A 53,268-nucleotide genomic window follows, 5' to 3' on the forward strand; every position below is an offset into this window, starting at 1 on the left:
GTGCTGGGCTTGCGCCTGGTCAAACAGACAGTGAATTTTGACGATCCGGGCACATATCATCTTTATTTTGGAGATGAAGGCGGGAAACCTGGGACTATCATCACCTTCTTCCCATGGGCCGGTGCCCGCCAAGGGGTTATTGGGGATGGTCAGGTTGGTGTGACATCATATATGGTTCCAAAGGGTGCCATGAGGTTCTGGGCAGAAAGGCTCCAGAAGTTTGAAGTTCCTTTTACAAAAATCGAGCGCTTTGGTGAGCAATACTTGGCATTTGATGACCCTCATGGGCTGCATCTTGAAATTGTGGAAAGAGAAGAAGGGGAAGCGAACACATGGGAAATCGGCGGCATTACTCCTGAAGTGGCGATCAAGGGCTTTGGGGGCGCGACGCTGTTATCGGCGGAGCCTGCAAAAACTGCTGACCTCCTGGAGAATGTTATGGGGCTTGAAAGAGTTGGTGTGGAAGAGGATATTGCACGCTTCCGCTCTTCCGCCAATATCGGCAATATCATCGACCTGAAATTGACTCCGGCCGGCCGCGGCCAGATGGGTGTCGGAACGGTGCACCATATCGCCTGGCGGGCAAGTGATGACGAAGATCAGCTGAGCTGGAGAAATTATATTGCTGAGAATGGATATGCTGTCACCCCAGTAAAAGACCGAAATTATTTCAACGCGATTTACTTCAGGGAGCATGGGGAAATTTTATTTGAGATAGCGACAGATCCTCCAGGCTTTGCACATGATGAATCACAGGCTACAATGGGAGAGAAGCTGATGCTTCCCGAGAAGTATGAGCAGTTCAGAGAGCAGTTAGAACATAGTCTAATCCCGATTAGTGTAAGAGAATTAGATTAACTTGCAAAGGAATGATTCAAATGCTTTCCATTGATCCTGCCAGCCTGCCGGAAAGAGAGAATTACAAATTTCTCATCGGCAGCATCATCCCGAGGCCCATTGCTTTTGTGACTACCCTCTCAAAGGGTGGTGTGGTGAACGGTGCACCATTCAGCTATTTCAACATTGTCTCGGCCAACCCGCCCATGATATCCCTATCCATCCAGCGTGCGCAGGGAAGGCAGAAGGATACAGCCAGAAACATTCTCGAGTCAAAGGAATTTGTGGTTCACATCGTTGATGAGCTCAATGTCGAAAAGGTCAATCAGACAGCGGCCAGCCTTCCTCCTGACCAGAGCGAAATAGAGGCAGCAGGTTTTACAGCAGAGGCAAGCGAAAAAATAGCAGTACCTGGCGTAAAGGAAGCAAAAATCCGGATGGAGTGCGTGCTGGAACATGCCCTGGAGTTAGGTGGTACAGACTCATCTGGTACCGACTTTATCATCGGGAAGGTTGTACAATTCCATATAGAAGAAGATCTATATGACAAGGGACGAATCGACCAGAAGGGGCTTGCTGCCGTCAGCAGACTGGCTGGGAATGATTATGCCAGGATTGGCGAAGTTTTTACGATAGAGCGGCCTGAATGATAATATATAAAATTACTGGAACCCTAATAATATTAGGGTTCTTTTTATGCGTGCAAACAATTGAATAAAGCATATTAGTCGAGAAGCAGACATGCAAGGTGAATAGGTGCTGCCCTAAAGCAGCCAAGGGCAAAATGGATTAATCCATTTTGATTATATAGGAAATAATCTCTTTTATTGTGTTTTTTCCAGCACTAACAAAAGTGTAAACGTTACAAAAAGAGTCTGTATGATGGTCTTCAAATTTCACAGTTCCATTAACGGATGCTGTTTTACCATGTGTAATGATATTTAATATTTCCACCTCAGTTATTTTTGGAGCAGCCTTCAAAGTGTTAGCGAGCTCTTCAAGACCTTGTATTGAATTATCATTTACTATATTCCAGCAAATATCGTCACTTGCGTGTTCAGAAATAAAATGAAAATCGTTAGTAGCAGCAGCCATTATGAAATCATATAGAAACTTCTTTTTAGGTGCATTTCCACAATCTGCAGGGGCTGTTATTTTTATGCCTTGATATTCAGTGTGCATTGTTCCCATATGTCTCAGCCCCTTTTTATTCTTTTTCAATTGCCTTCCAGGGTGTGGCCGCCTGAAATTTATTTATTGAAAATAAACGCTCCCGCCTAAATTATCCTTCGTACTTTCCTTTAATGCTGAGGTGTTTATACTGCGCCCTTCCCTGCTGTAGTGAAAATCAATTAATTTCCCCAAACCTAAGAAAAAGGCTCCGATTGCCAGCAATATGATCCATAAAGGCATTACGCCCACCTCCTTTTTCTATATATTAACATTTGTTGCCTGCATATACTTCTGTTTATGTATTTTACTGGAAAATAATGAATGGTGTTCTGATCAAGGTTTCTGTTATGCTCGTTTATCATAAGGCAGGAAGTCAGGAAATTGCGGCGAATTAGTCATTATCTTATCAAAGGAGTGTGGCAAGTATGCCTCATGCTATTGATCTGCTGGCCGACCAGTTGTCAGCAAATGCGAATGATCCGAGCTGGTATGTTCCTTTTTCAGAAGCTGTTGAAGACTTATCAGAAAAAGATGCTTTTTGGAAGCCGAATGAGGAGAGCAACAGCATCGCCGAATTGGTCCAGCATCTTATTTATTGGAATGAAACCTGGCAAAAGAGGTATCAAAAGGGTCACGTCAATGCAGTTGCGCCAATTGGGAGCAATGATGAAAGCTTTGGGATACCGGAAAATAAAACATTCAGTGATTTAAAGGAGCGGCTGTTAGAGGTGCTATTTCAGTGGCAGGATCTGCTTTCCGAGGAAAAGCTGGAAAGTGAAGTGGAAGGGTTTCCTGAATCGGCAGAATGGTGGGCTATTATTGGAAATCTATGCACGCACAATGCGTATCATATTGGGCAGATTGTCTATGTACGGAAGCTGCAGGGCAGTTGGAGGCATAGTTAGTTTTTATCGGAGTCGAATGTAAAAAAGACAAATCTAATTTGAGAAAAAGGAGGAGGTTTTCATGCTCTTTATGCTCATCGTCAAAGCCTCAAAGAATTCGGAAGGACGTAATCTTCCCAGCCCTGAACTAATGGAAGCCATGACGAAGTACAATGAGGACCTAGTTAAGGCAGGTGTAAGGGTTATGGCGAAAGGCCTTCATCCCAGTTCAGATGGGATGCGCATTTCTTTTCCGAAACCGGGAGAAGATCCGGTGATTACAGAAGGTCCATTTGCTGAAACGAATGAATTGATCGCCGGATTCATTTTGATTGATGTGAAGTCAAAGGAAGAAGCCATCGGTTGGGCTAAGCGGATGCCGGACCCGCAGGGAAATGGGGAAGGGCAAATTGAACTTAGGCAGGTGTTTGAGTGAGGTGCGAGTGCAGGTCAAGGGGACGGAAGCTGCTGAGGCGATTATATGAAACTTGACTTTTACCAACTGGATATAGTGGACCAGAGGCAGTTAAAGTTTGCAGTAATAAGCGCCATCTACAAAGGAAAATGGGTGTATGTCAGGCATAAGGATAGAACCACATGGGAAATTGCAGGAGGACATAGAGAATTTGGAGAAAACATGGAGGGAACGGCGCAAAGAGAGTTATGTGAAGAAACGGGCTGTATAGATGGCGAGTTGATCCCGATATGTGACTATTCATTAGGCGATACGGCTGTTAAAAAATACGGAAGGCTATACCTTGGAGTAATAAGGGAATTGGGCCAGCTTCCTGCTTCAGAAATTGATGAGATCAAACTGTTTGAGGATTTACCCGTAAACCTTACTTATCCTGAAATCCAGCCGAAGCTGTTCGAAAAGACATTGGCGTTTATAAAACGCTATGAACAGTGATATACAATCAGGTTAGTTCCGTTAAGTAAGCTGAGCAGCTTCAGCTTTTTACCGCAGCAATATTTGGATAAAAAAGGAATTCTCATATTCTCTCTAGAATCTATATATAAATCAACTATAGGAGCACCTGATATGCACACAATACCTAAACACATTATTGCGGTTTCGGCGCTTATTGAAAACGAAAAGAATGAAGTGCTGCTGGTTAAGGTCCAATGGAGAAAGGATACCTGGGAAATGCCCGGGGGCCAGGTGGAGCTTGGGGAGCCGCTTGATCAGGCAGTCGTAAGGGAAGTTCTTGAGGAAACCGGACTGCATATCAAGCCCGTTGGCATCACAGGTGTTTATTATAATTCGACCAAGCAGATATTATCTGTTGTTTTTAAAGCATGGCACATCAAAGGGGATATCAAAATCCCGCCTGAAGAGATAAGCGAAGCCAGGTTTGTGCTTTTAAATGAACACAATATTGGCCAATACATAACCCGGCCTCACATGAAATCACGGACACTGGATGCGATGAAAGCGAAGAATATCGTTCCCTATGAGACTTGGGAAATGGATCCTTATAACTTGGCAGGAAGGCTATATTGACCCTCTTTTTTTGCGAAGACAACCTGAAAAATTAAAGGAGCACCCCTATGATTCATTGGTTCCGCCACTTGCCCCAATTACATATGAATTCCTCTGAATGGACCCCTTTCATACAGAACAGCTGGTTCCGGGAACATTTTATGAAATTTGCTTATTTACTTCAGATTGTTATGTTTTTGGTGCCTGGCCTCTTGGGAGGGCTGTTTACTGAATTACCCCTATATATGCTCATTCTAATTGGAATTGCTGTCTTTATTGTTCATGAACTTCTGCATATTATCACCGTATATAAAGAAGGTGATATAAGCCTGACATTCAGCGGAACATTTTTTTGGCTGAATACCAATACCATACTATCAAAAAGAAGATTCCTGGTCTTTATGAGCCTGCCGTTTATAGGATTGTCAGTGGTGCCGGCCATAGTGGCTCTTTTCGTATCAAGAGAAATGCAAACACTTTTCTTATTTGTAAGCTGGATTAATTTCATCATTTCAGCTGCAGATATCATTAATTCTTTCTTAATAGCAATCAAGCCGAAAGGCGCAGTGTTCTGCAGGGGGTATTACCGGATCGTTCAGATGAGGGAGCAGATTGTAGATGTAAGAGATTAAGACAGCTGGTGCAATCTTCAAAACCAACTGCAATCCGCGACCTATAGGAGGGATAGAATGGGTTTACTCATTACATTCATGAGCATATGGATCTTCACCTTCATGTTTGCAAGGCTGTTTAGTTTATTTGGCGGCAGGTGGAGCTTGTTTGCTAAAACGTATTGGCAAAATGACATAGTCATCTGTTTTGGACAGTCTCTCCTCATTACGTTATTGCTTGAAATGATGTAATGTCTGGGAATTTTTTGCTATAAATATCTGGAAAAAATAATAAGCCAAGAGAATCATATCCCTTGGCCAATCTATATTACTGGTAATGTTTCAGCATCATGGGAGTATAGGAATCCAAGGGCAGGGGTCTTAAAGAGAGGGTTGTGTCATAGGAGTAAATATGGCTGCTTTGTGCCAGCTTAAGGCATTTATACATAGCTTTTCCGCCAACCGCATTTGCTGAATGAACGGTTATTTGGTCTGCAGAGAGTTTTTCCCTGACCATAATTTTGACCAGAAGCATACCGTTTTCTCTTTTGCTTTCCAGGTCATGGTCCAGTGATAAATGGCCAATTTCATAGGTGCGGAGAAGTTCTAAACATTCCACAATTGTATTCACATATACGAATCCATCCGGCGGTTTCCTGTAGTCATCTAAGAATACATTGATTTTTTTCAAATTTCGCCCCCTTAATAAAGAGTGACTAAGAAAGGTCTCTTGTCCTTCATTAAAACCATAACACACCTTTCATGTATAGGCTAACATTCTTTACTATGGCAGCCAGTTAAACTACTAACGTAAACTCGACTGTTTTTACCAAATACTGTTACTTTGGCCTTGCCTCATTCGTATATTCATATATAAGAGCCCATACATACTAATCGCCATGTTAGGACGGGAGCTTTTCCGTCTGCGATTTTCATTTTTAGGGGGATATAGTTGGAAATTAAATTTTCAAACAGGCCGAAGATATTTACTTTAGGGTTAATCTTTGCATTAGGTTGGCTTCCTCTGGGCTTTTTAGTCTTGATGTTTTATCAAAAAATAAATATATTCCCGGATACTGTTTATTTTCAGGATACGCCGAGTAAAGCCTATATGGTGAATATAGTGGGCGGTCTGCTTATAACAGCAGGTGTTCTGCTTTTCTTGCTTGAGAAGTTGTGGATAAAGGCTATTGGTGGGCTTGCCATATTGATTGCATTTGTGCTTATATTTGGTGCCCTTCATACATACACCTATATTGATTCAACAGGGATTCACACTGCACCGCTGGAGGGATTTAAAGAAGAAGTAACTCTCTGGAATGATATTAATCAGGTTGTCATCGTCCTTGATAATGGCAAGCCCGAACAGCTGGAGTTTGAAAGTGAAAATGACACGTTTATCTATACATTAAAAGAGTATATGCCCAGAATGAAGCTTAGAGAATGGTTAGATGGCATTGGGGTTAAATATAGCGAGAGGAATATGTGACGAATCACATTTCTTTGCATCCGGTTTGAATACTTGAAAGCAGAAGCCGCTGTCATCCAGGCGGCTTTTCTTGTTTCGGAATGTACAGGTGTCTGGACAATATTGGTATATTATAGAGAAGGCATCTTATGAGGGGAGAGATACGATGGAGAAAAAATTAAGGGCCATGCTCGTTTTTCCAGGGGTGTTATTATATTCGCATTGAGCAATGATAGATACAGAGAGCTGATATACATCGCCTATATCTTACTGTCGTTAAATCTGATCATTCTGGGCATCCAGGCCTTCAAAGACAACAAAAAATCCACGTTTGCTTATGCTATTACAGCCATATCACTTTTAACCATTTTTCTTTCACTCAAAATGTTATTGTAATAACGGAATTTAAGCAGCAGCCAGGGGAGCTTTTTTTACCAAGAGTGGAGGTTCAGCTTAACTCATGAGTATTGTGCATATCAGAAAAATGGATGCTTCCAATGAATGTGAAGTCAGGAAGATCAAACTAAAGCCCGGACAGGAAAAATTCATTGAAACTGTTGATGAGTGTTTGGAAGAAGCAGGTACATACAGTGAATGGCAGCCAGTGGTTATATATAGTGATGAAGAAGTGATTGGTTTTGCCATGTACGGCTCTTTTGGACCCAACAAAGATACATGGATTGACAGAATCATGATCGATGAAAGATATCAGGGCAAAGGCCTGGGGAAATTGGCGATGTTAAAACTGATTGATATCGCTTCAAGACAATATGATGTAAATGTTATCTACTTAAGTATCAAAGAAGAAAACAGGACAGCTTATCGTTTATACAAAAGTATCGGTTTTGAGGATATGAACGAAATAGATCCTCAGAATGGAGAGCTTTTATTTAAGTATACAGTTTGAGTAAAAGCTGCTCCCTGCTTATAGGCATAAGGGCAGGTCTGCTGTCCCTGTTTTAAAGGAATGGGCCAAGGGACCTGTCCCCTTGGCTTTTTTTAATTTTAGAAGGGTAAGTTATTGACAGTGAAAAATAATTTGTGGTACTATTAAAAATTTGATTAAAATATACATGTGTGTTAAGATTAAGGAAGTTGCGATATGGAGGGGATTATTTGTTTCAAATTGACGATAATGTTGTTTATCCGATGCATGGGGTAGGGATCATTAAAGCGATAGAAGAAAAGGAAGTTTTAGGGGAAAAACAACAATATTATGTCATTAAAATGTTGGTCGGCAATATGGAAGTTATGATTCCTGCAGGTAAGATAGTGAATTCAGGTATACGTCCTGTTACTGACATCATTGCATTAAAGCAACTTATGAATATTTTCCAGAATGGGGAAACAGATAGATTACTGCCCTGGAAGCAGCGATTTAAAGTGAATATGGATAAAATAAAAACAGGGAAAATTCAGGAATGTACGGAAGTTGTACGCGATTTAATGCGTATGAAGAAAGAAAAAGCACTTAACACAAGCGAAAGACAAATGTTGAATAACGCACATGAAATTTTGATCAGTGAACTGGGATTAATGAAAGGAATCACTGAAAACCAAATAAAAAGTTTCTGTTAAAGCAGCCTTAAAATATCCTTAATCAAAGTAAGGCTGCCAAGACACTCAACTTCTCCAACTCACCATTAGAAAATTAACCTCTTTTGTTATTTCTGCCGTCATCCATTTCAATCATTCATATTTCTACGACAAAGTATCTCCATACAACTCGATAAAATTGTCCCTAAAGTTTTTGGCAAATCCTGATTCACACTGGCACGGACACGGAGCCGTAAGGATGAAAGAGAGGCAGGGCTTTCATTGTTTTGGGTATATAAAAAAGAGATAATGGGACAGTTTTACTGTTCCATTTATAAAGGGCGGGTACAAGGAAAACTGGCTATCCGACCCGCAGGCAAACAAAAAAACCTCTGAATCAGAGGTTTTTTTGCAATTCAGAATTCAATTCTTTGTCAATCGCTTTGAGTGTTGATTCTATCGTATAAAATGTGTCAACAGCCTGTGTATGGGCATGTGTGACTTCAAATAGGTTTTCTTTATAGCATACATACAATACCGGCTGCTGGTTGTCATCATTGAAAGTTAATGAAATTTCACAGTTAGGGTATTCCTGTATGGTAGTTAACATTGTTCTCATGTGATCTAAAGACATATAGTCTCAGCCTCCTTCCACTATGGGGGGAGGTGACTAAGTAAAGTCTCGTAGTTCCCAACATATTTAAATAATTGATAATAAGTATAACATACTTTGTGCTTTTATCCAGAAAGAGGAGCCAGCTGGTAAAAGAAGGAATTGTTCTGCGTGTTAGAGAAGGTATGTAAGGCAGAAAAAAGGAGTGTGTTCATGGAAAGAGTAGATGTAGTCTATTCATTTATCTTTGACGAAAAACAGGAGAAGGTATTGGTTGTTAAGAATTCTAAATATGATAACTGGTCTTTGCCGGGCGGTTCGGTTGAAGCAGGAGAAACTCTATCGCAAGCAGCTATTCGGGAAGCTAAAGAAGAAACAGGCCTGACGATTGAGGTTGATGACATAATTTCTGTAAATGAAGCGATGATGATAAATCATGATCAACATGCCGTTTTTATTACATTCAAAGCAAGAGTCATAAGCGGCGAGATCAGTATACAAGATACTGAAACGATAGCAGAAGTAAGATGGGTAAGTTTAGAAACTGCTGATGAAATGATGCCATATCATAAAAATGGGATCAGGTATTTGCTGGGTCAGTCAGCTCCCTATGTCTTTCAAGGGGAAGTGCGGTAGTTTAAGGGAAGGAGACAGAGAGATTGTCCTATCATATAAGAGTTAAAGCAGGTGCAGTCATTATCGAGCAGGACAAAATTCTGCTGACAGAATATAGCGATCCAAACAGGGGTATCTTGTATGATTTTCCTGCAGGAGGTGTGGAGCCTGGCGAGACTATAACAGATGCTGTTAAAAGAGAAGCTAAAGAAGAAGCGTGCATAGAAGTGGAGGTCGGCCCATTGGCCTTTGTCTATGAATATGCACCGCATTTGAATGGCGAAAAATATGGGCCGGTCCATACCCTGGTGATGATGTTTGAATGTACTAAACTGAGCGGCTCGGCTGCAAGGCTTCCAGAACAGCCAGACCCTAATCAGACGGGCGTAAAGTGGATAGCATTATCGCGGCTTGGAGATATTCAGCTCTATGCAAACATAGGAAAGCAAATTCAGGATTATGCCATACATAAGAGGAATATTGATTTGATTGAGGAGCAGCGTCTTTAATAAGCTGAGGAATCATTACAACAGGAGATATGGTGCAGGTCTGTGGGCTGAGCCAAGGGACCTGTCCCCTCGGCTCAAAAATGAGGAGGCTTTCTAATGAGCAACTGGTGGTATAGTTTATATTTCGTAATTTTAGGAGTTGTGTCTTTTTTCACGCGGGAGATTGTAACTTTTATCATGCTTGGTTTTATATTGTTGAGCCTGAATAACATCAATAATACGCTGAAAAAAATACACGATAGTACTGATAAAACGGTTCAAGAGAAGTAGCTCTTTTTCAAAAAGCACTCTAAATTAGGGGCCTGTCCCAGGTTTGTAAATGGTACTGAAAGCTGGGAAAATCCTTCTTTTAGTGGATCTGGGCCAAGGGACCTGTCCCCTTGGCTCGAGGAAGGGCTGCCCATTATCTATGACTGGTCAGACAGCTCTTTGTCACATCCTTTCTTAAGCGTCACTGTGTTTTTAAATGAGGCAGCCGAACTTTTTTCTGAAGAGTTCGCGGATGAATTGCTGGAAGCGTACTTAAGCTGCTGGGCAGAGTGGGGTTTAGAGGAAGACCTGCGCAAAGAGTACCTGAACGTTCAAAGAATTGCGCCATTATTTGGCTTGGCTGTCTATCAAAATGAAATCTTTCCTTTTTTCCAAAAGAATTGGGATAAGAATCGGATCATCCAGGAATATATTCAGTTATGGCTTGATGCGTAAGATACACCTCCGCTATAGTTCTGGTGAAAATGTATTCTGATTTTTACCTAAAGTAAATAAAGATAGGAAGTTGGGGGGCTTTTATTTTGGGTCCTAATAAAAAGAAAACAGAAGTTATGTGGGCAGGGATCGGTTTAGCATTGGGTGGCAGGTGTTGGGGCGATACTTGGAATCGTGGCATACAATCAGCAATGGCTGGGCTGACAATAAATACGTAGAAAGTATATAGAGAGTGTCTTTTTCCCATTTAAACAATCATTATGCAGAAGGAGGTACGGCCCTGCTTATGAACTTAGATAACTTTCAGATTCTTGAGGTGTCAAAGGACCACATTGGAAGATACCTTAAATTGAAGGTAGAGCTTCCTGATGGTGACAGTGTAATCCGATGGGGATTGGATGAGTTTACATACAGGCAAATAAAAGAGGTTGTATCTAAGAAGTATTTTGATTCACTTGCTATCGACTATCAATATGAAATGGTAACCTGTGTCGGGACATACAAGGAAAGTCTGAAGGAGCCGCCCGGTTACAGAGGGACAATCAGATGTATCCAGGGAAATCGTGCAGCAAGAATTGAATTTTCTTGTTCGTCGAAGTTTGCTGGAAATATGGAATGGTTCAGGAAAGAAGTGAGCGGAGTGGAAGATATAGAGCATTTGCTTTGGGAGAAATACCTTTCTTAAAATGAACAATTTTTAGGAAGGTATTTTCAGCAGCCTATTGAAATATAAGAATGGTGATTCTGCCAATTAAATTTAGGTGAAGAGGTGTGAGGATGATTAAGTCGATGTATCCGTACTTAGTAATGAACGGGAATGGTCAAGAGGCAGTGAGTTTTTACAAAGATGCTTTAAATGCAGAAGTGGTTTCCGTCCAGACGTTTGGTGATATGCCTGACAACCCGGAATTCCCTTCCCCGCCTGAAGTAAAGGACCGGGTACTGAACGCTCACCTGAAGGTAGGGAATATGGATTTAATGCTTTCTGACACATTTCCTGGCCAGCCTTACCAAATTGGTTCCCAGGTGACGATTGCTCTTATCGCAGATGAATTAGAGCAGACGAAGGGGATATTCGCTAAGCTTCAGGATGGCGGGAAAGTGGACATGCCGCTCCAGGAGACTTTTTGGAGCCCTTTATATGGGCAGGTTAGTGATAAATTTGGTGTGATGTGGCAGATTTCTGCTGCGGCTAAGGACAACTAATGGTGGGGGGGTTCCTGAAATTAAACCGCAAGGAGCGATGTTATGAAGTTTCTGCTTACTTCTGGCGGCGTTAATAATAAGAGCATAAACGATGCACTTGTCGATATGCTGGGCAAACCGGTCGCTGACTCAACGGCCTTATGCATCCCAACCGCCATGTATGGGCACCCCTGGGTCGGCCCCGGTGTCAAAGCCTGGGAGTTCATCAGCGGAAGTCCCGGTAATTCCATGGTCGATCTGGGCTGGAAGTCGATCGGTGTGCTGGAGCTCACAGCTCTCCCAAGCATCGATGAAGACCGCTGGGTGCCGCTTGTCAGGGAGACGGACGTCCTGCTGGTGTCAGGAGGGGACGCCCTCTACCTTAGCCACTGGATGCAGCAGTCAGGACTGGCAGACCTTTTGCCGTCCCTGCAGGCAGTCTATGTGGGAATGAGTGCCGGAAGCATGGTGATGGCACCTAACATCGGGGAATACTTTGTAAGCTGGACTCCGCCCGACGGTGGTGATGCCGCGCTTGGACTGGTCGAATTTGCAATGTTTCCGCATCTGGACCACGAGATGCTTCCGGGAAACACCATGGCTGCCGCAGAGAAATGGGCCGCCGGGATGAAGGGGCCAGCTTATGCAATGGATGATCAAACGGCCATCAAAGTGGTTGACGGAGCAGTAGAAGTTGTTTCCGAAGGGCAGTGGATGCTGTTTTCTAATTGATGTCGATATCCGCAACAAAGATTTGCATCCTTAAATGAATAAAGTATTCTCGATCAGCTGCCAGCAAGGCGGCTTTTTTCTTTTTTGCAAAAATGGGCAGCAAACAGCTTTAACGTACTTGACAGACAACGCTACTCGGTATTACTATATAGTTAGTAATAAGTATTACTGAATACCGGTTATACAGAGTACTAAATATACAAGTGAGATATAGACGGGGGTAAAAAAATTGGAAAATATCACGGAAATGCTGAAAGGAGTGCTTGAGGGCTGTGTGCTTGAGATCATCAGCCGCGGCGAAACATATGGTTATGAAATCACGCAGCAGCTCCGGCAGCTCGGCTTCACTGATGTGGTTGAAGGGACTGTTTACACCATTACCATGCGGCTGGAGAAAAACAATCTGGTGGATATCGAGAAAAAGCCCTCCACTGTGGGACCGCCGAGAAAGTTCTACACCCTAAACGCAGCTGGCCGGGAAAAACTCAAAGCCTTTTGGGAAAAATGGGCCTTTGTCTCGGGCAAAATTGACGAACTGAAAACTAAACAAATCAAAAAGGAGAATGCGAAATGAGTATTTTTGAAAAAATCATCGGCAGCCTGGATGACAAGCGGGAATGGAAAGCGATGGAGGCGCGTGCGAAGGCACTTCCAAGCGAGTACTCTGCCGCGTATAAAGCGATCCAGAAATATATGTGGACGGCTGGAGGCGGTCCGACTGATTGGAAAGGCACGAATCGCATCTTCACCGGCATCCTGGACCTTTTTGAGGAAGGGGCAGCGGAAGGCAAGAAAGTCACTGATCTGACGGGCGAGGATGTTGCTGCTTTCTGTGATGAGCTGGTGAAGGATGAGAAAACCTGGAATGACAAATATCGTAAGAAGCTGAATGATACCATCGGCCGCGGATAGGCAATAATCTAACAATTGAATTAGAAACCTGCTGAATAGCCAGGTCTGATTGACTGCTGCTATTCAGTATTTTTTTAAGCGGGTAGTAAGTAATACTGATAATCGGTATAACAGAGTAGCGAATAAGATTATGTGATCAAAGCCCTGTGTCTTTTTGTCCGAAGGCAGAAAACAGATTGTTTCTCGGACCTCGGTTTTTGCTGCAAATAAAAAGGAGGAATCTATATGAACCATAAAGCGATTTCTGTAAAAGGGTTAACAAAATCCTTCAAAGACAAGGAAGTTTTAAAGGGGGTGGATTTTGAGGTGAGGCGCGGCGAGATCTTTGCATTGTTGGGTTCCAATGGGGCGGGCAAAACAACGACTGTAAATATTCTCTCGACGTTATTGAAGGCAGATGATGGTAAAGCAGTTATTGGTGGTTTTGATGTTCAGCGCCAGCCGGAGCACGTCCGCCAGAGTATCAGTCTGACCGGGCAGTTCGCCGCAATAGACGGCATGCTGACCGGGCGGGAAAATTTAATGATGATTGCCAAGCTCCGGGGAGTATCCAATCCAGCTGAAGTCTCCGACAATCTGCTTTCCCGATTCAGTCTGACAGAAGCGGCCAGCCGCCGGGCAGAAAAGTATTCAGGCGGGATGAAGCGCCGGCTCGATCTCGCCATGAGCCTGATTGGGAAGCCAGAAGTCATTTTTCTCGACGAACCTACCACAGGGCTTGATCCTGAAGCCCGGATTGAAGTCTGGAATATTGTCAAAGAGCTAGCCGGCAATGGTACGACTATATTACTGACGACCCAGTACCTGGAGGAAGCCGAACAGCTGGCCGACCGCATTGCCATCCTGCATGACGGGAAGATCATCACCACGGGCACCCTTGTTGAACTCAAGGAGATGTTTCCGCAGGCAAAAGTAGAATACATTGAGAAGCAGCCGACATTAGAGGAGATATTCCTTGCAATTATCGGCAAAAAAGGAGGAGATGGAAATGAAAAATAAAACAGGGGTACTGCTGGGACGATTAATGCGCAATATCATGCGCAGCCCGGACACAATCGTCACGGTAGCCATTACGCCGATTACGATGATGCTGCTGTTTGTTTACGTATTTGGCGGTGCTATTGAAACGGGCACGGAGAACTACGTGAATTATTTACTGCCTGGAATCTTGCTGATCACGATCGCCTCCGGCGTCGCTTACACATCCTTGAGGCTCTTTAATGATGTAAAGAGCGGGCTGATGGCCCGTTTCGTTACCATGCCCATTAAGCGCTCATCTATATTGTGGGCTCATGTGCTAACCTCGCTTGTGTCCAATGCACTTGCTATTGTGGTGGTAATCCTCGTCGCATTCATAATGGGCTTTCGTCCGGATGCTAATATCTTCGATTGGCTCGCGGCGGGTGGGATTCTCCTGCTGTTTACGCTGGCGCTGACATGGCTGGCGGTAATTCCAGGGTTGACTGCCGATTCAATGGAAGGGGCTACAGCATACTCCTACCCGTTGATATTTCTCCCATTTATCAGTTCGGCTTTTGTTCCCACTGAAACCATGCCTAAAGTTGTTCGGGTATTTGCTGAGAACCAGCCAGTGACTTCCATCGTCAATTCAGTTCGTGCCCTCTTCTATAATGGGGCTGTCGGCAGCGGTATCTGGACAGCACTTGCCTGGTGCCTTGGCATTATGATCATTGCTTATTTTATTGCCAGTAAGGTATTTAAACGCCAGTTGGAGTAAGAAAAGGGCGGTGCCTGACCAATTTAAGGCCCTTCCAGAGTGTCAAAGCCAGGAATTCGATTAATTGGCCCAGTAATCTACCAACTATGAGATTAATTTAACCATTTGACTCAATAATCTACCAACTTCTTACTTGTTCTACCAACTGGGTAAAATAGGGCTGATACTTTGAATGTATCAGCCTCTTTTATTTGGTGGAGAGTATGATCCCCAAAAACGTCTGTATAATGGTAACAATTCTCGTTTAAGAGCCCGTTTTTACTGATTCGATGAGGATATTGAAGAAGCTGTTTCAAGGGATGTTCATGTATAGACATTTTTCATAGGGATAAACTACCTTAGATAAAATCTTGCAGGGGGTATGGACTGTGGAAACCAGTGATCATAGCACGAGACTAAGTTCATCGGAACTGGCAAACCTTTGGAGTCAATATATAAATGACAGCTTATCTCACTGTGTGTTTCGTTATTTTCTTAATCATGTACAAGATAAAGACATTACTCAGGTACTGCAGTATGCCCTTGAATTAACGGAAAGGCATATGCAAAAGGTTGAAGGATTTCTTAAAAAAGAAAATTATCCAACACCTAAGGGTTTTACTGATGAAGATGTTACAGTGGAAGCACCCGCTTTATTTACAGACACCTATATGATTGTTTACTTGCATATTATGGCTGTTCATGGGTTGACCAGGTACGCAGGGGCAATCGGCAATATTGTAGCAGAGGAGCAGCGGAAGTATTTTATTGGTGTGATTACTGAAACCTTGGAATTGTATGATCGGGCTACCAAGACCCTTGTAGACAAAGGAATTATCAGCAAACCACCTGCTTTTAACAACCATCAGAAAGTCGAATTCGTTAAGAAGCAAAGTTTTATGACAGGCTGGTTAGGAAAACGAAGACCTATAAGTGCAGTGGAAGTAAGCGGTACCTATCTCAATCTGCAGAAAACCATGACAAAGATTGTTCTGGAATTAGGATTCAGTCAAGTTGCCAGATCGAAAGATGTTAAAAAGTTCATGGAAAGGGCGAGGGCGCTCTGCAACGACCACTTTAAAATCTTATCTTCCATGATGACTGAAGATAACCTGCATGTTCCCAGGACATTTGAGTCTGAGGTGACCGATTCAACGACCCCTCCTTTTTCCGATAAGCTTATGATGTTTCATATAGCATCGCTTATCTCTTCTGCCATCGGTTATTATGGCGAAGCAATGGCAATCAGCCAGCGCAGGGATCTTGCAGCTGATTACGCAAGAATGATAACAGGAATTGGAGTGTTAGCTGAAGACGGCATGAACATATTAATAGAAAATGGGTGGATGGAACAGCCTCCTCTAGCAACAGATCATGAAGACCTGGCAAAAAACAGAAGGTAAATGAATAAGAAAGATAAAGTTGTCGAGAGTATTTTATGGAGTATAGCCTTGCCCGGCTTTGCCCAAGTATTAAACGGGCAGCTTGTAAAAGGTTTCTTATTTATTGCATTGGAAGTTTTAATCAATGTGATGGCTAACTTCAATGAGATAATCCGTTTGAGTTTTATTGGCAATATAGAAGGTGCAATAGCGGAAACCAATTATTCCTGGCTTATGTTTTACCCATGCCTATACTTTTTCGCAATGTGGGATGCCTTTAAAGGGGCAGGAGGGGGGAGAGAACCTTACTCCTATCTTCCGTTTGTGTCCTCAGCTTATTTAGTTACAGTAGGAATTATGTATTCAGCAGATGCGAAATTATTCGGTGTATTATTGGGCTCAGTTTGGTTTCCGATGTTATGTGCTGCTCCAGGATTAATAATAGGCTTTTCTTTAAAAAAGTTCTTAAATTGAGCCGAGGATGAACCCAGTCGTTTGTCCTTTTTATTAATTATTAACTACTTCAATCCACGGCGCCCACAACGGATTTCTTGCTTTATGTTTTAACCCCCAAATAAAGGGAAAAACCAACTAAGCTAGTTAGTTAGATAGTATTTAGGAGGGGGAAATGTGAAGAAACAGCGAGAGACACTAGAGGCAAAAGATATTACTGTTGTGGACAGTTCGATGGCGAAGAAGTCCATGATGGGGACATCCATCGGGAATGCGATGGAGTGGTTTGATTTTGGTATCTATTCATTTTTGGCAGTTACGATGGGCAGGGTGTTTTTTCCGGAGATTGACCCATCTTTTCAATTAATATACGCGTTTGCCACGTTTGCGGTGGCATTTATTGCTCGTCCGCTCGGCGGTATGTTCTTCGGGATGCTTGGTGACCGGATAGGCAGGAAGAATGTGCTGGCCATTACGATGATCCTGATGGCGGCTTCCACGCTCAGCATCGGCTTGATCCCGGGCTTTGCAGCGATTGGGATCACAGCTCAAATTTTACTATTATCAGCAAGGCTTGTGCAAGGTTTTTCAACCGGCGGGGAATATGCCGGGGCTATGACCTACATAACCGAAACAACTCCTGATAAAAAACGCAGCTTCATGGCCAGCGGCCTTGAGGTTGGAACACTGGTCGGCTTTATTGCCGGCGCCGGCCTTGTTACGCTGCTGACCTTTATGCTTGGCAGCGAGGCGATGACGGCATGGGGCTGGAGAATTCCGTTCTTCATTGCTGCTCCGCTTGGAATCATCGGCTTCTATTTCCGTAATCATTTAGGTGAAACGCCGGCTTTTGAGGCGATGAATGAATCAATTGAAGAGAAAAAGAATGAAAGTGTTACGCTAAAAGAGATTTTTGCCGGACATTGGAGAGCATTATTGACTTGTACGGCGATTGTTATTTTTTACAATGTTATGAGTTATACCGTTCTGACTTATATGCCGTCTTATATGTCAGAAGAGCTCGGGTACAGTGAAGGGAAAGGGCTCCTGATGCTTGTTCTTGTGATGATCGTCATGATCCCGATGGTATTGGCAATGGGGCATTTGAGCGACAAATTCGGACGGAACCGCATCCTGAAAGCCGGCCTGATTGGCGCGGTTGTCCTGAGCATCCCTGCTTTCATGCTCGTCCGCTCGGGCAGCACCATGGGCGCTTTCCTTGGATTGCTGATCCTCGGCCTGCTGCTGACGACTATGCAGGGCTCACTGCCGGCAACACTCCCGTCGTTATTTTATACGAAAGTGCGCTACGGGGCACTGGCAATCACGTATAATACAGCAACGTCGCTGTTCGGAGGCACAACACCGCTGCTGGTCGCATGGCTGGTGAGCGTAACCGGCAATAATATGGTGCCAGCTTATTACCTGATGGGCATGTGCCTGTTCGGCATTATTGTTGTCACCCTGTTTGTCAGGGAGACGGCAGGAAGATCGCTTCGCGGTTCTGCACCGGTTGTTGAGCATCAGAGCGAAGTGAAGGAAGTCCTTAAGAATCCGGAGAGAGCCTACTGGTGGAAGAATGAAGGAAGAGCCAGGAAAGGCGCTTTGGGTAAAGGGTTATTGGCTGGATTGTTGAATAAGCATTAAAAAAAAGGTGCCTGACTCCAAACGCATACAAGCTGTGCTTATGGAGTCAGGCATTTTTTTAATAAGGAGGGTGCAAGGGTGAAAACCATGTCTTTGCGATTGATATTTATCATAGTGGGGGCTTTAGTTGGAGGACTCATTGTATATCTTATAAACGGGGGATTTCCACTGGGTGTCCTGGCAGGCTTTGCGGCCGGCGCGGTGATTATTCTTGTTTTAGCTGTGTATAGAAGAAAAGAGTGAGGCGACCTGTCCCGCTGTCCCAAGATACTTAAGAAAGTGGGGGAATGCACCTCATTTATTCCAATAAGCCTTCGCTTCTTTCTCCAGCACCTTTAGCCGCTTATAGTAATCAGGAAACTCGTTAAGGTGTGCGAGGGCAATTTTTCCTGTGATGAGAGGGTCATCACCTGTTACATTCGTTTGGCTGGAGATCTTACCGTGCTCAAGCTCTGTATTTACACCAAGCCAAAATTCATTTAAATCAAACCTGCTTTTAGTAAAATCGATTCCCAGCAGCAAAGCGATGGCAGCTGCTTCTTCTTTGGAAAAAGATTTTTGCCTGGCAGCATGATGGGGATATGGATATCTTACACTATGCCTATGGCCAACGATGAAACGGTGAGAATAAGGATCATGAAAGTACATGTACATCACTCCTAGAGGGCAGATTACGTTAGTAGGCTATGAATTTCAAAGTGAGATGGTGTCTGGCTCCAAGTCTTTTATACTTGGGAGGAGCTTGCTTTTAGAAGGAAGGACAAGGGAACTGTTCCCCCTAGCCCTTAGGTATGTGTTCAAACATATTTCTCCTTATTCAGGAGATAATAACCCTTATGGACTTAAATAGGAGGAAAAGGCATGGAGACTCATCATAATCATATGAAGCTAACCGCCGCAGAATTGAGTTATTTATGGGCTTCTTTCATGGCAGACAGTATGGCGGTTTGTGTATTAAAGTATTTTCTTCGTCATATTGAAGATGAAGATATCCAAAAGCTTGGTTCCCATGCTTTGGATTTGTCACAGCAGCATGTGGAGATCATAAGAGGGATCTTTACAGAAGAAGGTATCCGGATTCCGCAGGGATTTACGGAGGAAGATGTGAATTTAGAGGCGAAGCGATTGTTTTCCGACGTTTTTTATTTGCGCTACATGCACAATATGGCAAAGGGGGGTCTTGCCACTTATGGCCGGGTGCTGCAGAATACATGGCGGTCTGATATTCATTCATTCTATTCCAAGTGCTTAACCTCAACAATCGAGTTAAAGACCGAGGCCAATGAGCTGTTATTGGAAAAGGGACTGAGTGTGCGCCCGCCAAGCATTCCATATCCGGAAAAAACGGAGTTTGTTCATAAGCAGTCCTTTATTCTGGAAGGGCTGGGGAGGAGGGAATCCCTCACCGGGTCAGAGGTGACGAATCTTCATGCAAATATCCAGACGAATCATTTAGGAACCTGTATGGCTTCAGCCTTCAGCCAGGTGGCCAAATCAGATAAGGTCCGGAAATATATATTAAGAGGAAAAGAAGTTTCCCGGAAACATATAAAGGTTCTGAGCCGCTACTTGGAGATGTGTTCATTGCCTGTCCCCATGGGCTTTGACCAGGAAGTAACCGAATCAACCGAGTCGCCATTTTCAGATAAATTAATGATGTTCCACTTTGGCCTGATGATTTATGCCGGAATCGGGAACTATGGAATAGCCATTTCAGAGAGCAATAGAAGCGATCTGGTTATTGATTATGAGCGGTTTACTGGAGAGGTCCTCAAGCTATCTGAGGATGGAGTAAATCTGATGATTGAAAACGAATGGATGGAGCAGCCGCCATTGGCAGCAAATCGCAGGGACTTGGCGAAGGATTGATAAAAAAGAGGTGCCATTGCCCGGAACAGGGGGGCAGGCACCTTTTTTGAGCTGCAGGATCATCCCCTCATAAACCCGCCTTCCGAATGGATAATCTGGCCGGTGATCCATTCAGCATCTTCGCTTGCCAGGAAGGCAGCAAGACGTGCAGTATCATCCGGTGTGCCAATCCGGCCCATTGGAAATTTAGGCAGGAGGTGATTTCTGATACCGTCTGTCATCCACGTCGAATCGGTTGGACCTGGATTGATAGCATTAACGGTAATCCGAAGCGGTGCAAGCTCCTGTGCTAATGATCTCGTAAAAGCAGAAATGGCGCCTTTGGTCGCTGCATAAGCCAGTTCCCCTGGCATTGGGGCTATATCCTGACCGGATGTCATGTTGATAATGCGGCCAGACGGTGAACCTGAGTCTTTAAACCGGCGGGCAAACTCAGCACACAGAAGAAAGGTGGACCTCATATTGACCGCGTAATGAAGGTCAAGTGTGCTTGCATCTAACGATTTATAATCATTATTAACAGAATGAGCGGCATTGTTAACCAAGATGGACGGAGAGCCCAGTCGGCCTGCAGCTTCTTCATAGATGGCCAATGCCGCATTTGGATCTGTCAGATCCACCTTTAGTGCCTCGCAGCGTACACCAATATCAGCAATATCCTGCTGAAATTGTTCAATCCACTCAGCATCAGAATGCCAGTGTGTAAAAAATATATCTATATCCTGTGAAGCCAGCTTGCGGCAAATTGCTGTACCAATTTCATTTTCACTGCTCGCACCTGTTATCAGTGCGGCCTTTCTTCGAGAATGACTCATTGTTTTTACCTCCCAGTATAGAGAACAATTTTGAAGCTGGCAAAAGAGATGCAGAGTCACAGAAAATAGCAAACCCCTTTGACAATGTCTGCCTGGCCGATGGCATGATATGGTTCCATGCCAGATCATTAAAATGTTACGAATATTCAGTTGATTAATTGTATCATAGGGTGATTGGGATGAGAAATCTATACATTAAAGAAGCAAAAAGCCGATAAACTAAGCAAAAAACCCGGTTCCAGTAGGTTTGGAACCGGGTTAAATATGATTAAGAAAGGTACATGACTTCCTCATCATTTATAACTATATTATGGCAATTGTGCAAAGCCTTCCTGAATGAACCAGGGGTCTTACCTGCAGGATAAACACATACAGACAGGATACCTTTTTCGTTGACACTCTTATCGACAATCTGTTCATACTCTGCTAATTTTTCGTAAATCTCCTTGTCTTCTCTCCATTCTACGAGTCCCCAAGTACTAATAGAAGTCTTTTTCTCCAAATGCGGTTCAAGTGTTTTTAAAAATTCACTGACCACAATATGAGGATGGAAATTACCTTGGGCATAATAGAAATCGTAATTATTCATGACTAGCAAGTTGGATAATTGATCTGTGCTAAATTCTTTATGGAGCCTTTCCTGAATCAGGCGAAGATTTCGATCATTTTCAAGAAGAAAGATGAAATCGCCATTCCTGATGCCCGCCGAGATAAAAGAAACGGCATTATTGATATAATTTTCTTCCTGGTTATAAAGATAGCAGATATGTCCGCCATTATTCTTCTTATACTCGTGATACAAATCCACAATTAAACTGTCCATGCATATCTCCTCATCTATAGATGTTTATAACATTGGTAAAAATGAGCAACCCCATACACAGCTAAACAATATCACAGATTATATAATATCTTTTTCACTAAATCCAATTATACAAAACGATTCCTACCTGACAGCATTCCAAACACCATCACTATAGCGGAAATGCCGATCAGTGTAATCAGCGGCATTGTCCATGAATGTGTCAGGTCAAATAAGTAGCCGATGAAAAGTGGTCCGATGGAGGCAAGGATATAGCCGGTAGATTGGGCCATGCCTGATAACTCAGCAGCCTGCCTGCCATTCCGGGCCCGGAGTCCTATGTAGCTGAGGGCGAGCGGAAAGCTGCCGCCAAGTGCGACTCCGATCAGGATGATGCTGATGATTAAGAGAGGGTAGGTGGAACCAATCAGCAGCCCGCAGTAGCCGGCTACTGCACAAAGGCTGAGTGCGAAGGCAATCCAGACCTGTGATTGATATCTGCCTGCAAGGACAGGGATGAAAAAGCTTGCCGGCAGTCCTACCAGCTGGGTAAAAGACAGCAGCCACCCTGCCGTTGTGATGCTGATCCCGTGGCTTTGCAGAATTTCCGGCAGCCAGGAGATCGTAATATAAAACAAGGATGACTGAAAACCCATGAAAAGCGCAAGCTGCCAGGCTAGAGGCGTTTTCCACATTTGCCCGGAAGCTGTCCCGGGATTTGGCATGACGGTGCCAGGATTGCTTTGGTGAGATCTGAAAAGGAAAAGCCATACAGTGAATGCAGCAATCACCGGAATGGCCCATACCGCCTGGGCGCCCTGCCAGCCAAGATTCGCATCGACTGCCAGGGGGACGCTTACTCCGGATGCAAGCGAAGCAATTAAACCCATAGAAGTGGAATACACACTTGTCATCAATCCGAACTTATTCGGAAATTTATCCTTCACTACTGCCGGCAGAAGGACATTGCCGATAGCGATGCCTAATCCGGCCAGAAAGGTCCCGGCAAAAAGAAAAAAGGCCATTGGAATCGAGCGGATAGCAATGCCGGTGAAAAGGGAAAGCAGGCCGATCAGCAGTGTCCGCTCATTAGTCAGGCGCAAAGCGATTTTTGGCACCAGGGGAGACATGAACGCAAATACCAGGAGCGGCAGGCTCATCAGAAGACCTGCACTCCAGTGCGCCAGGCCGACATCATCCTGGATGATTCCTACCAGAGGCCCTAATGATGTGATGGCTGGCCGAAGGTTAAAAGCAACCAGGATGATACCCGCAATAAATAAGTACTGCTTGGCTGGATCCATTTTGGCTCTAGGATTCAGCTTATCCATAAAACATTCCTTCTCTCATACCCATTTTTTCTCAAGTATAGCATAGCAGGAAGGGGATTAACCGGGTGAGAAGGAGGATTGTTCCAAATTTCTGACAATGTTTCACGTGGAACAAATTTTTTTCGGATTTTCAAAATGCAGGGGAAGCGGGGAAAGTAAGGCTTGTTATATTAATTGGAATTTAAGATTTAAACGCTGGTATTGTGAAGACCTTATAAGGGGAATGGGTGCAATTGCTTGTAATAATAATGCTTGCTCCAGCCCGCGGTAGCAATCCGCTATTTTTTCTGCCCCGCACCAGCCGACTAACCCATCCATCATAGCATGTGCCATTCTCCCCGCCATTACCCCTCCGCACTGGAAGGAAATAACCTGCTGAACACCGTCAAAAAAGGCCATCCTAAAACAGATATTAAAGATGAATATTGGACCGAAGTCATTTACAATAGAGTGGGATTAGCAATAAGATATACCACCATCAAAAACAAATAGCGAAAAGAAGAGGAATGAGGCAACGATGTCAGTCAAGACAAACGGTTTTCGAATAGAGAAGGACTTTCTGGGGTCAAAAGAGGTCCCTGCACATGCGTACTACGGGATTCAAACACTGCGTGCGGTAGAAAATTTCCCGATTACCGGCTACCGGATCCATCCTGAGCTGATCAAAGCGATGGCGATGGTAAAGAAGGCAGCTGCAATGGCGAATGTGGAGGTCAAGGCTCTTTACTCAGGCATTGGAGACGCGGTTGTCCAGGCGGCAGATGAAATGCTTGCCGGCAACTGGCATGATCAAGTAATAGTCGATCCGATCCAGGGGGGAGCAGGGACTTCTTTTAATATGAACATGAATGAAGTGCTGGCAAACCGGGCGCTTGAAATCATGGGCAGGGAAAAAGGGGACTATCCATACTGCAGCCCGAACACTCATGTGAATATGTCACAGTCTACGAATGATTCCTTTCCTACAGCGATGCACATATCCATTCTCAAGGTGCTCGAGCAGCTGATTGCTTCTATGGAGCACATGCATAAGGCATTTATGGATAAAGCTGATCAGTTTAACCATGTCATCAAGATGGGCCGGACACATCTGCAGGATGCTGTGCCAATCAGGCTCGGGCAGGAGTTTGAAGCCTACAGCCGCGTGATTGAACGCGATATTAAGCGCATCAAGCAATCAAGGCAGCATCTGTATGAATTGAATATGGGAGCAACGGCTGTCGGCACAGGCTTGAACGCACAGCCCCGTTACATTGAATTAGTGGTTGAGTATCTGGCAGATATCAGCGGCCTTCCGTTTAAAGGGGCGGAGCATCTGGTTGATGCTACTCAGAATACAGATTCATATACAGAGGTCTCCAGCGCGCTGAAAATCTGTATGATCAATATGTCTAAAATTGCAAACGACCTGCGTCTGATGGCTTCAGGTCCCAGGGCAGGACTCGGGGAAATCTCCCTGCCGGCGAGGCAGCCGGGATCTTCCATCATGCCAGGCAAGGTTAACCCGGTTATGCCGGAGCTGATCAACCAGACTGCCTTCCAGGTAATCGGCAACGACCAAACCATTTCACTGGCCTCTGAAGCCGGGCAGCTGGAGCTGAATGTCATGGAGCCAGTGCTGATCTTCAACCTGCTGCAGTCGATCACCATTATGACGAATGCTTTCAAGTCGTTTACCGACCACTGTGTCAAAGGGATTGAAGCAAATGAGGACCGGATGAAGCAATATGTAGAAAAAAGCGTTGGCATTATCACAGCCGTCAATCCTCATATTGGCTATGAAGTGGCGGCCCGGATTGCCAGGGAAGCCATCCTGAACGGCGCCCCTGTCAGGGAACTCTGCCTGCAGTATGATGTCCTGACAGAAGAAGAACTGGACCTGATCCTGGATCCGTACGAAATGACACATCCAGGCATCGCCGGTGCTGCACTATTAGATAGAGACTAAACGATCAGGGAGAGATGAAAATGGAAATCGGAATCAGCACATTTGTGGAAACGACCCCTGACGTTAAAACAGGAGAAACTGCAAGCCATGCACAGCGGCTGCGCGAGGTTGTTGAAGAAATTATCCTGGCTGATGAAGTTGGGCTGGACGTTTTCGGTGTCGGCGAGCACCACAGGAAGGACTATGCTGCTTCTTCACCTGCAGTCGTCCTGGCTGCTGCCGCGCCGCAGACCAAAAAAATCCGCCTGACAAGTGCGGTCACCGTCCTGTCATCGGCCGATCCAGTCCGGGTCTTCCAGGACTTTGCCACACTCGACGGCATCTCGAACGGCCGGGCTGAGATCATGGCGGGTCGAGGGTCGTTCATTGAATCGTTCCCGCTCTTCGGTTATGATCTCCAGGACTATAATGAGCTTTTCGATGAGAAGCTGGGCCTGCTCCTGGCACTGCAGAAATCTGAAAAAGTGACTTGGGCTGGAAATCACCGTCCGGCAATTGAAAATCTCGGTGTGTATCCGCGCCCGGTCCAGGATCCATTGCCGATCTGGATCGGGAGCGGAGGGAGCAGTGATTCTGTCATCCGCGCCGGACTTCTGGGACTGCCGCTTGTCCTCGCAATCATCGGCGGCCGTCCGGTGCAGTTCGCCCCGCTCGTACAGCTGTACTACAGGGCTGCAGCACAAGCCGGCCATGACATTTCCAAGCTCCAGGTAGCCTCCCATTCTCACGGATTTGTGGCAGAAAGCAATGAAGAGGCAGCGGACAAATTCTTCCCGCCGACCCAGCAGGCCATGAACGTCCTTGGCAGAGAACGGGGCTGGGGCCATTATGACCGCGGAGCCTTTGATGCGGCACGCAGCTTTGAAGGCGCCCTGTATGTAGGAGATCCGGAAACTGTTGCTAAAAAAATCATCGATCTTCGAAAGAACGTCGGCATTACCCGCTTCATGCACCATGTGCCAGTCGGAAGCATGCCGCATGAGGATGTCATGAAAAGCATTGAATTGCTCGGCAGGGAAGTTGCGCCGATTGTGCGTGAGGAAATTGCCAAGTGGGAAGCAGAACAGAAATAAAAGGACAGAGGGGCATTTTTTGTCCCTCTGTTTCATTCTTTAAGCCGTTTTAAGTATTAAATTTTCTTTTTTAGCCATTGCAATAAAGCTATCTGACGTATACGCTATTTTTTTCGATTACGAATAGAATTCATAAGCCAATTTATAATTCCGGTTAAAATAGTTCCAATAAAAATACAAACTCCAATAAATCCATATCCCATACCGCTCCAGCCGCCGATAAACAGACTGATAATGATAATGGCTATGCTGATTATCATTAAAGCTGAAAAGCCTGCTTTAAGGTACTTGTCTTTCTGTACAGAACCTTTTAAAATTTTGGATGCAGCTGCAAATAAAATGCTGATTCCTAATAATATAAAGATAAAAACTCTAAAGCCTGCCATACCTTCCCCTCCGGAACTAACATATTTTACATTCGGTTGTACTATTATAGTAATTTTCATCAAAAAAGCCACAAAGTTCACAAAACAGCCTTATAAGGAAGGAAAGCCTATTTAGTATGAAGGAAATGATCATTGATTTATTTGAGTCATATACGCATATAGCTTTGGTGCTAAGCCTTATAATCAACATTATCATCAGCCTGCTTGGGGTTGTACCCAGTGTTTTTCTGACTGCCGCGAATCTGGCGGTATTTGGTTTATGGGGAGGAATCGCTGTATCTTTTGCAGGTGAGGCCGCTGGGGCAGCCGTTGCCTTCATCCTCTACAGAAAAGGATTTCGAAGGTTAAAGGACATGCGCGGCCTGTCCCATCCCAAAGTACAGAAACTGTTGGAAGCCGACGGCAAGGAAGCATTCTCCCTGATTCTTGCTCTTAGAATTCTTCCTTTTGTCCCTTCAGGCCTTGTCACTTTCATTGCTTCAATTGGAAAAACCGCTTTTCTCACGTTCTTCCTTGCCAGCACCCTTGGAAAAATACCGGCCATCCTGATTGAAGGTTTTTCGGTATACCAGATTATCAATATGGAATGGGAGTGGAGAATAGCCGCAATCGTGATTGCCGCCATTCTGCTCATTTATGTTTCAAGGAAGTTTCGTACCCGGTAAAAACAAGACAAGCCATCTGAGCGCTTGTCTTGTTTTTTTGTCCGGAGAATAGAAAAAGGAAATAGGCCTGCTGCATTGAATATGAATATATAAAAGCACAGATTAGGAGTGATCACATTGGCCATTAACAGCCTAAAAATATACCCGGATTGCCCTATTGTAAAAAGAACAATAGAAGCGGGCGGCATGACGAAACAACAGCTTCTCCAGAGATTGCAGCAAGCCTCTATCCTGATGAACGAATATGGAGAAAGATTGTTTTCTGATGATCTGTTCACGGCTTCTGCTGAAACATACATGATTGAAACCGTTGAACTGACAGTGGCTGGGCTTGGTTTTCAGCAGGGAGCTCCTCTGGACCGGATTTTTCAAAGAGCGGGTGAACTGGGGCTGGGTTTGTGTCCGCTGGAGCTGGGTCCTTACATGAGGCTGCAGTATCAGGATCAGCCTGAAGGGTTATCCGCAGAATTATCACAGCGTCATCAGGCACCTACCGGCTCCATCACCATTGCTTCAGCCTTACTGACAGATGACCATGATTTCCCGAAGGGCTTTTATCTAAGAAGCATGGACGGCGCCATATGGCTGCGCGGTTATATTGCGGATTACCTGCATATTTGGGATCCCCATGATCATTTTATTTTTGCAGCATCATTTTCAGGAGAAAAGAAATGAAAATGATCCCGTATCACCCGCGCTATGCCTCAGAGACCGTGAAAATGTGGAGGGACAGCAAGGAGAAGGCGATTGGGCAGAAAGAAATCCACAGCTTTGAGGAACATATATATTTTTTAAATAACATTCTAGCACGCCAGTGTGAGATCGATCTGGCATTGTCGGGTGAAAAAGTAGTCGGCATCGTCGCCTATAATAAAACCGAAATCAGCCAGCTTTATATCCATACTGACTATCAGGGTATAGGGATAGGAACAGAAATGCTCAGCAGGGCAAAAGAACAATCAGATGGCCGGCTAACCCTATACACCTTTGAGGTAAATGAGAATGCTCAGCGCTTCTATCAGAAGCATGGATTCAACATTATCGGCCGTGGCTTCGAGAACGAAGAAAATTTGCCGGATATTCTTTATGAATGGGAAAAGGAATCAGGCAGGTGAAATGGATGAAAAACAGGCATTGCCGCTGGCGGTGCTTATTTTTTATTTATATCGGCGTGGTTTTTGTTGTAAATGCAACATAAATAAGTTAGATTTAATTCATGTCAGTACATTAAATATGGCTTAAGGAGCAACTAATGACGGAAATTCTTCGAGAAATAGGCATGATTGCAAGAGCCCTGGATTCAATCAGCAATATTGAATTCAAAGAGCATGGCCTTACCAAAGGGCAGTATTTGTATGTAGTGCGGATCTGTGAGAATCCCGGGATTATCCAGGAAAAGCTGGCCGAGATGATTAAAGTCGACCGGACTACAGCCGCCCGTGCCATTAAAAAACTTGAAATGAATGGCTTTATTGAAAAAAGGGACGATCCTGAAAATAAGAAAATTAAGAGGCTTAATCCAACTGAGAAGGGCAGCAGTGTGTACCCTTTCATCAAGAGTGAAAATGATTATTCCAACAAGGTTGCATTAGAAGGATTCACTGAAGGAGAAGCAGAAGCCATGTTCCATTTTCTCCAGAGAGTCAGAAAGAATGTTGAAAAAGACTGGGAATCTGTGAAAAAAGGAAACAAGAGAATCTATTGACCAATGAAGGAGCGGTTAAAAAATGTCGATGTATTTGAAAAGATGTACCCTGGAAGATTTACACCAGCTGCAGCAGATCAGCATTGAAACTTTCAATGATACCTTTAAAGATCAGAATTCACCAGAAAATATGAATGCTTATCTGGAGAAGGCATATAACTTAGAGCAGCTGATAAAAGAGTTATCCCATAAGTCTTCACAGTTCTTTTTTGTTTTTTTCAATGAAGAGATCGCAGGATACTTGAAGGTCAATGTGAAGGATGCCCAGTCGGAGGAAATGGGCGAGGAAGCGCTTGAAATAGAGCGGATTTATATCAAGAAGTCATTCCAGAAGCATGGGCTTGGCAAATATCTGCTGAACAAAGCGATCGGAATGGCAGAGGAGCAGGGAAAAAAGAAAGTCTGGCTGGGTGTGTGGGAACAGAATGAAAATGCGATTGCTTTTTATCAAAAGATGGGGTTTGTCCAAACAGGAGCCCATTCATTCTATATGGGCGATGAAGAACAAACAGATCTGATCATGGTTAAGGTGCTTCTATAACAATTGGGGTGATATTAGTATGTATGTTCCAAAGCATTTCAGGGTTAATGATGAAAATGAGATTTGTCGTTTTATCGAGAATTACAGCTTTGCGACGCTCATTTCCCAGCACAACGGAGAACCATATGCGACTCACCTTCCCCTGACATTGAAGAAGTCCGAGCATGCTTTATATGGACATTTTGCCCGTCCGAACAATCAGTGGAATACCGCCGGGGGCCAGCAGGTCCTTGCCATTTTTCAAGGCCCTCACAGTTATATTTCACCCTCCTGGTATGAAACGAAAATGGCTGTCCCGACCTGGAACTATGTCTCTGTACATGTATACGGAAAACTGGAGATAATTGAAGATGAATCAGAGATATTCAATACCCTGAATGACTTGACCGTCAAATATGAAAGTCCGGAAAGCCCATATCAATTGGAGCACATAGATCAAGATTTCATAAAGGGGATGAGCAGAGGGATTGTTGCTCTTAAAATAAAGATCGCCAGAATTGAAGCAAAGGCTAAATTGAGCCAAAATCATCCCGTTGAGCGGCAGGGATTAATCATAAAACATTTGGAGCAAACCGGTCAGCATGACGGTCTGCAAATTGCATCTCTTATGAAGAAGAATCTGCAAAAATAGCATTCTCAAATCATGCTGGTTGAAGAGCTGCCTGTTAGTTGTTAAATGATTCTTGGTAATCATTCAGAAACACGAGGGGAATGGGTTTTATGAAAGAAATAATGGCAGAGATAAAGGGCTGCAAACTATATGCCAAATTGATGGGCGGAAACTGCGGGAATCCAACAATCATTATGGACGCAGGCTATGGCGACTATTCAAAGGCCTGGGATCCGGTACTTGAAGAACTCTCAATGCTATCGAGAGTTTTCACCTATGACCGGGCAGGGCTCGGAAAAAGCGAAAGAAGTAACAGCCCGAGAACTAGCCGCGAGATGGTAAAAGAATTAAAACAGCTGCTCACTGTAGCCGCGATTGCCCCGCCCTACCTATTAGTGGGCCACTCATTTGGCGGCGGGAACATGCGGATGTATGCTACGGAATTTCCTGATGAGGTGTGCGGGCTGGTCCTGGTTGACTCAACTCCTGAAGAGTACAGGGAAAGATTCCTACCGTCAATGCCGGAGGATTTTCAGGAAGCCTACAATAAGCAATTCGTCAGGGAAGGCAATTATGATGAGTTTATGGAGAGCCTCCAGCAGCTGAAAGATACGAGGCGCCGGTTAAACGTGCCGCTAATTGTCCTATCAGCCGGGAAGAAGGCTCACTATTCTGCTGAATCACAGGCATTGTGGAACGATATGCAGCGGGAACTGCTGGAGATCTCCTCACAGGGTGAGATGGTGATCGCTGAAAACAGTGCTCATTATATACAGCGGGATGAACCTGAAGTGATTGTGAATGCAGTAAGGAAGCTCATTGATCTGCAATGCTGCGGATAAATACCTTTTGGATGGACATTTATTCTATATGGATGAATGTCCTTTTTATTTTGCGGGCAGAAATATCTGGATAAAAGAGGGGATTGAGTTCTAGTATAGAACTGTTTATATAGCATAAGGAGAGGGTGGATGAACCTAATCAAAAAGCTGGTTTGTGAATCTATTTTCCATTCCTGTTTACTTTTTCTCCTTAACAATGGCAGCATTCTAATCAGACTCCGGTAAGAAGTCAGTTTTAACAGATATCCTGAAGTTCGCTCCATTTTTAATTATAAATCTTATAGCGATGCTGTTCAGTTTAAGAAAGAAAGATATTGATCTGCCCTTAGTTTGGAGAATACTCTTTTTGCCGATTGTGTTGTTTGTAATGCCAGCTATTTCGGCTGCTGTGATCTTTGTGGCTGCGACTGTGTTTTTCTAACCAAGTTTAATGCCTGAAACAAATTAGATTCTTACATATTTTTAATTAGGAAAAGGAGAACTGCAACTATGTCTATTTACCATAAAACCATTGGAGAAGGGGTCCCAATCGTTATGCTGCACGGCTGGACACTTGACCACAGAGTGATGCAGCATGCAATGGAGCCGCTGTTCGAGAAGCAGGACGGCTGGAAAAGAATTTATATTGATTTGCCTGGCATGGGCCAGTCTGAGCCGCTGCCTTCGATCCGAAACTCGGATGACATGCTGGAAGCCGTGCTGCAGCTTTTAGATGAGATCATTCCTGAAGAAACGTTTGCCGTCTGCGGCTATTCGTATGGGGGCTATCTGGCGAGAGGGGTCGCTTATTCAAGGCCGGGTAGGGTCCGGGGTCTAATGCTGCTGGCGCCGGTGGCCATAGCTGAGTCTGCCGGCAGGACATTGCCCCAGCATGCGGTTTTAAAAAAGGACAGCAGCTTGATTTCGAGTCTATCCCCAGAGGACGCTGAAGAGTTCTGTTCCGTTGGAGTTGTGCAGGGTGAGGAAGAATGGGAAAGATTCCAGAAAGAAGTTCTGCTTCCTTCCAGACTGGCCAATGCAGAGTTTCTAGAGAGAATCCAAAATAACGGATACGGCTTTAGCTTTGATATAACAACAAGACTTGACCATCCGGCGCTGATCATCACAGGAAGGCAGGATCATATTACCGGCTACCGTGATACCTGGGAGCTGATAGAGGACTATCCGCGGGCCACTTTTGCAGTTCTTGATATGGCGGGTCACAATCTGCAGATTGAGCAGGCAGATGTGTTTAATGCTCTGGTTGAGGAATGGCTGAATAGGCTTGAGGAGAAGAGCTGAGGATAGCACAGGAGCAGGTTTCTTGAGCCCAAACGGACCGAGGGAACTGCCCTGTGGCTCGTATGCTCGAACCAAACGGAAGGGACATACGGTGTGATAAAGGAAATTGGAAGGGCAATATTGCGTCTTTAAGTAATCAGGAAGAACACAGGGCAGCTGCCCTTTCAAAATTGAGCCAAGGGACCTGTCCCTGTGGCTCTTTTTTCGCGATTTCCATCAACAAGAAGGAAACCCGTTACCCGGCAGCGAAACAGGTCATATGCATATTTTGGAAAAACAGCAAAGGAAGCTGATCTTAATGAAATTGATAAGACCCGCAAAGATACATAAAGAACAAATGTTGGCATACCGAAAAGCATTTCTGGACTCGGGAGAACTTCTTTATGGAGGCTCTTCCCTGCAAAACTATGAACATTATGAGAAATGGCTCGAAAAAGTCATCAGCCAGGAAGAAGGGCAGCTGCCGCCAAACCGGGTTCCTGCGACACAATTCCTGAGCATGGTTGATGATAAAGTAGTCGGCCTGGTTAATATACGCCACCGGCTGACACCAGAACTGCTGGTGGAGAGCGGGCATATCGGCTACAGCATCCATCCGGCTGAACGCCGCAAAGGATATGCCGCTGAACAGCTGAAGATGAGCCTGGTCGAAGCAAAGAAATTGGGTTTGGAAAAAGTGCTGGTCACATGTGATAAAGCAAATATAGCTTCAGCCAGGACCATTCAGAAAGTTGGCGGGGTATTGGAGAATGAGGTCATTTCGCCAGACAGCGGTGAGGAGGTTCAGAGGTATTGGATACAGCTTTGACTTTTGTACCCGTCATTTTCTGCACTTAGAATGCCGGACTTAAGTTTTCTTTTTTATCTATATTTAGCAGGGAAGGAGGTAAGAGATGGATTGGCTAGAGCGATTGAATAGAGCAATGGATTATATTGAGGAGAATTTAGCGGGTGAAATAGATGGAAAAGAAATAGCGAGAAGAGCATGCTGTTCGGGTTACCATTTTCCAAGGATGTTCTCTTCCATGACCGGATTATCTTTATCAGACTATATCAGGCGGAGGCGCTTATCACAGGCGGCATTCGAGCTTCAAAACAACGCTGAAGTCCGGGTGATTGATCTGGCGTTTCAATATGGCTATGATTCCCCCGATGCCTTCAGCCGTGCTTTTAAAAACCTTCATGGAATTACTCCATCAGCGGCCAGGAATAAAGGAATCAAGCTAAAAGCCATCCCGAGGATTTCTTTTCAAATTTCGATTAAAGGGGACGAGGAAATGGATTACCGGATCGAAGTGCTGGAAACTGATGTTGAAATAGCGGGAGTCAGGCGGAAGGTGGTTACGGAGGATGCTTTTAAAACAATACCGCGGCTGTGGAAAGAAGCAACTGAAACGGGCATGCTGCAGCGTTTTATCAATCTATCCTGGGAAAATCCCCAATGCAAGCTGGAAGGGATACTGGGTCTAGTCGGAAAGCAGGCTGCCATTACCGATGAAGAGTTCGATTATTTCATGGGCTGCCGTTATACGGGTGAATCTGCAAGCGAAATGGAGAAAATCGTGATTCCCGCAAGTACCTGGGCTGTTTTCCCTGACATTCCTGAGGCTTGGAAGCGCCTGTACACCGAATGGCTGCCTGCCTCAGGCTATGAATTGGCAGATTTGCCGTGCGTTGAGAATTATTTGGCGCCTGACAGAGTTCCGAACAGTGAGCTTTGGGTACCGGTTGTAGCCAGATAGCGGTAGGAGTGACAGGTTTTTTGTGAAACCTGTCCTTTTGTCTTTGAAAATTTATCAAGGGGGCGAATCCTATCAAGCCAACTCTATTTATCTTCGGAACGGACCATTTTGCAGGCATAGACAATGGAGATATGTATATGACAGACAAAATGGATATTTTATCGGATACAAGGCAAGCAGAGATCCAGGAGATTATCACTTGTTTAAAGAGGTTTAAACCGACAAAGGTTGCCTTGGAAGTTCTGCAGGAAAAGGAACAAGCATTGAATGATGAATATGCTTCTTATTTGAATGGAGACTATGCCTTAACCGTTAATGAAGTCGATCAAGTCGGATTCCGGCTGGCAAAGGAATGCGGTTTGGGACATGTACATGCAGTCGACTGGAATCAGGACGAGGAGGGTGTGCCTGACCTCGGGGCTCTAAGTGAATGGGAAGATACGGATGAGTATAAGGCATTTGCAGAGCTAGGACAGAAAATCAATTCTGAAGCAAATACATTTTTGCAGAATCATTCTATAAAAGACTATCTGCTTTGGCATAATGAATCGCGGAATATTGCCAGGGGACAAGAGTTTTATATGAGAATGTCCCTGGTTGGAAGCCATAGCAACCCGGCGGGCGCCATTTGGACAGCGAAGTATTGGTATTATCGAAATCTGTTAATTTATATAAATCTGGTAAGCTTAGTGAGTTCCAATGAAGAACGGATTTTTGTTTTATATGGTGCTGGTCATCTCCATCTGCTAATGCAGTTTGCAAGGGAGAGCGGGTTATTTGATGTTGAGGCAGCCGGGGATTATTTGGGGTAGGGATTAACTTTTGATCTAGTGTGGGGCCGGGGGGTCTGTCCCCATGGCTCATATCACCAAAAAATTGAAACTAAATCGGTGTCTCTTCCGTATACAAATATTAACAGGAGGGATACCATGGAAGTTAAAGTGGCAGAGAAGAATGGGAGCCTGGAGATAAACTGGCTATTAAATAAGACTGAAATACCGTTATCGGCTATTACAGAAGTATCGAATGATGATACCTATGGCGGGCAGGAAAAGGAAGCCATAAGGATTGGGTTTCCATCCGGCAATACAGACAGAGTGGTCATTAAAACAGAGAAAGAAACTTATATACTTTTTACGAGTATTGGCGGCATAAAAGAAAAGATCTTAACTTTGATGAATAAGTCTGTGCGCTGATCTTAAGGAGGATTAGCGCTTTTTTTGTTGAAGTTCTTTGGTAAGCGGGCAGGCACTCATATGTGCATTCACAGCTGAAATTGAAGGGGGCATGGGCCAGGGGGTCTGTCCCTATGGCTCACAATATGAAAAGGAGGCTGAAATGTGGATTTACTATTCTGGGTTCTTCTCGGCTTTTTCATAGGCGGATTTGCGGTTCTCGTTTCCATGAAAAAGAATATGGAACGCAGGGTCGCTGTTCTAAAAAGAGACGGGGAAAGCAGCAGTATTTCATCCCGTCCTGTTGTCTGGTGGATCTTCGCGACGACAGTCTGGGGAATTGTGAGCATGGGGCTGGTTGTGTGGTGGTTTTCGGTTAGCTGACAAAAGTTTTACCGATAAAAGTGAGGAGATCAATGATGGATAACTGTATTTTTTGCAGGCTGGAGCTTGAGCCGGATCAGAATGTTGTCATGAGCAATGAACATTGTCTTTTTTTACAGCTGGGGCAGCGTCAAATAAAGGGAAGTCAGCTGGAAGGCGCAGGGTTAATTGTTCCTATTCAGCACAGGGAAACTGCATTTGATTTAACACCTGAGGAGTGGGCGGCCACCTACAGTCTCCTGCAGGATGTGAAAAAGTACTTGGATGAAAAGCATGAGCCTCGAGGTTATAATTTAGGCTGGAACTGCGGCGAGGCTGGCGGACAGCATATTTTCCATGCACACTTTCATGTGATCCCGAGATATGAGGACGAACCTCTTGCGGGTAAAGGAATCCGGTATATGTTTAAAGGGAAAGAAAATCAGAGGGGGCTTAAACCTTCCCCTTTGGCCACTTGAAAGAGAGAGCTGATGGAAAATAACGTGTTTTCATGAAGCAGGATGCCTCTATGTTTATTTCAGTCAGCACCAAGTAAGGAATTGGGAAATGTTCTCCAGATAGGGTGATTCCAATAGAAAAATTAATATTGCATAAGCGGCATGATTATAGTTCAAATTTAAACTTTGCCGGCGGCCAGATAGCTCAGGATGGAACACTGCTGCTGATTGAAACCGGCCAACAGGAACTCGATTTTTTTGAGCGGCCTGTGCCGAAATGCAGCTGGACCATCACGTTGATTAGAGATAACAGTATAGAGACTGTGGAATTAAAGAACATTCCTCTAATGCCGACTCACGCTGATCTGTTTTCCGATGGGACATTGCTGATAGTACAAAGCCGCTGTTTAAAGGATGGCACATACGTTGAACGGAACGCCAGGAGGTATAACCCAAATGGCCAGTTGATCGAGGCATTCACGCTCGGTGATGGAATCAATGATGTCCAGATTGACGATACCGATACTATTTGGGTCAGTTACTTTGATGAAGGCATATTTGGGAATTTCGGGTGGGATGAGCCCATGGGAAGTGCCGGTGTTGTGGCTTACACAATGAATGGCAAGCGGCTTTGGGGAGCGGGTGATTACGGAATCAGTGATTGCTACGGAATGAATGTGGCTGGATCAAAGGAAGTTTACTTTTACTATTATGATGATTTTGATCTCGTTCATCTGGATGAGATGAGAGAAGCCGGGCGCTATCGTGTAAACGGCCGTTGTCCTATAATGGGGCAATTTTTGCTGGATAAAGAGGGCATGATTGGTCAAATCGATATGTCCACGCTGATGCGCTACCGGAAAAATAAACACAGCTATACAGCAAAACATAAGCTGCAGCTAATTGACGAAAATGGCAAACGCATCATTGGGCCGGTGTTTATGCGGGGCTCACATTTGTATGCATACGGCAAGGATGGAATATATATAAAGTCATAGGACAGATTTTATGCCAAAACGGGCCAGCGGACCTGTCCCCTTGGCTCACTGGGAGGACTTTCAAATGTATAATAAAAACCACGATCCAAAAGGAAACGTGAAGGCGGAGATTTTGCTGTCGGGGCAATCTCTTTCTTTTAAACTGGATAAAAGTGAAACAAAGATTTTGCTCGACAATATGGAAAAAGCATCGCATGATTTTAAAAAAATGGACTCTATTAAGCTGTATCATCCTGACGGCAGATTAAAATCGGTAATCAACCCACTGCAAATATCCAGGATTTGGTTTACATGAAAAAGAAGGGACAGGTTCCTTGTCCCAAGCAGACGGGAAACCTGTCTCTCTGTATTAATGTGGAAGCATAATAGTCTTGAGATACTTATTGCTTATGTTAAAGGCTGCATTCTCATTAAGTGGTTAAGCCTGTGCTTAAATGTATCCATAAAGAATTCGATTTTTATGAGCAGCGTAATAATCCTTTTAACTAAGCTTGAGAGTGTACTCAAAATTTATCCCTCCACAAGAATATTAGTGCCAGGAAGAACTGGCACTACCATTAATATCTTCTATAGCCATTCCCTTTATTCAAGTCCTTTCTTGATGATTTGGGAACGGTTTTCCATCTGCGGGGGTTCCTCGAACCAGCCATTTTTAATCTTAATGTCAATCCCTTCCTGAGCGTAGAAATAGACATCTTTTGCGAGCAGTAGTGTTTTCATCGCCAAATCGTTTCTTAAACTGAAAAATCCCCCTGTGCCTGAACCGATCAGTCCAAACCCATTAAGAATATATATGCAGTGCATCATCAGCTTGTCAGAAAAGGGAGGAACTGTTGATGCAGTTACCGTTGCACCGGAAGTCGCGGAGAGATGGACATCCCCTTCCAGAAGCAATTCCTCCATAACTTTGACCTGTTTCTTAGCAAGATCTTTCCCTTTTAAAAAATATTGCCTGGCTTCTTTGTTTTGGGCGCACTGAGCAAAGCCTGTGATTAACTGCATTCCAATATTATTAACTTCAAGATTGTGATGAAGTATCCCAACCTCCAGGGCAGATAAAGGCCTTTTTTCACCAATTAACTTAAAACCTTCCATGTACTTTTTGCTTTTAATAAATTCTGTTTTCTTTGGCATTGTCATTTTTGGAGGAAGAGCCAGAATTCCGTTTTCAAGTAAATAACGTGTTGAAAGTTTATAGATTTTTTGAGTGACAGTTGTGAGTCCCTCATAAATGGCCATTACCTTTTTGTTGTAGGTCATATTTAAGCCAAGGGTATACAGGCCCATGCTAACTTCCTTTAATACACGGACAAACATGATATCAAATCCATTGTCATATAACTTGGGGGCCTCCAGGTTTACATCCTCTGATGTGAAGCCCACAGGTTTAACCATCCCCTGTTCAGAAAATAAATTTTCCATCTCAGCTACATAAAAATCAAGCTCCTGCCATAATCCGCCCAGAATATTTCTTGCTTGCGGGTCATCTGCCTTTTCAAGAAAGTATTCCAAAAACCTCATAATCAAGGTTTTTTCCTGATATGTCTGCCAAAGCGAACCTATTTCGGACACATTTAAAGGGTTTGTCAGAACCATGCAAGTTACCTCCTAATCAAATATCCCTATATTTGACTATGTATTAATTTCTAGAATATCCAATTAAGGAAATACAATTCTGCTTTAAGGGCAGAGTAACCAGTGACACCGACTTATTTAATGGTAAAATTTAGTGCGGGAGTGGAAAGAAAAAGATCATCACAGAGAGGAGAGGATCAACATAGAAAAGGTTTCCCTTGAAGATCAACTGGAAGCAATAAAGTCCTTTCAATCAACCATTCGAAAACTCGAAAAGGCATTGGCCCAAATGACTGAAAAAGGTGTAAATACAAATTTAGTAAAGAAACGATTTAAAGCCGCTTGTATCGGCCTGGATACCCTGGAATACATATGGAATCAAAAACTCCATCATTACTCTCCGGAAGAATTAACAGAAGCCCGCCAAGTCCTTATAGGATTATTCCCATCCATTGAGAACACATATGACAAGTTAAAGGCAGGCAGTCCTCAAAGGACGCTTCTTGATAGAAGACTCAAAGCATTGGAATTGGCGGTGGAAGCCATTGACGACTGTTTCAATAAATAAGTTAACTGCCTGTGGGTGTTTCCTATGATTGTGTTGCTATGGCAAATATCATTAATCCTTTGTATTATCACTCTCCTTTATGGTCTATTTGGGAGATCGCAGCTCTCACTGCTGATTAGCTTTATCACATCAATTCCAATAGCTTATTACTTCCTTGGAGCTGAAAATGGCTGGAAGCTGGTTGCTTTAGCTCCTGTACTGATACTGATGCTGGCTTTTGTTTTATGGAGAAATAAAGCACAATGATCCGCTGAGCAGAAGGATTCCCATCCTTTTTGTGGAACTTTAATTTAGAACCGTCTTTGGTAAGGAGGTCTAGAGGCAAATTAAAGTTCCAGATTTCAAGAAGAAACTGATGAAGCTGGATGGGGGGAGTATCTTGCTGCAGGCAGTCTGGAAAAACACATTGTATATACTGGAACATAAACTCAATGTCCTAATCGAGTGCTGGAAAGAAGGACTATTCCTGCAGGGAATTATCCACGATTGGTCAAAATTTTCCCCGCAGGAGTTTCTGCCGTATGCTAAGAAGTTTTTCTATAAAGGTCAAAAGGACTCCACAGATGAACTAAAAAGTGGAAATATGCCTGGCTCCACCATCAGCACAAGAACAAGCACCATTGGGAACACTGGGTGGTTGATCCGAAAAATAAACAAGCCCTGCCTATGCCCAGAAAATATCTTCTTGAAATGGTTTGTGACTGGCGTTCATTTTCGAGGAGATGGGGAAGAAGGGTGAAAGCTTCTACTATGGACCTGAGCGGGAATATTATTTTGCATCCTGATACGAAAAAGGAACTGGAAGTTATATTGAAGAAGAAAACAGCAGAGGATGCTAAGCGGAAAAATAGAGACGTAATTTAACTTGGAAGAGGCTGCCCGCAAGGCAGCTTTTTTGCTGTTTCAAAATAATGCTGGAAAGAAAAGCGTTAGCGGATTTGAAAAATGAGCCAGGGAACCCGACCCCCTCGCCCAAAAAATGGTTGCACGGTTTTGTTAGTGTGTATATAATGTGTATATAGTATATATACAATAGTTGAAAAAGAGGGAATTCCATGCAAATCATTATCTCCAATCGTAGCAAGGAGCCGATATATGAACAAATTACAAAACAAATTCAATCCTTGATTTTAGCGGGGGATCTGCCGGAGGGAGCAGCGCTGCCTTCTATACGCCAGCTCGCTAAGGATCTGCAAATCAGCGTGATTACGACGAAACGGGCTTACGAGGAATTGGAGAAGGCGGGTTTTATTTATTCTATTGTTGGTAAAGGGTCTTTTGTCGCCGAACAGAATTTAGAGGTCATTAGGGAAAAGAAGCTGAAGGTCATTGAGGAGCAGCTGGGAGCGGTTATAACCAACGGCCGGGAAATTGGTCTCTCATTGGATGAACTTCAGCAGCTATTGAAGATTTTATATGAGGAGTGACTGTATGGAAAACGTGGTCGAATTTAAAAATGTTGCCAAGGAATTCAAGGGTTTTTCCATTAAAGATATAAATTTTCAAGTGAAGCAGGGCTTTATCACAGGATTCATTGGAGGGAATGGCGCCGGAAAGTCGACGACCATTAAAATGATGATGAATCTGCTGAAGCCGGATCAGGGCGAGATCAAGATCTTCGGGCTGGATTATAAGACACATGAGAAGGACATCAAAGAGCGCATCGGCTTCGTTTATGATGGCAATGTGTTTTATGAAGGGATGAATTTAAAAGACATAAAACGTATTGTTGGACCGGCATACAAGCGCTGGGATGATCGTATGTTTTATCAATATGTGGAGCAGTTTGAGCTGCCCCTTAATAAAGCGATCAAAACCTTTTCAAAAGGAATGCAGATGAAGGCATCGCTGGCGATTGCCTTATCGCATCATGCGGAGCTGATTATCATGGATGAGCCGACATCAGGCCTGGATCCTATTTTCAGGCGGGAAATGCTCGATCTGCTGCAGGAATTGATGCTCGATGACCGGCGCACGATTTTCTTCTCTACACATATCACCACAGATTTGGACCGCATCGCTGATTATATTGCTTTTTTGCAAAATGGGAGACTGATATTTAATCAGTCTGTCCACGAGGTGGCGGAAAATTATGCGCTCGTAAAAGGCGGGCTGGAACTTTTGGACCGGGATACAGAGAAGGCTTTTGTCCATATTCACCGGGCTCCTACAGGGTTTGAGGCCCTGACTGACAATATCGAACTTGTAAATAATACTTTTGGCCATTCTGTGGTAGTGGAACAGGCGAGCCTGGAGGATATTATGTATTACATGAAGGGGAGGAAAAGCTATGTTTAACCTTATCAGGCGTGATGTGATACTGCAGAAAAAACTGATCTTGACCTTTATTCCTTTTATCCTGTTCTTTATTGTAATGGACTCGCATCCTGTGCTGATTTTCAGTGTTTCCAGCATTTTCATCCCTTTTAATGCCTATGCCTACGATGAAAAAGCAGAGGCGAACATTCTGCTGAACAGCCTGCCTTATACGCGCAATGAAATCATTGCTTCACGTTATCTCGGAGCAGTTATCTATATGATTTTGGCCATAGGCGGCACTTGCCTGGCATTGCTCGCATTCAATAAGGCATTTACCATCGAAGATATGGCTATGGGCGGCGGCATCTTCTTAGCATTTGCTGCATTCACATTTCCGCTGTTTTATATATTTAAACCAGGGCATATCACAACAGTCCTGATGATTACATTCGTTTTATTAACAGGGATGGGCCCGCATCTCTTAAACTTAATCGCTGAAGATATATCTTTAATCACTGGCTTTATAGCCAGCTTATCTAATCCGGAACTGTATACGTGGGCAGCAGTCATTATTTTGGCCCTGTATAGCATATCTTGGGGAGTCACCACATTCATTTATCAGAGAAAAGCATTTTGAGGAAAATGGATGAAGTATTTAGAAAGCTAAAAAAGCAGGGATATATTACATACTATCTAGGGGATGGAGGAGGAAGAAATGATTAGTTTGAAGCCAATCGGGCTTGCTAGCAATGAAAGGCATGAAATAGAGGACGATTACTGGGGTGGAGTGGTCACCAGGATCGTGCTGGACAATTCTCTGCCAGAGGAAGCGCTCGACGGAATTGAATCCTTCTCCCACTTAGAAATCATCTATCACTTTCATCGGGTGGATCAAAGCAAAATTGTGCCTGGTGCAAGGCATCCCAGGAACGATGACAGCCTCCCAAAGGTGGGAATCTTTGCTCAGCGCGGCAAGAATAGACCGAATCAATTAGGCCTGACAATTGTGAGTGTGGTCAAAAGAGAAGGCAGGGAACTGACCGTCAAAGGGCTTGATTGCATCAACGGAACGCCGATTCTGGATATCAAGCCGGTGATGGAGGAGTTTCTCCCGAAAGAGCCGATCAGTCAGCCTGACTGGTCCCGTGAGATTATGAAGAATTATTGGAGATAATGCTCCGGGTGAAAAAAAGAGATCAGCGGCTTCCTGCTGATCTCTTTTTCATTCAGTTGGCGCTATTTATTATCAGAACCGGAGAAATATCTCCATTCCCGCCCCCATAAAAAAGGACGGAATTCTGATTAAAGCTCGCTGCTGTTGTTGCTTTTAGCCTGAACTGTGTCTTGCCGCTCCGGTTGATCTGAGCCAGCGTACTGTCGGGGATTTCTATATCAATGTAATTAGATACGGCAGCCGGCTGGAAACTGGCCATATTGGTGAGCGTTGCTGCGGCGGAATAATCGCTTTGCTCGATCAGGGCAGAGCCAAATGTTCCATTCTTCAGGTCCAATTTTACTTCCGTGACCGCCCCTGTAATTGATTTTGTATACAAGCGCAATTTTGCTGACCCGATCGCTGTCTGTCCGAGGCTGCTTGTATCAAAGGATAATATCCCTCTGAAGGTATCGGTGTTGTACATGCCTTTATCGCCAGCCTTAATATCCCCGGTGCCTTTGCCATCTGCTGTGAATCGGCCGGCAAACCCGCTTTCCCCTGAGATGGCGCTGAATGTCAGCGAGTCCCCTGAAGGAGGGGCATCTTCTTGGATGATATATAACTCTTCTTTGACAGATTCTCTTTGCCCAGAGCTGTCCTGGCTGAAAAATTTAAGGGTTGTATCGTCGGAAATGTAAATCGGTCCTGTATAGAGTGTGGATTGTGTTGTAGGACCCGAACCGTCAACTGTGTAGTAAGTGTCTGCTTCTTTATTTGTCTGGAGCTCTACATAGACAGGCTGATTATAAGTCCCGCCTTTAGGGCTTGCTGATGTAGCGGGGGCAGCGCCGTCATTTCCGCCGTCATCATTGCCTGCAAATGATTGAAAGAATTCCCACATCATCCGGCTGGCATCAGGACCTTGGGGATCCGTATAGCTGCCTTGCACATTTCCCCCTGACCAGGCATGGCCCATGCTTTGGACAGCTACTTTCTTCATCCATATTCTGCCGTCGCCAGCTTTATAATGGCTGACAGTATAGCTTTTTCCGCCAGGCACGGTTAAGTTCTCGGTTTGGTCCGGCTGATCATCCACCCAGCCATCCTCTACGCCATTCTGTGCTAAATCATTTGTGACAGCCCATTGGGAGATGACCTGGTTGCCATTTACTGGTGCAACTGTATAATCCGAAGTTCCGTGAAACACTATGACTGGCATGGGATTTGCCCGGCTTCCCATTGCCTGATAGGCAGCCCTCCCTTGCTGTACAGGGTTAGGGCCGCCGCTCGACATAGCCGTAAAAGCTCCTGTCATGCTGGTTGCAGCCTTGTATTCAAGGCCTGCTCCCACCCCAATGCCAGAGAAAAGGTCAGGATACGCGGCCCCCATGATCACACTCATCGCCGCACCTGCTGAAAGACCCGCCGCATATATCTGATCACTTTGGACAGAGTAATTGTTTTTAATAAGATTCACCATTCCGGCAATAACAGCTGGTTCTCCGCTGCCGCGTGACTGGTGGGCTGATTCGAACCAATTCCAGCACTTGTTGGAATTGGCGCTGCTGGTCTGTTCAGGATACAGCACCAAAAACCCTTTTTCATCAGCAAGTGTATTCATCTTAGTCCCTGTCGCAAACTGGCTGGCATCCTGTGTGCACCCATGCAGCATGACATATAACGGAAAAGACTGACTTTCATTGTACTGATCAGGAATATACAATTTATAAGGCTTACCCCCATAGGAGCCTGTAATAAATTGTCCTGCAGCCATTGAATTACCAGGAAGCAATGTGACCGAGCATACAAAAATCAAAAAGATTAAACCAATCCAAGACTTTTTGCGAGCCATCAAAACCACTCCTCCTTTTCATCCTTCGGGTTTAGTGTAGGAGGGGGGAGTTACAATGAAGTTACAGTGGTCCGGTAGGGATTGGAGGGAGGGTTGTCGGATAAATAATAATGGCGGGAGGGAATAATCTTCTTAATGAAGAATAACTTATAGAAAAGGAAATATAGATAGATTCAGAGAAACTGGGGGGCAGGTTATGAAAGACAAGACGGAAAAAAAGTTCAAAGCACCAACTGGTTCTAAGAGTGCCATTACATTCGGTTCTGCTTTGGCTATAACAATATCGTGGAGTATTCATAAATCCGTTCTCTGGGCAATCCTTCACGGATTCTTTAGCTGGTTCTACGTTATATACTATGTTTTAACAAGATGAGACCTTTAACCACGCTTATCAACTCTATGATTCTACAGCAAAGTTCAGAAAAGGGATGGAGAGCGCCATCCCTTTAGTCATTGCCTTTATTTAATATCCTCAACAACCTCAAACGCCTTCTCCTTAGTTATTCCTCTTATTATAAGAGCCTTCTACGAGACAGAAAGAAAGTTATTAATAAATCAGTATCCCCAGCAGTCGCTATAGTGAACTTCCACCGTTACTTACTTTAGCTCGCTTTACTGCCGCCACAAAAATCCGGTATGAAGAATCAGCCACTCAAATTTGTTTTCATAAGCAATGAAACATTTTGATACCTTTAACGTAGTAATAGAAAGGGAACCAGGGGGACAGGTCCCTAGGCTCTTATTTGGCTGGATCAGGAGACCTGTTCCTGCTGGATTTTGCATTGATGACCAAGGGGGCTATTATACAAGTGAAAAAAGGGATAAATATCCGTGTTGTTCATTTTTCTTTGCAGACCTAATTGATTTTGCAAACGACAACAGTATTTCAATAACTAAAACAAAAGATTATCGGATGATGAAAAATAATGCTGTTAGAAAGAGGGGCCTGCCCTTGAAGCCTTTTAAAGATAAAATTTATTGGACGCTGATGCCTATTACGTTAATTATTGGTTATTTAGTCATTTTTGTTCTCCCCATAAAGAATACCTATTCTTATCTAGTGCTGATTGTATTTTGGATTGTTTATTATACCTGGACGTATTTTGATGAAAAACGCAATAAGAAACAATAAGGTTTCTTATCGGACTATTCGCTCCGGCACTTTTGTCCGGCAAAAAAACAAAGGGAGGGAATACCCCATCCCTCTACCCATTATTCTCAATAATACCCTCAACAACCTCAAACGCCTTTTCCTTAGTCATTCCCTCTCTCAATGAAAACTCAATATTATAAGAGCCATCCTCGAGATTGAAGAATGTTAATAGCATATCTGTATCCGCTGAAATCTCTCTATAATGAACATCCACACCGTTGACAGTCTTTATCTTGCTGTCATTGTCGCCATCAATGATCTCGAAATTGCTGTATGTGATGATGAAAAGCCAAGGCTCCCCATCATAAAGCCCGTACAGAACCTTCGAATCCATTGAGCTCTCATATTTTTCGATAAACTCTTTGTCCCTTATCTTGCCTTTTTCTTTCGAATAGACCATAACCAGATCCTTTTTGTCACCTGTTGGCGGATACTTAATCTCTGCAGAGGTGATGGGATACTTCTCATATTCAGGGATATATACATCTGTCTCAAATTCCTCGGCAGCTTGATCTTTAAAAGAATCGGCTCCTCCATTCGTTTGAGAGGAACAGGCACTGGCAATAAACATCAAGCCAAGCAGTAAAAGGCTTATTCTCCGCTTCAATTTCTCAGCTCCCTGTTTTTAAGACTGTTATCATATTTTAACATATTATTCCAAGTGTCTTAAAGGAAGAACAGTTTACGCCTTCAAAGAAGGTCAAACTTCTAATGACATAGAATAGGTAATAAAAGGAATAATAATGATGGCGGAGGATTAGAATGGAACAGATTTTCAGAGAGATTATAGAAATCATGCATTACGACTACGCGGGGTGCATTGATAAAGAGGGATGGGATCATCCAGAGGCTTATTTTGAAAAAATACAGCTTTTAAAAGAAAACAATATGCTGACCAGGGAACATTTTGCAGATACAGTAAGAGGCTATTTATTGGACTTTCAGGACCACCATATTTACTTTGTTGACAGCTTGGCGGAAAAAAGAAAGCCGCTGGACAGGGGATTCCGAGTCAGGCGGTATAAGGACTGCCTTTATGTTACGGGGGCGAATAATGAACAAGATGTAAAATGGGAATGGCATTTATTTCACTTGGGGGCTTCACTATCCCGGAACTGAAAGAAAAGCACAGCCGGCTTTTGAAGGCTAACCATCCAGAACGGGAAGACTGGATGCCGATCCTTTCGCTGTATGAATATGGCGACATACAGGATGAACAGGGGAATGTTTGTAAAATCACTTTCAATAGTTATGAAAAACCAGGATATACGCCAGACTATACTGTGGAAAAGGTGAATCAGGATACATTGCTATTCACCATTACTGATTTTGCAAATCCAGATGCTATTGTAAAATTGGTCAATGATAATAGGGTTCTGCTTGAATCAGCAGACCAATGGATTATAGATGTCCGGGTCAATTATGGAGGAAGCGACTCCAGCTATTATCCTTTAATGCCGTATATAATGCCTGAAGAAGGCGTGGAGCTCGCTGACAGAGAGGACACGATGCTGTTTAACTGCACCCATTCGAACGCCGGCAGATTCCTGGCAGAAACGCTCCCGGAACTGGAAGGCATCCAGGGGGAGGAGGCACAGCAATTCCTTAAGGTTTTTATTCGGGAGTGGGAGAAGAACAAAGGAAAAGGGTTCGTAGAGTTTGACTTTGAAGATATTGTGCCTGACACCTTTGTTAAAGGCACCAAAAATCCTAAATCAGTTGCAGTTTTGTCAGATTATATGTGCGGCAGCTCTGGTGATTCCTTTGTTGAGCTTTGCAAAAAGTCCAGTAAAGTCCGGGTCATCGGCAGGCCGACAAAGGGATTAAATGATTATGCCAATCTTATAAGCAAGAAATGGGATAACGGATTTGAATTCATGTATCCCACTTCAAGGCTCTCACGGATCGATAGAGGCATGGGGATGACAGGCAAGGGGATAGAGCCGGATTTGTATGTCCCTTGGACACCCGAGCACTTGGAGCGGGATGCTGACTTGGAGAAGGCGCTAGAGTGGCTGGCATTGGAAAAAAGTACAGCCAGGTAGGGCAGATTTTACAAGAGAAAAAGACAGACCAAAATCTGCCTTTTAATCATTATCTCGCCCAATCCACAGGCGGCTTTGTAAGCTGAGCCGGCACACCTAATTCCTCTGCGGCTGCGAGAATGAATTCCTTCCGGAAAAAATAGCTTACATGCCTGACGATTTTCCCGTTTTCGGTTTCCTGGTACTGAATATCATGGATGAGCGGGCCCAGTCCTTCGTCGGCAAAAACAATAATAACCGGCTTGCCCCAAAGTATACGGGGTTCTGCCCTGTATCCAGGCAATCCATAACGCAGCGAGCCATTCCGCATCTCTTCTTTGCTAAATTCCGCGAAGCCTAATGGCGCTTCATTTTGGGCCTGGTCGCTGATCAGATTCAGGACAGCTTCGACATCGCCTTCGTTTAAGGCCTTTAAGTAGGCTTTGATGACCGGCTCATTTTCGTGGTTGAAGTGACGAGTGGGAGTTTCGGGACTATTAAGCTGCTTCAGTTTCTCCTTCATCCTTCTCGTTGTGGCATAAACGGCTCCCGGCGTGGTCCTGGCCATGCCTGCCACTTCCTCTGCCTTGAACTGAAAGACTTCAAACAGCAGGAATACGGCGATTTGCCTGGGCTTGAACAGCTCAACAAGGCAGCCGAGTGCCTGCTGAAGCTCCAGCGTCTCCGTAAATTCAACCGCTGGGATCTCTTCTTCGTCTAATGTGCCAAGATTTCTTTTCTCCCTGCGGCAGTGATCGATCCAGATGTTAGTGGCCATCCTGTACAGATAGGATTTTGTATTTGTCGGATGCCATCTTTGAAATAATCCGCCCAATGCCTTCAGCATCGTCTCCTGAAACAAATCCTCGCCATCCCACGGAGATCCGGTCAGATAGCGGCAATAATTCCAAAGCTGCCCGGAATGAGTCTCTGCCAGCTCAGTAAACATCTCCTTCAGCTCACGTGCTTTGCTTATCAGTTCTTGGTCTGTCACCATATAATCAGCTCCTTTATTGATAGGACGGATAGGAAGGGCAGAATTGTACGGAAAAGGAGAAAATATTTTATTCCCGAATTCTCTTCCCCTTTCCCACAGCCAGGATCCAATCTATAAACTGCTCCCGCTCATACAGCCGTATAGGAAGCTTCCTGGCATATTCGGAGGCTTGAGGAGTATAGCTATAATTGGTGATCACCCAGCATTCGTCAGCTTCATAAGCATCCATTTGTTTGAAAGTCCGCTGCACAAGGCGTATCCCAATACCCCTTTTATGGCTTTTTACTTTAACAATCGCTTTTTTGCCCGCTGGCGTCCCCAGCAAAAAGCTGATATCTGAAGTTTCTCTCTCAAGCCTTGAAATGGTATAGCCTAATTTAGCCAATAACGGAATGGTGAACTCCTTCAAATCTTCATCGGTCATTTTATCGATCACCCAAACCTCAGAATCCTCCTGCCTTTTAGTCATACGCCGGAGCCAGAACAAGGCGAAAGTGAAATACAAAATCACTTCAATGATAAAAATGAAAACGGCTTTTTCCCCATTGCCTGTTTTGATAAAAGAGAAGAACGGCACTGTGATCATTGTGATCCAAACAAAAATATGAACACGATTGTCCATGGAGGTACACATCCTTCTATAATTATTCTAATCGTGTGCATGAGGCTCCTTTCCTGCTAAGTACGATTGCATGTTAGCTGCCAGCCCTTGAATCTGCATAAGCCAAACAGCGCTCCACAAACTCCAGCACCTCTTCAGATACTGGATATAGGCCTGTTTCCTCGGCAGGCATTTTTCTGACTTCCCAAAATTTGTCCATCAGCTCTGAATCTCCCTGGAAGCTTAACTGTGACAGTCTGATTAACTCGGAAGCAATCTCAAAGCCTTCGTCTGACTCGGCTGGAATGTGGTTTTCCACGCACCTTTCAATTCTTCGCAGCAGGGAAATATACTGCTGGGTAATTTCATCATTGCTGCCCAGGTTTGGGATTGATTTTTCCAGGAACGCTTTTTCCTCTTCCTGAAAATAGTCGGTCCATTTCTTAGAACGCTTTTGTGATTGCTGCACAAGCTCAGCGACACGGTCCCAGGCTAGTGATTCCTCCAAATCGGTCATATTGATCAGGGATGCTGTGTTGGAGATGCTTGTTTGCAGCTCTGATAGCTGCTCCTGCAGGTAATTATAGTGGGATACTAAGATTTGTTTATAAGAAAGCTGTTTCAGTACTTCGCGGATCTCCTCTAACGGAAGTGAAAGGGACTTGAGAATCATAATTTTCTCTAATGTAAATAAGTCTTCCTCTGAATAAAACCGCTTTCCATTCTCATCTTTAAAGCCTGGGGCCAGAAGTCCGATCTGATCATAATAGCGGAGTGTACGGACAGAAATATTGCGCTGCTTCGCTACTTCTCCGGTTGTCCAGCGTTTCATTGGAATTCCTCCTAAAAAAAGCTTGCGGGTTACGCTGCGTCACCTAATATAGTTAGATTATACCATTTAATAAAGAAAGAGGGACGGAGAATGGAAACAGATACAACCAACTGGAAAAGGCAGGACCCGTGGGGCTGGAGAGAATTCATTTTATTAATGCTGCTTGAATTTATTGTTGTAATTGGAGGCATCAAGCTTTTGGTCCAGCCGATATACGCTGAGCTCTTCAAGGATGATTTATATGCCGGGACTTTAACCGGGCTGACCATAGCCATCATTCTTATGCTGGGGATATACTTTATTGCCCTCCGCCCAAGAAGGCTGTCATGGAAGGAAGTCGGAGTAAAAGCATACAGCCTGAAGGATTGGAAGCTCATTGGGCTGTATTCGGCAGTCCTGCTGATCGGCGCCGTCATCATTGTTGTGCTTACCAGCTTTATAGGCAATACATGGGAAAACAGCAAAACAGAGGCCATGCAGCAGAATGTAACTTTCTTTACCGTTCTCATTGCCTTTATTTCTGCGGCTGTCATTTCGCCGATATATGAGGAAATCTTTTACCGGGGCTTCTTGTATCGCTGGCTGCGGGCACGGATGGGACTGACAGGGGCGCTTTTGCTCAGCTCGCTCATCTTTACCATCATTCATATCCCGACCTATAACGTCATGCCCGTCAATTTCTTCAGCGGCATTCTTTTCGCGCTGGCGTACGAAAGGACAGGTTCAATTTGGCCGTCTGTTTTAATCCACGGGTTAACGAACGGCATCATGGTTATGCTGACGAGTTTGGGCTAGACAGATGAATCCAAGCTGGCTGTCTTCATAAGACTTTCTGTCCTAATATATAGAAGTTAGTGAATAAAACCCCACTTGTGATTGATACTAATGATAAAAAAGTGAGGGAAACCATTTTGGAAAAAGACCGGCTCGATTTAATGGGGAAAATTATGAGGGAGGAAATAGAACAGAATGGCCGACTGGTAGATTATTGGCATGAGTTTTCGAATTTGTTCTATTGGCAAACATGGATTGTCATTGCCATGTTTGTTTTCCCGCTCATCGTCCTGATCCTTTTCATTGACCGGAAGAGGGCCCTCCAGCTTGGTTTTTATGGATACAGTGTGCATATCTTTTTTACCTATACAGATATCATTGCCACGGAAAGGGGACTGTGGATCTATCCCTTTAAGCTTCTGCCCTTGCTTCCTTCCAGCATCACTCTTGATGCATCTTTTGTACCGGTCGTTTACATGCTCTACTATCAATTCATTATAAATACAAAGAAAAATTATTATATCTGGATGCTTCCGCTTTGCCTTGTGTTGGCATTTATATTAAAACCAACCATGGTGGGGCTTGGACTCTTTCACTTTCGCGGAAAAGAGAACTTCCTGCTGCTGTTTGCAGGGTATGCATTTGTGGCTCTTATTTCTAAATGGCTGACTGACTTTTTTATTTTACTGGGAAAAACTAAGAAGTGGAGTTTTCGCCATAAGTGAGAATCACGAGATTAGACAGTTCTGGAGAAAAGGAAGGAGAATGTATATCCTTATAGAAATATATACTTCATAGCGGGTAACTAGGGAGGTCATTATGGGGTATATAGAAGATTTGCGCAGAGCTGTCGGCAATGAGCCGCTGATATTGGTTGGCGTTGCAGTAGCGGTCATCAATGATATGGGAGAATTTTTGCTGCAAAAAAGAATAGACGGCCGCTGGGGCGTTCCCGGGGGATTCATTGAATTGGGCGAATCCACTGAAGAAGCAGGAAGAAGGGAAGTATTGGAGGAAACCGGCATTGAAATAGGAAGGCTTGATTTGGCAGGTGTGTTTTCAGGAAAAGAGCATCATGTGAAATTGCCGAACGGTGATGAATTTTATCCTGTGACAATTGCCTATATCTCGAAGGATATTAAGGGCGGCGATCTTAAAGCGGACGGACTGGAAACGACTGAGGCAAAATTTTTCAGAGCAGATGAGCTCCCTGAAGAGCTGAATCCTTTGATAAAGAATCTTATAAAGCAATATGCACAATCGCTGTCGCAGTAAAAAAAGTAGCCGCCAAAACATGGCGGCTTCTTTGTGCCATCCTATTCAAGGACGTCCTTCCAAGTAACCTTAAAAGCCAGCTTCCAAAAAACAGCCAGATAAATGAGGGCAATAGCCAAATACAGATAGATCCCATACGGCAGCAATGTGCTGAAATAGTGAAGCCCGGCAAATAAGCCGGCAACCAGCATCAGCCCGAATATTATCACACCATTGCCGTTCTGATTATACTGATCAAAAGACTCCGAAAACGGAATCGCTGTTTTCAGGATCATGAAGCAAAGGACCGCATAGGCACAGGCATTGATAAACACGACAATAAGATCCGGCACAATTCTTACCCCGAAAAGCAGGACAAACAGCACACTCAATATAAAGTAGATGGGAAGATACAACTTGATGATAAAAGCTTTTATGGTACCGCTAAACATGGGGCCAAGCTGGTCTAAAGGCGCGGCTCTGAAAATCCAGCCTCCTTTATATTTTCCTGAATACTTGAGAAGGATCATGATGGTCGGGATGATGATCATGCTGAAATAAATGGATAAATAGGAATTGCTCCCCTCCAGACGGCTGAGGTCTGTATCAAAGCTGCTGAAAATCATTAGAAACGGAACAACAATGGAAAACCCTAAAGAAGGGTATACCTTCAACTTAAAATCCCGTTCATTTTTCATCATGCTGCTGGAAAATTTAAAGAATGCTCTTTCTTCCTTTGAACGGCAAAGCACCTTAAGGAAAAATTGGCCGGCTTTACTGCGCTTCTTATCCTTCGCTTTTCCGTGATAGGCAAGCTTCTGAAGGTTTTGCTCAAAAGATGAATTGAATTTCGTATAAATCCAGATGCTCAGGAGCGGAACCACGATGCTTAAAGCTGTAAAGATGATAAAAAACGGCTGGAAGCTGCCGTTCAGCACCATTTCCGTATTGGCCCCAAACCACATCGGGAAGATGAATGCCTGCCACCATTTTGGCTCCAGTGAAACGGTGAAATCAATGATGGCGAAGGAGCGGATCAGCAATTGATAGCCGACCATAATCATCAGCGACAAACCAATTTGTACATAATTGATAAGATCTTTTAATTTTTCCCCGTCAAAGAAGCGCAGGAATGCCAGATAGATAAGCGCGGTCAA

At 44.1% G+C, this 53,268-nt stretch carries 74 protein-coding genes and 1 pseudogene (2 of these 75 running past the window's edge); 59 read left to right on the forward strand and 16 right to left on the reverse strand.

Annotation, left to right across the window (positions count from 1 at the left end; all coding sequences use genetic code 11):
* Together Q9R36_RS12155 and Q9R36_RS12160 are read left to right on the forward strand one after the other, a co-directional pair.
* On the forward strand, positions 1–858 hold the 3' portion of the coding sequence (locus tag Q9R36_RS12155; protein ID WP_148949989.1) for a ring-cleaving dioxygenase. It extends 81 nt beyond the left edge of the window; only the last 858 of its 939 coding nucleotides appear in the window; its start codon lies off the left edge, out of view; it ends in the stop codon at positions 856–858.
* Between the two features lie 20 nt (positions 859–878).
* Positions 879–1,487 carry a flavin reductase family protein gene (locus tag Q9R36_RS12160; RefSeq protein WP_148950091.1) on the forward strand — a complete coding sequence of 203 codons (609 nt, stop codon included), beginning with the start codon at positions 879–881 and terminating at the stop codon, positions 1,485–1,487.
* Between the two features lie 139 nt (positions 1,488–1,626).
* Here the strand turns inward: Q9R36_RS12160 and Q9R36_RS12165 are convergent, their stop codons facing one another.
* Positions 1,627–2,028, reverse strand: coding sequence for a hypothetical protein (locus tag Q9R36_RS12165; RefSeq protein WP_129613117.1), 402 nt, complete (start codon positions 2,026–2,028; stop codon positions 1,627–1,629).
* Positions 2,029–2,091: 63 nt separating this feature from the next.
* On the reverse strand, positions 2,092–2,250 hold the full coding sequence (locus Q9R36_RS12170) for a hypothetical protein (protein ID WP_165352622.1): 159 nt from the start codon (positions 2,248–2,250) through the stop codon (positions 2,092–2,094).
* A 185-nt stretch (positions 2,251–2,435) separates the two neighbouring features.
* On the opposite strand from Q9R36_RS12170, the gene Q9R36_RS12175 reads away from it, so the two are divergent.
* From Q9R36_RS12175 to Q9R36_RS12200, 6 genes are all read left to right on the forward strand, one after another.
* Positions 2,436–2,915 carry a DinB family protein gene (locus tag Q9R36_RS12175; protein ID WP_101548634.1) on the forward strand — a complete coding sequence of 160 codons (480 nt, stop codon included), beginning with the start codon at positions 2,436–2,438 and terminating at the stop codon, positions 2,913–2,915.
* A gap of 61 nt (positions 2,916–2,976) precedes the next feature.
* Positions 2,977–3,330: a YciI family protein gene (locus Q9R36_RS12180; protein ID WP_101548637.1), complete on the forward strand. Its 354-nt coding sequence runs from the start codon at positions 2,977–2,979 to the stop codon at positions 3,328–3,330.
* A 45-nt stretch (positions 3,331–3,375) separates the two neighbouring features.
* On the forward strand, positions 3,376–3,804 hold the full coding sequence (locus Q9R36_RS12185; protein WP_101548639.1) for an NUDIX hydrolase: 429 nt from the start codon (positions 3,376–3,378) through the stop codon (positions 3,802–3,804).
* Positions 3,805–3,936: 132 nt separating this feature from the next.
* Positions 3,937–4,398, forward strand: a complete 462-nt coding sequence (locus Q9R36_RS12190; protein WP_035402953.1) for an NUDIX hydrolase — start codon at positions 3,937–3,939, stop codon at positions 4,396–4,398.
* A 47-nt stretch (positions 4,399–4,445) separates the two neighbouring features.
* Complete coding sequence (locus Q9R36_RS12195; RefSeq protein WP_311225190.1) at positions 4,446–5,009, forward strand: DUF3267 domain-containing protein; 564 nt, start codon at positions 4,446–4,448, stop codon at positions 5,007–5,009.
* 57 nt (positions 5,010–5,066) lie between these two features.
* Positions 5,067–5,240 carry a hypothetical protein gene (locus Q9R36_RS12200; RefSeq protein WP_311225191.1) on the forward strand — a complete coding sequence of 58 codons (174 nt, stop codon included), beginning with the start codon at positions 5,067–5,069 and terminating at the stop codon, positions 5,238–5,240.
* A gap of 76 nt (positions 5,241–5,316) precedes the next feature.
* Here Q9R36_RS12200 and Q9R36_RS12205 read toward each other — a convergent pair whose 3' ends face one another.
* Positions 5,317–5,679 carry a cyclic-phosphate processing receiver domain-containing protein gene (locus Q9R36_RS12205; protein ID WP_101548643.1) on the reverse strand — a complete coding sequence of 121 codons (363 nt, stop codon included), beginning with the start codon at positions 5,677–5,679 and terminating at the stop codon, positions 5,317–5,319.
* 261 nt (positions 5,680–5,940) lie between these two features.
* On the opposite strand from Q9R36_RS12205, the gene Q9R36_RS12210 reads away from it, so the two are divergent.
* From Q9R36_RS12210 to Q9R36_RS12220, 3 genes are all read left to right on the forward strand, one after another.
* On the forward strand, positions 5,941–6,477 hold the full coding sequence (locus Q9R36_RS12210) for an HPP family protein (protein WP_311225192.1): 537 nt from the start codon (positions 5,941–5,943) through the stop codon (positions 6,475–6,477).
* A gap of 439 nt (positions 6,478–6,916) precedes the next feature.
* Positions 6,917–7,363, forward strand: a complete 447-nt coding sequence (locus tag Q9R36_RS12215; RefSeq protein ID WP_009794573.1) for a GNAT family N-acetyltransferase — start codon at positions 6,917–6,919, stop codon at positions 7,361–7,363.
* 209 nt (positions 7,364–7,572) lie between these two features.
* Positions 7,573–8,034: a CarD family transcriptional regulator gene (locus tag Q9R36_RS12220; protein WP_148949985.1), complete on the forward strand. Its 462-nt coding sequence runs from the start codon at positions 7,573–7,575 to the stop codon at positions 8,032–8,034.
* A 355-nt stretch (positions 8,035–8,389) separates the two neighbouring features.
* Here Q9R36_RS12220 and Q9R36_RS12225 read toward each other — a convergent pair whose 3' ends face one another.
* Positions 8,390–8,626 carry a hypothetical protein gene (locus tag Q9R36_RS12225; RefSeq protein WP_022544585.1) on the reverse strand — a complete coding sequence of 79 codons (237 nt, stop codon included), beginning with the start codon at positions 8,624–8,626 and terminating at the stop codon, positions 8,390–8,392.
* A gap of 192 nt (positions 8,627–8,818) precedes the next feature.
* Here Q9R36_RS12225 and Q9R36_RS12230 point away from each other — a divergent pair, with 192 nt between their 5' ends.
* The 14 genes from Q9R36_RS12230 (at position 8,819) to Q9R36_RS12295 (ending at position 18,705) form a co-directional block, all read left to right on the forward strand.
* On the forward strand, positions 8,819–9,241 hold the full coding sequence (locus tag Q9R36_RS12230; RefSeq protein ID WP_170939458.1) for an NUDIX hydrolase: 423 nt from the start codon (positions 8,819–8,821) through the stop codon (positions 9,239–9,241).
* A gap of 23 nt (positions 9,242–9,264) precedes the next feature.
* A complete protein-coding gene (locus tag Q9R36_RS12235) occupies positions 9,265–9,729 on the forward strand; it encodes an NUDIX domain-containing protein (RefSeq protein ID WP_101548649.1) in 465 nt (154 codons plus the stop codon).
* 429 nt (positions 9,730–10,158) lie between these two features.
* A complete protein-coding gene (locus Q9R36_RS12240; protein WP_148949982.1) occupies positions 10,159–10,434 on the forward strand; it encodes a hypothetical protein in 276 nt (91 codons plus the stop codon).
* Positions 10,435–10,720: 286 nt separating this feature from the next.
* The gene (locus Q9R36_RS12245) at positions 10,721–11,119 is read left to right on the forward strand and encodes a hypothetical protein (protein WP_248138070.1); all 399 of its coding nucleotides are present in this window, start codon (positions 10,721–10,723) and stop codon (positions 11,117–11,119) included.
* 92 nt (positions 11,120–11,211) lie between these two features.
* Positions 11,212–11,640, forward strand: a complete 429-nt coding sequence (locus Q9R36_RS12250) for a VOC family protein (protein ID WP_101548653.1) — start codon at positions 11,212–11,214, stop codon at positions 11,638–11,640.
* A gap of 42 nt (positions 11,641–11,682) precedes the next feature.
* Complete coding sequence (locus tag Q9R36_RS12255) at positions 11,683–12,351, forward strand: Type 1 glutamine amidotransferase-like domain-containing protein (RefSeq protein WP_311225194.1); 669 nt, start codon at positions 11,683–11,685, stop codon at positions 12,349–12,351.
* Positions 12,352–12,580: 229 nt separating this feature from the next.
* The gene (locus tag Q9R36_RS12260) at positions 12,581–12,925 is read left to right on the forward strand and encodes a PadR family transcriptional regulator (protein ID WP_009794561.1); all 345 of its coding nucleotides are present in this window, start codon (positions 12,581–12,583) and stop codon (positions 12,923–12,925) included.
* Positions 12,922–13,263: a DUF1048 domain-containing protein gene (locus tag Q9R36_RS12265; protein WP_009794560.1), complete on the forward strand. Its 342-nt coding sequence runs from the start codon at positions 12,922–12,924 to the stop codon at positions 13,261–13,263. Before Q9R36_RS12260 ends, Q9R36_RS12265 begins: the two co-directional genes overlap by 4 nt.
* Positions 13,264–13,488: 225 nt before the next feature.
* The gene (locus Q9R36_RS12270; RefSeq protein WP_094767874.1) at positions 13,489–14,262 is read left to right on the forward strand and encodes an ABC transporter ATP-binding protein; all 774 of its coding nucleotides are present in this window, start codon (positions 13,489–13,491) and stop codon (positions 14,260–14,262) included.
* Positions 14,252–15,001 (forward strand): ABC transporter permease, encoded by a 750-nt coding sequence (locus tag Q9R36_RS12275; protein WP_311225195.1) that lies wholly within the window; start codon positions 14,252–14,254, stop codon positions 14,999–15,001. Before Q9R36_RS12270 ends, Q9R36_RS12275 begins: the two co-directional genes overlap by 11 nt.
* A 368-nt stretch (positions 15,002–15,369) precedes the next feature.
* Positions 15,370–16,383: a DUF3231 family protein gene (locus Q9R36_RS12280; RefSeq protein ID WP_253618889.1), complete on the forward strand. Its 1,014-nt coding sequence runs from the start codon at positions 15,370–15,372 to the stop codon at positions 16,381–16,383.
* Positions 16,384–16,836, forward strand: a complete 453-nt coding sequence (locus tag Q9R36_RS12285; protein ID WP_253618887.1) for a hypothetical protein — start codon at positions 16,384–16,386, stop codon at positions 16,834–16,836.
* Positions 16,837–17,049: 213 nt separating this feature from the next.
* Positions 17,050–18,462 carry an MFS transporter gene (locus Q9R36_RS12290; RefSeq protein WP_009794555.1) on the forward strand — a complete coding sequence of 471 codons (1,413 nt, stop codon included), beginning with the start codon at positions 17,050–17,052 and terminating at the stop codon, positions 18,460–18,462.
* A gap of 78 nt (positions 18,463–18,540) precedes the next feature.
* Positions 18,541–18,705, forward strand: a complete 165-nt coding sequence (locus tag Q9R36_RS12295) for a hypothetical protein (RefSeq protein WP_180827315.1) — start codon at positions 18,541–18,543, stop codon at positions 18,703–18,705.
* 51 nt (positions 18,706–18,756) lie between these two features.
* Here Q9R36_RS12295 and Q9R36_RS12300 read toward each other — a convergent pair whose 3' ends face one another.
* Positions 18,757–19,110 carry a DUF5661 family protein gene (locus tag Q9R36_RS12300; RefSeq protein ID WP_101548667.1) on the reverse strand — a complete coding sequence of 118 codons (354 nt, stop codon included), beginning with the start codon at positions 19,108–19,110 and terminating at the stop codon, positions 18,757–18,759.
* A 213-nt stretch (positions 19,111–19,323) separates the two neighbouring features.
* On the opposite strand from Q9R36_RS12300, the gene Q9R36_RS12305 reads away from it, so the two are divergent.
* Positions 19,324–20,331, forward strand: a complete 1,008-nt coding sequence (locus tag Q9R36_RS12305) for a DUF3231 family protein (RefSeq protein WP_311225196.1) — start codon at positions 19,324–19,326, stop codon at positions 20,329–20,331.
* A 59-nt stretch (positions 20,332–20,390) separates the two neighbouring features.
* On the opposite strand, the gene Q9R36_RS12310 is transcribed toward Q9R36_RS12305, so the two are convergent.
* The 3 genes from Q9R36_RS12310 to Q9R36_RS12320 form a co-directional block, all read right to left on the reverse strand.
* Entirely contained in the window at positions 20,391–21,146 is a 756-nt protein-coding gene (locus tag Q9R36_RS12310; protein WP_311225197.1) for an SDR family oxidoreductase, read from the reverse strand.
* Between the two features lie 268 nt (positions 21,147–21,414).
* Complete coding sequence (locus tag Q9R36_RS12315) at positions 21,415–21,969, reverse strand: MEDS domain-containing protein (protein ID WP_094767882.1); 555 nt, start codon at positions 21,967–21,969, stop codon at positions 21,415–21,417.
* A 107-nt stretch (positions 21,970–22,076) separates the two neighbouring features.
* Positions 22,077–23,279 (reverse strand): CynX/NimT family MFS transporter, encoded by a 1,203-nt coding sequence (locus Q9R36_RS12320; protein ID WP_129613133.1) that lies wholly within the window; start codon positions 23,277–23,279, stop codon positions 22,077–22,079.
* Between the two features lie 517 nt (positions 23,280–23,796).
* Here Q9R36_RS12320 and aspA point away from each other — a divergent pair.
* Together aspA and Q9R36_RS12330 are read left to right on the forward strand one after the other, a co-directional pair.
* The gene (aspA, locus tag Q9R36_RS12325; protein WP_009794546.1) at positions 23,797–25,227 is read left to right on the forward strand and encodes an aspartate ammonia-lyase; all 1,431 of its coding nucleotides are present in this window, start codon (positions 23,797–23,799) and stop codon (positions 25,225–25,227) included.
* 20 nt (positions 25,228–25,247) lie between these two features.
* Positions 25,248–26,300, forward strand: a complete 1,053-nt coding sequence (locus Q9R36_RS12330; RefSeq protein ID WP_311225198.1) for an LLM class flavin-dependent oxidoreductase — start codon at positions 25,248–25,250, stop codon at positions 26,298–26,300.
* Between the two features lie 104 nt (positions 26,301–26,404).
* Here Q9R36_RS12330 and Q9R36_RS12335 read toward each other — a convergent pair whose 3' ends face one another.
* Positions 26,405–26,686, reverse strand: coding sequence for a YesK-like family protein (locus Q9R36_RS12335; RefSeq protein ID WP_165352626.1), 282 nt, complete (start codon positions 26,684–26,686; stop codon positions 26,405–26,407).
* A 116-nt stretch (positions 26,687–26,802) separates the two neighbouring features.
* Here Q9R36_RS12335 and Q9R36_RS12340 point away from each other — a divergent pair, with 116 nt between their 5' ends.
* The 16 genes from Q9R36_RS12340 (at position 26,803) to Q9R36_RS12415 (ending at position 37,361) form a co-directional block, all read left to right on the forward strand.
* Complete coding sequence (locus Q9R36_RS12340) at positions 26,803–27,351, forward strand: VTT domain-containing protein (RefSeq protein WP_094767887.1); 549 nt, start codon at positions 26,803–26,805, stop codon at positions 27,349–27,351.
* 186 nt (positions 27,352–27,537) lie between these two features.
* Positions 27,538–28,026: a helicase gene (locus Q9R36_RS12345; protein ID WP_240684180.1), complete on the forward strand. Its 489-nt coding sequence runs from the start codon at positions 27,538–27,540 to the stop codon at positions 28,024–28,026.
* On the forward strand, positions 28,023–28,466 hold the full coding sequence (locus Q9R36_RS12350; RefSeq protein ID WP_129613138.1) for a GNAT family N-acetyltransferase: 444 nt from the start codon (positions 28,023–28,025) through the stop codon (positions 28,464–28,466). The genes Q9R36_RS12345 and Q9R36_RS12350 overlap by 4 nt, the downstream gene beginning before the upstream one ends.
* Positions 28,467–28,603: 137 nt before the next feature.
* The gene (locus tag Q9R36_RS12355; protein ID WP_129613139.1) at positions 28,604–29,056 is read left to right on the forward strand and encodes a MarR family winged helix-turn-helix transcriptional regulator; all 453 of its coding nucleotides are present in this window, start codon (positions 28,604–28,606) and stop codon (positions 29,054–29,056) included.
* A gap of 22 nt (positions 29,057–29,078) precedes the next feature.
* Entirely contained in the window at positions 29,079–29,597 is a 519-nt protein-coding gene (gene paiA / locus Q9R36_RS12360) for a spermidine/spermine N(1)-acetyltransferase (protein ID WP_022544576.1), read from the forward strand.
* 19 nt (positions 29,598–29,616) lie between these two features.
* A complete protein-coding gene (locus Q9R36_RS12365; RefSeq protein ID WP_094767891.1) occupies positions 29,617–30,228 on the forward strand; it encodes an FMN-binding negative transcriptional regulator in 612 nt (203 codons plus the stop codon).
* 80 nt (positions 30,229–30,308) lie between these two features.
* Positions 30,309–31,049 carry an alpha/beta fold hydrolase gene (locus Q9R36_RS12370; RefSeq protein ID WP_101548681.1) on the forward strand — a complete coding sequence of 247 codons (741 nt, stop codon included), beginning with the start codon at positions 30,309–30,311 and terminating at the stop codon, positions 31,047–31,049.
* A gap of 489 nt (positions 31,050–31,538) precedes the next feature.
* Positions 31,539–32,330 carry an alpha/beta fold hydrolase gene (locus tag Q9R36_RS12375; protein WP_101548683.1) on the forward strand — a complete coding sequence of 264 codons (792 nt, stop codon included), beginning with the start codon at positions 31,539–31,541 and terminating at the stop codon, positions 32,328–32,330.
* Positions 32,331–32,628: 298 nt separating this feature from the next.
* Complete coding sequence (locus tag Q9R36_RS12380) at positions 32,629–33,138, forward strand: GNAT family N-acetyltransferase (protein ID WP_180827275.1); 510 nt, start codon at positions 32,629–32,631, stop codon at positions 33,136–33,138.
* A gap of 85 nt (positions 33,139–33,223) precedes the next feature.
* Complete coding sequence (locus tag Q9R36_RS12385) at positions 33,224–34,072, forward strand: AraC family transcriptional regulator (protein WP_311225199.1); 849 nt, start codon at positions 33,224–33,226, stop codon at positions 34,070–34,072.
* A 137-nt stretch (positions 34,073–34,209) separates the two neighbouring features.
* Complete coding sequence (locus Q9R36_RS12390; RefSeq protein WP_311225200.1) at positions 34,210–34,884, forward strand: DUF5694 domain-containing protein; 675 nt, start codon at positions 34,210–34,212, stop codon at positions 34,882–34,884.
* A 117-nt stretch (positions 34,885–35,001) separates the two neighbouring features.
* Positions 35,002–35,268: a SunI/YnzG family protein gene (locus Q9R36_RS12395; protein ID WP_009794530.1), complete on the forward strand. Its 267-nt coding sequence runs from the start codon at positions 35,002–35,004 to the stop codon at positions 35,266–35,268.
* A gap of 144 nt (positions 35,269–35,412) precedes the next feature.
* Complete coding sequence (locus Q9R36_RS12400) at positions 35,413–35,631, forward strand: hypothetical protein (RefSeq protein ID WP_148949968.1); 219 nt, start codon at positions 35,413–35,415, stop codon at positions 35,629–35,631.
* 35 nt (positions 35,632–35,666) lie between these two features.
* The gene (locus Q9R36_RS12405) at positions 35,667–36,089 is read left to right on the forward strand and encodes an HIT family protein (protein ID WP_311225395.1); all 423 of its coding nucleotides are present in this window, start codon (positions 35,667–35,669) and stop codon (positions 36,087–36,089) included.
* Positions 36,090–36,217: 128 nt separating this feature from the next.
* Positions 36,218–37,066, forward strand: coding sequence for a hypothetical protein (locus tag Q9R36_RS12410; RefSeq protein WP_311225201.1), 849 nt, complete (start codon positions 36,218–36,220; stop codon positions 37,064–37,066).
* A gap of 64 nt (positions 37,067–37,130) precedes the next feature.
* Complete coding sequence (locus Q9R36_RS12415; protein ID WP_224901561.1) at positions 37,131–37,361, forward strand: hypothetical protein; 231 nt, start codon at positions 37,131–37,133, stop codon at positions 37,359–37,361.
* Positions 37,362–37,648: 287 nt separating this feature from the next.
* Here Q9R36_RS12415 and Q9R36_RS12420 read toward each other — a convergent pair whose 3' ends face one another.
* Complete coding sequence (locus Q9R36_RS12420) at positions 37,649–38,662, reverse strand: DUF3231 family protein (RefSeq protein WP_224901563.1); 1,014 nt, start codon at positions 38,660–38,662, stop codon at positions 37,649–37,651.
* A gap of 181 nt (positions 38,663–38,843) precedes the next feature.
* On the opposite strand from Q9R36_RS12420, the gene Q9R36_RS12425 reads away from it, so the two are divergent.
* The 8 genes and pseudogenes from Q9R36_RS12425 (at position 38,844) to Q9R36_RS12460 (ending at position 42,642) form a co-directional block, all read left to right on the forward strand.
* Positions 38,844–39,209, forward strand: coding sequence for a hypothetical protein (locus Q9R36_RS12425; protein ID WP_257993050.1), 366 nt, complete (start codon positions 38,844–38,846; stop codon positions 39,207–39,209).
* A gap of 24 nt (positions 39,210–39,233) precedes the next feature.
* Positions 39,234–39,455, forward strand: a complete 222-nt coding sequence (locus Q9R36_RS12430; protein WP_311225202.1) for a hypothetical protein — start codon at positions 39,234–39,236, stop codon at positions 39,453–39,455.
* A gap of 109 nt (positions 39,456–39,564) precedes the next feature.
* The gene (locus Q9R36_RS12435) at positions 39,565–39,948 is read left to right on the forward strand and encodes a DUF5662 family protein (protein ID WP_276541925.1); all 384 of its coding nucleotides are present in this window, start codon (positions 39,565–39,567) and stop codon (positions 39,946–39,948) included.
* Positions 39,840–40,073: pseudogene (locus Q9R36_RS26205) on the forward strand (DUF5662 family protein); the annotation flags it as partial. The gene Q9R36_RS12435 and the pseudogene Q9R36_RS26205, both read left to right, overlap by 109 nt.
* 191 nt (positions 40,074–40,264) lie before the next feature.
* Entirely contained in the window at positions 40,265–40,636 is a 372-nt protein-coding gene (locus tag Q9R36_RS12445) for a GntR family transcriptional regulator (protein WP_224901567.1), read from the forward strand.
* 4 nt (positions 40,637–40,640) lie between these two features.
* Positions 40,641–41,507: an ABC transporter ATP-binding protein gene (locus Q9R36_RS12450; RefSeq protein WP_311225203.1), complete on the forward strand. Its 867-nt coding sequence runs from the start codon at positions 40,641–40,643 to the stop codon at positions 41,505–41,507.
* Entirely contained in the window at positions 41,500–42,105 is a 606-nt protein-coding gene (locus tag Q9R36_RS12455; protein ID WP_311225204.1) for an ABC-2 transporter permease, read from the forward strand. The genes Q9R36_RS12450 and Q9R36_RS12455 overlap by 8 nt, the downstream gene beginning before the upstream one ends.
* Before the next feature lie 78 nt (positions 42,106–42,183).
* Positions 42,184–42,642, forward strand: a complete 459-nt coding sequence (locus tag Q9R36_RS12460; RefSeq protein ID WP_311225205.1) for an SAM-dependent methyltransferase — start codon at positions 42,184–42,186, stop codon at positions 42,640–42,642.
* 52 nt (positions 42,643–42,694) lie between these two features.
* Here Q9R36_RS12460 and Q9R36_RS12465 read toward each other — a convergent pair whose 3' ends face one another.
* Positions 42,695–44,476: an extracellular catalytic domain type 1 short-chain-length polyhydroxyalkanoate depolymerase gene (locus tag Q9R36_RS12465; protein WP_311225396.1), complete on the reverse strand. Its 1,782-nt coding sequence runs from the start codon at positions 44,474–44,476 to the stop codon at positions 42,695–42,697.
* A gap of 196 nt (positions 44,477–44,672) precedes the next feature.
* Here Q9R36_RS12465 and Q9R36_RS12470 point away from each other — a divergent pair, with 196 nt between their 5' ends.
* A complete protein-coding gene (locus Q9R36_RS12470) occupies positions 44,673–44,849 on the forward strand; it encodes a hypothetical protein (RefSeq protein WP_311225206.1) in 177 nt (58 codons plus the stop codon).
* Positions 44,850–45,149: 300 nt separating this feature from the next.
* Entirely contained in the window at positions 45,150–45,608 is a 459-nt protein-coding gene (locus Q9R36_RS12475) for a hypothetical protein (protein WP_257992868.1), read from the forward strand.
* A 73-nt stretch (positions 45,609–45,681) separates the two neighbouring features.
* Here the strand turns inward: Q9R36_RS12475 and Q9R36_RS12480 are convergent, their stop codons facing one another.
* Entirely contained in the window at positions 45,682–46,236 is a 555-nt protein-coding gene (locus Q9R36_RS12480) for a hypothetical protein (protein WP_311225207.1), read from the reverse strand.
* Between the two features lie 155 nt (positions 46,237–46,391).
* Between Q9R36_RS12480 and Q9R36_RS12485 the strand changes: the two genes are divergently transcribed.
* Complete coding sequence (locus tag Q9R36_RS12485; RefSeq protein ID WP_311225208.1) at positions 46,392–46,748, forward strand: hypothetical protein; 357 nt, start codon at positions 46,392–46,394, stop codon at positions 46,746–46,748.
* The gene (locus tag Q9R36_RS12490; protein WP_311225209.1) at positions 46,706–47,674 is read left to right on the forward strand and encodes a S41 family peptidase; all 969 of its coding nucleotides are present in this window, start codon (positions 46,706–46,708) and stop codon (positions 47,672–47,674) included. The genes Q9R36_RS12485 and Q9R36_RS12490 overlap by 43 nt, the downstream gene beginning before the upstream one ends.
* Positions 47,675–47,723: 49 nt before the next feature.
* On the opposite strand, the gene Q9R36_RS12495 is transcribed toward Q9R36_RS12490, so the two are convergent.
* The 3 genes from Q9R36_RS12495 to Q9R36_RS12505 form a co-directional block, all read right to left on the reverse strand.
* Positions 47,724–48,650: an RNA polymerase sigma factor gene (locus tag Q9R36_RS12495; protein WP_257992864.1), complete on the reverse strand. Its 927-nt coding sequence runs from the start codon at positions 48,648–48,650 to the stop codon at positions 47,724–47,726.
* A 67-nt stretch (positions 48,651–48,717) separates the two neighbouring features.
* On the reverse strand, positions 48,718–49,272 hold the full coding sequence (locus Q9R36_RS12500) for a restriction endonuclease (RefSeq protein WP_257992863.1): 555 nt from the start codon (positions 49,270–49,272) through the stop codon (positions 48,718–48,720).
* Positions 49,273–49,345: 73 nt separating this feature from the next.
* The gene (locus tag Q9R36_RS12505) at positions 49,346–50,083 is read right to left on the reverse strand and encodes a MerR family transcriptional regulator (protein WP_257992862.1); all 738 of its coding nucleotides are present in this window, start codon (positions 50,081–50,083) and stop codon (positions 49,346–49,348) included.
* A gap of 90 nt (positions 50,084–50,173) precedes the next feature.
* Between Q9R36_RS12505 and Q9R36_RS12510 the strand changes: the two genes are divergently transcribed.
* From Q9R36_RS12510 to Q9R36_RS12520, 3 genes are all read left to right on the forward strand, one after another.
* Positions 50,174–50,878, forward strand: a complete 705-nt coding sequence (locus Q9R36_RS12510) for a CPBP family intramembrane glutamic endopeptidase (RefSeq protein ID WP_257992861.1) — start codon at positions 50,174–50,176, stop codon at positions 50,876–50,878.
* Positions 50,879–50,937: 59 nt separating this feature from the next.
* A complete protein-coding gene (locus Q9R36_RS12515) occupies positions 50,938–51,582 on the forward strand; it encodes a CBO0543 family protein (RefSeq protein ID WP_257992860.1) in 645 nt (214 codons plus the stop codon).
* A 94-nt stretch (positions 51,583–51,676) separates the two neighbouring features.
* On the forward strand, positions 51,677–52,132 hold the full coding sequence (locus tag Q9R36_RS12520; RefSeq protein ID WP_311225210.1) for an NUDIX hydrolase: 456 nt from the start codon (positions 51,677–51,679) through the stop codon (positions 52,130–52,132).
* Between the two features lie 41 nt (positions 52,133–52,173).
* On the opposite strand, the gene Q9R36_RS12525 is transcribed toward Q9R36_RS12520, so the two are convergent.
* Positions 52,174–53,268, reverse strand: the 3' portion of a protein-coding gene (locus Q9R36_RS12525) for a hypothetical protein (RefSeq protein ID WP_311225211.1). Its footprint extends 552 nt past the window's final position; 1,095 of the gene's 1,647 nt are visible here — the last part of the coding sequence; the start codon falls outside the window, past its right edge — the gene reads right to left on this strand; it ends in the stop codon at positions 52,174–52,176.

It is taken from the genome of Bacillus sp. AG4(2022) (assembly GCF_031844465.1).
In the GTDB taxonomy this organism is placed as follows: domain Bacteria; phylum Bacillota; class Bacilli; order Bacillales; family Cytobacillaceae; genus Bacillus_AB; species Bacillus_AB infantis.

What these genes read in the sequence shown, in the direction of transcription:
- Q9R36_RS12160 (WP_148950091.1), top strand. Translation starts at nt 879, where the DNA reads ATGCTTTCCATTGATCCTGCCAGCCTGCCGGAAAGAGAGAATTACAAA.
- Q9R36_RS12165 (WP_129613117.1), bottom strand. Translation starts at nt 2,028, where the DNA reads ATGGGAACAATGCACACTGAATATCAAGGCATAAAAATAACAGCCCCT.
- Q9R36_RS12170 (WP_165352622.1), bottom strand. Translation starts at nt 2,250, where the DNA reads ATGCCTTTATGGATCATATTGCTGGCAATCGGAGCCTTTTTCTTAGGT.
- Q9R36_RS12175 (WP_101548634.1), top strand. Translation starts at nt 2,436, where the DNA reads ATGCCTCATGCTATTGATCTGCTGGCCGACCAGTTGTCAGCAAATGCG.
- Q9R36_RS12180 (WP_101548637.1), top strand. Translation starts at nt 2,977, where the DNA reads ATGCTCTTTATGCTCATCGTCAAAGCCTCAAAGAATTCGGAAGGACGT.
- Q9R36_RS12185 (WP_101548639.1), top strand. Translation starts at nt 3,376, where the DNA reads ATGAAACTTGACTTTTACCAACTGGATATAGTGGACCAGAGGCAGTTA.
- Q9R36_RS12190 (WP_035402953.1), top strand. Translation starts at nt 3,937, where the DNA reads ATGCACACAATACCTAAACACATTATTGCGGTTTCGGCGCTTATTGAA.
- Q9R36_RS12195 (WP_311225190.1), top strand. Translation starts at nt 4,446, where the DNA reads ATGATTCATTGGTTCCGCCACTTGCCCCAATTACATATGAATTCCTCT.
- Q9R36_RS12200 (WP_311225191.1), top strand. Translation starts at nt 5,067, where the DNA reads ATGGGTTTACTCATTACATTCATGAGCATATGGATCTTCACCTTCATG.
- Q9R36_RS12215 (WP_009794573.1), top strand. Translation starts at nt 6,917, where the DNA reads ATGAGTATTGTGCATATCAGAAAAATGGATGCTTCCAATGAATGTGAA.
- Q9R36_RS12225 (WP_022544585.1), bottom strand. Translation starts at nt 8,626, where the DNA reads ATGTCTTTAGATCACATGAGAACAATGTTAACTACCATACAGGAATAC.
- Q9R36_RS12230 (WP_170939458.1), top strand. Translation starts at nt 8,819, where the DNA reads ATGGAAAGAGTAGATGTAGTCTATTCATTTATCTTTGACGAAAAACAG.
- Q9R36_RS12245 (WP_248138070.1), top strand. Translation starts at nt 10,721, where the DNA reads ATGAACTTAGATAACTTTCAGATTCTTGAGGTGTCAAAGGACCACATT.
- Q9R36_RS12250 (WP_101548653.1), top strand. Translation starts at nt 11,212, where the DNA reads ATGATTAAGTCGATGTATCCGTACTTAGTAATGAACGGGAATGGTCAA.
- Q9R36_RS12255 (WP_311225194.1), top strand. Translation starts at nt 11,683, where the DNA reads ATGAAGTTTCTGCTTACTTCTGGCGGCGTTAATAATAAGAGCATAAAC.
- Q9R36_RS12265 (WP_009794560.1), top strand. Translation starts at nt 12,922, where the DNA reads ATGAGTATTTTTGAAAAAATCATCGGCAGCCTGGATGACAAGCGGGAA.
- Q9R36_RS12270 (WP_094767874.1), top strand. Translation starts at nt 13,489, where the DNA reads ATGAACCATAAAGCGATTTCTGTAAAAGGGTTAACAAAATCCTTCAAA.
- Q9R36_RS12275 (WP_311225195.1), top strand. Translation starts at nt 14,252, where the DNA reads ATGAAAAATAAAACAGGGGTACTGCTGGGACGATTAATGCGCAATATC.
- Q9R36_RS12285 (WP_253618887.1), top strand. Translation starts at nt 16,384, where the DNA reads ATGAATAAGAAAGATAAAGTTGTCGAGAGTATTTTATGGAGTATAGCC.
- Q9R36_RS12290 (WP_009794555.1), top strand. Translation starts at nt 17,050, where the DNA reads ATGGCGAAGAAGTCCATGATGGGGACATCCATCGGGAATGCGATGGAG.
- Q9R36_RS12300 (WP_101548667.1), bottom strand. Translation starts at nt 19,110, where the DNA reads ATGTACTTTCATGATCCTTATTCTCACCGTTTCATCGTTGGCCATAGG.
- Q9R36_RS12305 (WP_311225196.1), top strand. Translation starts at nt 19,324, where the DNA reads ATGGAGACTCATCATAATCATATGAAGCTAACCGCCGCAGAATTGAGT.
- Q9R36_RS12310 (WP_311225197.1), bottom strand. Translation starts at nt 21,146, where the DNA reads ATGAGTCATTCTCGAAGAAAGGCCGCACTGATAACAGGTGCGAGCAGT.
- Q9R36_RS12315 (WP_094767882.1), bottom strand. Translation starts at nt 21,969, where the DNA reads ATGGACAGTTTAATTGTGGATTTGTATCACGAGTATAAGAAGAATAAT.
- Q9R36_RS12320 (WP_129613133.1), bottom strand. Translation starts at nt 23,279, where the DNA reads ATGGATAAGCTGAATCCTAGAGCCAAAATGGATCCAGCCAAGCAGTAC.
- aspA (WP_009794546.1), top strand. Translation starts at nt 23,797, where the DNA reads ATGTCAGTCAAGACAAACGGTTTTCGAATAGAGAAGGACTTTCTGGGG.
- Q9R36_RS12330 (WP_311225198.1), top strand. Translation starts at nt 25,248, where the DNA reads ATGGAAATCGGAATCAGCACATTTGTGGAAACGACCCCTGACGTTAAA.
- Q9R36_RS12335 (WP_165352626.1), bottom strand. Translation starts at nt 26,686, where the DNA reads ATGGCAGGCTTTAGAGTTTTTATCTTTATATTATTAGGAATCAGCATT.
- Q9R36_RS12340 (WP_094767887.1), top strand. Translation starts at nt 26,803, where the DNA reads ATGAAGGAAATGATCATTGATTTATTTGAGTCATATACGCATATAGCT.
- Q9R36_RS12345 (WP_240684180.1), top strand. Translation starts at nt 27,538, where the DNA reads ATGACGAAACAACAGCTTCTCCAGAGATTGCAGCAAGCCTCTATCCTG.
- Q9R36_RS12350 (WP_129613138.1), top strand. Translation starts at nt 28,023, where the DNA reads ATGAAAATGATCCCGTATCACCCGCGCTATGCCTCAGAGACCGTGAAA.
- Q9R36_RS12355 (WP_129613139.1), top strand. Translation starts at nt 28,604, where the DNA reads ATGACGGAAATTCTTCGAGAAATAGGCATGATTGCAAGAGCCCTGGAT.
- paiA (WP_022544576.1), top strand. Translation starts at nt 29,079, where the DNA reads ATGTCGATGTATTTGAAAAGATGTACCCTGGAAGATTTACACCAGCTG.
- Q9R36_RS12365 (WP_094767891.1), top strand. Translation starts at nt 29,617, where the DNA reads ATGTATGTTCCAAAGCATTTCAGGGTTAATGATGAAAATGAGATTTGT.
- Q9R36_RS12370 (WP_101548681.1), top strand. Translation starts at nt 30,309, where the DNA reads ATGGGTTTTATGAAAGAAATAATGGCAGAGATAAAGGGCTGCAAACTA.
- Q9R36_RS12375 (WP_101548683.1), top strand. Translation starts at nt 31,539, where the DNA reads ATGTCTATTTACCATAAAACCATTGGAGAAGGGGTCCCAATCGTTATG.
- Q9R36_RS12380 (WP_180827275.1), top strand. Translation starts at nt 32,629, where the DNA reads ATGAAATTGATAAGACCCGCAAAGATACATAAAGAACAAATGTTGGCA.
- Q9R36_RS12385 (WP_311225199.1), top strand. Translation starts at nt 33,224, where the DNA reads ATGGATTGGCTAGAGCGATTGAATAGAGCAATGGATTATATTGAGGAG.
- Q9R36_RS12390 (WP_311225200.1), top strand. Translation starts at nt 34,210, where the DNA reads ATGACAGACAAAATGGATATTTTATCGGATACAAGGCAAGCAGAGATC.
- Q9R36_RS12395 (WP_009794530.1), top strand. Translation starts at nt 35,002, where the DNA reads ATGGAAGTTAAAGTGGCAGAGAAGAATGGGAGCCTGGAGATAAACTGG.
- Q9R36_RS12405 (WP_311225395.1), top strand. Translation starts at nt 35,667, where the DNA reads ATGGATAACTGTATTTTTTGCAGGCTGGAGCTTGAGCCGGATCAGAAT.
- Q9R36_RS12415 (WP_224901561.1), top strand. Translation starts at nt 37,131, where the DNA reads ATGTATAATAAAAACCACGATCCAAAAGGAAACGTGAAGGCGGAGATT.
- Q9R36_RS12420 (WP_224901563.1), bottom strand. Translation starts at nt 38,662, where the DNA reads ATGGTTCTGACAAACCCTTTAAATGTGTCCGAAATAGGTTCGCTTTGG.
- Q9R36_RS12430 (WP_311225202.1), top strand. Translation starts at nt 39,234, where the DNA reads ATGATTGTGTTGCTATGGCAAATATCATTAATCCTTTGTATTATCACT.
- Q9R36_RS12435 (WP_276541925.1), top strand. Translation starts at nt 39,565, where the DNA reads ATGAAGCTGGATGGGGGGAGTATCTTGCTGCAGGCAGTCTGGAAAAAC.
- Q9R36_RS12445 (WP_224901567.1), top strand. Translation starts at nt 40,265, where the DNA reads ATGCAAATCATTATCTCCAATCGTAGCAAGGAGCCGATATATGAACAA.
- Q9R36_RS12450 (WP_311225203.1), top strand. Translation starts at nt 40,641, where the DNA reads ATGGAAAACGTGGTCGAATTTAAAAATGTTGCCAAGGAATTCAAGGGT.
- Q9R36_RS12455 (WP_311225204.1), top strand. Translation starts at nt 41,500, where the DNA reads ATGTTTAACCTTATCAGGCGTGATGTGATACTGCAGAAAAAACTGATC.
- Q9R36_RS12460 (WP_311225205.1), top strand. Translation starts at nt 42,184, where the DNA reads ATGATTAGTTTGAAGCCAATCGGGCTTGCTAGCAATGAAAGGCATGAA.
- Q9R36_RS12465 (WP_311225396.1), bottom strand. Translation starts at nt 44,476, where the DNA reads ATGGCTCGCAAAAAGTCTTGGATTGGTTTAATCTTTTTGATTTTTGTA.
- Q9R36_RS12470 (WP_311225206.1), top strand. Translation starts at nt 44,673, where the DNA reads ATGAAAGACAAGACGGAAAAAAAGTTCAAAGCACCAACTGGTTCTAAG.
- Q9R36_RS12475 (WP_257992868.1), top strand. Translation starts at nt 45,150, where the DNA reads ATGAAACATTTTGATACCTTTAACGTAGTAATAGAAAGGGAACCAGGG.
- Q9R36_RS12485 (WP_311225208.1), top strand. Translation starts at nt 46,392, where the DNA reads ATGGAACAGATTTTCAGAGAGATTATAGAAATCATGCATTACGACTAC.
- Q9R36_RS12490 (WP_311225209.1), top strand. Translation starts at nt 46,706, where the DNA reads ATGGCATTTATTTCACTTGGGGGCTTCACTATCCCGGAACTGAAAGAA.
- Q9R36_RS12495 (WP_257992864.1), bottom strand. Translation starts at nt 48,650, where the DNA reads ATGGTGACAGACCAAGAACTGATAAGCAAAGCACGTGAGCTGAAGGAG.
- Q9R36_RS12500 (WP_257992863.1), bottom strand. Translation starts at nt 49,272, where the DNA reads ATGGACAATCGTGTTCATATTTTTGTTTGGATCACAATGATCACAGTG.
- Q9R36_RS12505 (WP_257992862.1), bottom strand. Translation starts at nt 50,083, where the DNA reads ATGAAACGCTGGACAACCGGAGAAGTAGCGAAGCAGCGCAATATTTCT.
- Q9R36_RS12510 (WP_257992861.1), top strand. Translation starts at nt 50,174, where the DNA reads ATGGAAACAGATACAACCAACTGGAAAAGGCAGGACCCGTGGGGCTGG.
- Q9R36_RS12520 (WP_311225210.1), top strand. Translation starts at nt 51,677, where the DNA reads ATGGGGTATATAGAAGATTTGCGCAGAGCTGTCGGCAATGAGCCGCTG.